Raw genomic sequence first — 49,707 nt, forward strand, 5'->3', positions numbered from 1 at the left:
TGCTGTCCAACGCCGAGCAGCCGATGAACTGGTTCGCCATGGGGCAGGGCGGCATCCACCGCGCCATCGACGCGCAGGTGCGCCAGATGCGCGGTCGCGTGGGCAAGATCCTGCGGCGCCTGCGCCGCGGCGGCCTCGCCCGCGCCGACACCTGACCCACCCCCGACAACCGCATGCCAACCTCCCGCACGGTGCCGAAATGACGAACGTCCGCCCCTTCACCTACGGTGACGCGCCGGCCGTCGCCACGCTGTACGAACGCGTCATGCGCTCCAGGACGGACGACGCGCCGCCGCTGTTGGCTCCGGCGCTGGTGCGCTACTTCCTCGACCACCCCTGGGCCGATCCGGAGATCCCGGCGCTGGTGTGCGAGGGGAAGGGCGGGCGCATCCTGGGCTTCATCGGCTCCACCGTGCGGCGCATGATTTTCGACGGCAGGCCGGTCCGCCTGGGCTGCTCCGGCCCGCTGCTGCGTTCGCCGGAGCCGTCGGCGGGCATGGTGGGCGCGCTGTTGCAGCGGGCCTATCTGGCCGGACGGCAGGACTTCAGCGTCACCGACGGCGCCACGCCCGACGCCGCCCGGCTGTGGATCGGTATGGGCGGCCGGGCGGTGGACCTGCCGTCGCTGGACTGGATGAAGGTCTTCCGCCCGGCGCGCTTCGCCGTGGAGTTCGGCTTCGACCGGCTGGGACTGACGCGGTGGAAGCCGGCGGCGAGCGCGCTCGGCACCCCGCTGGACGCGGTGGCCCGGCGCCGGCTGGGCGCCGGCAAGCCCGACGACACCGTGTCGGAGGAGTTGAGCCCCGACGCGCTGGCCGCCTTCGCGGAGGAGGGGACGGGCTGGGCGCGCCTTCGCCCGGCCTACGACCGGCCCTTCGCCGACTGGCTGTTCGCCGAGATGGGCGCGTTGCCCAGCCGCGGGCCGCTGTCGCGCCGGCTGGTGCGCGATCGCGAGGGTCGCGTCCTGGGCTGGCACGTCGCCTTCGTGCCGCCCGGCGGCATCGCCGAGGTGATGCAGGTGGTGGCCAAGCCCCGCATGGCCGGCGCCGTCATCGACGACCTGTTCCACACCATGGACGCGGCCGGTGCCGCCGGCGTGCGCGGCCGGCTGGAGGCGCCGCTGCAGGCGGCCCTGGCCGAGCGCGGCGTGCTGATCCGCCGCGGCGTCCCGGCGCTGATCCACACGCGCAGCCGCGAACTGCTGTCCGCCATCGCGCTGGGCGAGGCGGTGCTGACCCGCCTGGACGGCGAATGGTGGCTGCCGCTGCACCTCGAACGCTACGAAACCGTTCCGGCGAAGGGGCGCGCGACGGCATCCCGGCCGGCGCTGCCCAGTGCCTCGGACGCCGCCATGTCGTAGGGGCAGCGAATTGATGCTGGCGCTTGCCGCCGTCAGGTGCGATGACAACGGCCCACCCGTCGAGCGCATCATGTCCAGGCACGCCCGCGTCAAAATCCTGACCCCGGCTATCGACCCTTCCAGGCGTGGCGACGCCCCAGGTGCTGCGCGCTGCCGCTGCTGCGGGCGTCCGCACGGCGTGGTGGTGCGCTGCCTGGCGGATGGGCGCTGGTACGACCCCGATGCGCAGACCTGGCGCGACAGCCGGGGCCGGCGCGCCCCCTGGCCGGACGTGGTGGAGTACGCGACCACCGAGGACATCGCCGTGACGGTGCGCCCGGTGCGCGCGTCCGGCGCTTCGACGGGCGCGCCGCGCCTGCTGTGCCGCCGCTGCCAGATGGTGGAGGAGGGGATCCGCGCCCGCATCCGCGCGCGCATGCGCCGCGCCGTCGGCGACCTGTTCCTCGGCAGCTACGACGCGCCGGGAACGTTCGAACGTTTCCTGGCGCTGAAATGGCGGCGGGGGTAGGGGAGCGCCCTCGGCCGTAGAAAGGTGAACCCTCCTCGGGGGGAGCCGGGGAGGGTTCGGCCCGGTGTTCCGCGCACGGAACGCCGGGTGGGGCTCGTCACGCCGTACGGACTCAGGCGGCGCGGATGCCGGCGATGAAGCGGTCGACCTCGGCGCGCAGCTGTTCGGCCTGATGCGACAGTTCGCTGGCGGCACCCAGCACGTCGGCCGCCATGTGGCCGGTTTCGCCGGCCGCCTGCGTCACGCCGGTGATGGTGGTGGTGAACTCGCGCGTGCCGGCGGTCGCCTCTCGTACGTTGCGGGCGATGGCGGCGGTGGTCTCGCCCTGCTGGCGGGCCGCCTCGGCGATGGCGCCGACCGTGTCGTTGATGCCGACGATGGTCTCGCCGATGGCGCGGATGGCCGAGACCGCACCGGCGCTGGTGGACTGGATGCCGGCGATCTGCGCGGAGATCTCCTCGGTCGCCTTGGCCGTCTGGTTGGCGAGGTGCTTGACCTCCGACGCCACCACCGCGAAACCCTTGCCGGCTTCGCCCGCCCGCGCCGCCTCGATGGTGGCGTTCAGCGCCAGCAGGTTGGTCTGGGACGCGATGTCGTTGATCAGCTTGACCACGTCGCCGATGCGGTTGGCGGCGCTGGCCAGCCCTTCGACGGTGGCGTTGGTGGTCTCCACCTCGCCCACGGCGGCGCGTACCATGCGGGTGGACTGGTCGATCCGTTCATTGATCTGCGCGATGGAGGCGGTAAGGTCGTCGGCGGCCACCGCCACCGCCCGCACGTTGCTGGTCGCCTGTTCCGACGCGGCGGCGACGGCGGCGGTCTGGCGGTCCGTCTCCTCGGCGATGGCGGAGAGCGACTGGGCGGAGGCGCGCATCTGCGTGGCACCGGCCGACACGCCCTGCACCACCTCGCCGACGGTCGCCTCGAAATGGCGGGCGAGGTCCTGGAGGGTGCGGCGCTTCTCCACCTCCGTCTCTGTCTTCAGGCGTTCCTGCTCGGCGTTCAGGCGCTCGACCTCCAGGGCCTGCTGGCGGAACACCTCGACGGCGCGGGCCATGCCGCCGATCTCGTCCCGCCGGTCGGTGCCGGGGATGGTGATGTCCTTGCGGCCCTCGGTCAGCATCCGCATGGCGTCGGTGACGCCGTGCAGCACGCGGGCGAGCGAACCGCTGACCGCCGCCGACGCGGCGATGCTGAACACCATGACCACGAGGCCGATGAGCAGCGCCACGTCGCGCGCGTGGTCCAGCGCCGCGATGAAGTACCCGCGGTCGAGCGCCAGCACGGTGAAGCCGATGGCGTCGCCACGGTAGTCCTTGACCGGCGCCAGCACGTAGGCGAGGCGGGCGCCGCCAACTGCGTAGGTGCCCACCGGCGATTCCGCCGCCAGGGCCGCCTGCATGGCGGCGGGCGTCAGCTGCGGCAGTTCCTTGAACGTCGAGGCAAAGGCGGTGAAGCCTTTGTCGCTTTTCAGGAACAGCGCCACCTCGGCCTCCGTCGCCTTCTTGAAGGCATCGAAGAAGTACTGGTCGAAGCTCAGCCCGAATTCGACCGAGCCCAGGTGCCGGCCCTCGTGGAACACCGGCACCACGCCGCGCACGCCTAGCCCCTCGACCCCGGATTCGAGGCCGGCGACGGGTTTCTGCGTGCGGTTGACCTGCACCACGGTGTGGCGGAAGCCCGACAGGTCGTCGCCGAACTTCTCCGGCCGGTGCACCCGCAGGAAGGAGGTGGCGGGCGCCAAGTGGAACTGGAGCTGGCGCACCCCGTGCTGGTCCTTCATTGCCTTGAAACCGGGGACCAGCATGGCCGACAGCGCCGTGCGGTCGGCGTTGGCGAAGTGCTGCTGAACCACCGTGTTGGCGGCGACGCTGTCGGCCAGCGACAGGGCGCGCCGCGCCTCCATGGCCAAGCTGTCGTCCAGGAACTGACGGATGGTGTGCAACTCGCGCTCCGCCGCTTGGTCGACCATGCCGCGGCTCAGCCACATGTTGCTGGCCGTCGTGGCGACGATGGCGACGACCACGCAGGCCACCGACGACAGGATAAGCCGCGCGCGTATGGATAGCGTCTTGAACATGCCCGGAAGCCTCCCCCCTCTGCCGGACCGGCGTCGCCGCCCCAACGGCCGCGCCGGTCGCTTCCCTCGGCCATAGTTACGACACTAAACCTTACCGATACATTAACGGGCGCTCATAGACGTGCCGATTGGCAGCACGCAGCCCAACACGTGTGCTGCAAAGCACAAAATCGACTGAAGCCCGGACTGCACTGTACAGTCCGCCGAAAAGCATAAGATTTCTATCTTTTGGTGGAGCGGAGGATTGGGAGGCACCCCCTTTTCGGGTATACTGCACCCTATCCGTCCGGGGGGACGCGTTGCGTGCGGAACAGGGTGCTGTGCTCATAGCCTTCGAATCGATCGTTGCCTCATCTCCGGCCCTGCTTCTTCTGGGGCTCGCGATGCTCACCCTGCTGCACGAAGACGTGGCCATCGTGGCCGGCGCCGGGCTGATCAGCGCCGGCACGCTGCCGCTGGTGGTGGTGGCCGCGGCACTCCTGGGCGGCATCGTCGCCGGGGACGTGCTGTTCTACACGACCGGGGCGCTGACGCGGCGGATCGCTTGGCTGCGCCGCAAGGTCGAAGGCCCGGCCTTCCAGCGCTGCCGCGACGGACTGAGCCGCAACCTGCTGGGTGCCCTGGTGTCGTGCCGGATCATCCCCGGCATCATGATGCCCACCTATATGGCCTGCGGTGCCCTGGGAATCAGCTTCACGCGTTTCGCGCTGATCACCATCAGCACGGCGTCGCTCTACACGCTGGCGCTGCTGGTCTTCATGACCTCGTCGCTGGCAGCACCCGCGGTGGAGATGCAGGTGGCCGGCGGCCTGCTGGTGGCCGGCTTCATCGCGTTGCGCACCCGCACCGGACGCACCGCCGTGGCCGCGCTGGCCGGCCGGGTGGGTTTGCGGCAGGGGGGCGCGCGCACGCCGGCGGTGGAACTGCCGGGCATGCCGGCGATCCCGGCCGGCGCGTCGCACATCGGTATTCAGGAACGCATCCCGCCGCTGCTGTTCTACGTCCCGCTGGTCCTGCAGTGGTTCTGGCTGGGCCTGCGGCACCGCAGCCTGACGCTGCCGACGGTGGCGAACCCGGCGATCGAGGCAGGCGGGCTGCTGGGCGAATCGAAGATCCGCTGCCTGGACCAGATCGGCGGCGATGCCCGGCGATGGGTGGCCCGGTCCGTGGCGGCGGTGCACGACGGCGGTTGGACGGCTGCGGGGCTCGCCGCCTTCGCCGAAGCCGAGGGGGTGCGCTTTCCGCTGGTGGTGAAGCCGGACATCGGCTGGCGCGGATTCGGCGTGCGGCGGGTGGCGAACCCGGCGGACCTCGTGGACTATCTGGCCGCATACCCCAAGGGCAGCCGCTTCATCCTGCAGACCTACGTTCCCTATGATGGCGAAGCCGGCATCTTCTACGTGCGCCGGCCGGGCGAGACGGCGGGGTTCATCTTCTCGATGACGCTGCGCTACCACCCGCACGTGGTGGGCGACGGCTGTTCGACGCTGGACGAACTGATCGCCGCCAACCCCCGTGCCGCCTGGAAGGCGGGCCTGCACCGCGAGACGCAGAAGGACCGTCTGAGCACCGTGCCGGCAGCCGGCGAGGTGGTACGCCTGTCCATTGTCGGGTCGAGCCGGGTGGGCGGGCTGTACAAGGACGGCCGGCCCTTCGTGACGCCGGAACTGGCTCGCCGCTTCGACGCCATCGCCGACGCCATGCCGCACTTCCACTTCGGCCGTTTCGACGTGCGATTCGCGTCCATCGAGCGGCTGCAGGCGGGCGAGGACTTCCAGATCGTCGAGGTGAACGGGGCGGGGGCCGAGGCCATCCACGTGTGGGATCCTGACATGCCGCTGGGCGCGGTGTATGCGGATCTGTTCGAGCAGCAGGCCTTGATGTTCGAGGTGGGGGCTTCCAACCGCGCGCGGGGCTTTCGCCCGTTGAGCCTGTGCGAACTGGTCGGCTACCAGCGCCGGCAGCAGAGGCTGTTGGGCGTCTACCCCGCCTCGAACTGAAATTTTACCGCAAGAGGTGTTTGCTCTGGCGGAGGTGTTGCGCTATGGTGCGCCTCCGCTGTCGCTGGACCCGTAGCTCAGCTGGATAGAGCGCTGCCCTCCGAAGGCAGAGGTCGTGGGTTCGAATCCCGCCGGGTCCGCCAGTCTTCCCAAGCTCTTGTCGACAGCTTCTTCGGGGCGGACGCGGCTTGGGCGCAGTTCCAGTTCCAGCAGCGCCGAAAACTGCGACTGGCCGCCCGGACGGCGGTGATGCACGACCAGCTTGCGGACAATGGAGCGCGCCAGCGCGGCGCCGTGATCGTCGTCGATGAGAGCCAGGGTCAGGTCGATGGCGGCACTTATCCCGGCCGAGGTCCCACCGGCAACGCGGCGCAATTCCCGCCCGACCCGGGCGACATAGTCGTGCAACGCCGACGGCCTGGGGCGGAGAATCCGCTCACCCACGACCATCACGGTGTCGGGGAAATCGGTCAGCGGGATCGTTTCGATCCTGATGTCGAGTGAGGAACGGACCGCCCCTCCTTGTGGGCTGTTTCGGTCGGAACTGTCCATCATTGCCCTGGCCAATCCAGATCAGCCGCCTGCTCGCGTGAAGGCCGAATGAGTTTGGACCGTCCACATTTCCGGAAACATGACGGGGCCATCAGCGTTGGAAGACGGGCCGTTCGGGAATCGAAGCGGCGGCCGCTGCCGGCACCATCCGATGCAGTCATTGCACAAGCAGCGCATCATGCGCACCGATGCGGCGTCGCCGCGGGATATTCCTCCCGCGGGATGGCGTGCCATCGCCGGGCGGGTCTGGCGTCTCCAGTCGGAAGCCGGCCTCTGGGTCGCGGCGGCGGGGGTGGCCTTCTACGCCCTGCTGGGAGTGCTGCCGGGGCTGGGCGTCCTGGTCCTGACCATCGGGACCACCATGGGCATCGCCGCCATCAAGGAGCGCATTGAGCTTCTGGCGGACGTGCTTCCCAGGGACGCGGCGATGCTGTTCGTCGACCAGCTGGCGGACATGCTTTCCGCGACGGGCGGAACGCTCGGGTGGGGCGTTGCGGGGACGCTGGGGCTCACGCTCTGGAGCGTCTGCCTGAGCATGCGGGCGTTGATGGCGGCGTTGAACCTCGCCTACGGCACGACGGAGCGCCGGGGTTTCCTTCATCTCAATGCCCTGGCCCTCGGCCTCGGCTTGGGCGCCGTCACTTTCGTCCCGCTGACCTTCGCCCTGTACATCGGCATTCCGACGCTGATGGGCGGGGCCGAGACGGGGATGGGGCTGCACGCCGTCCTGCGGCTGGTCCGCTGGCCCGTGCTGGCCGCCGTCATCCTGCTCGGGCTCGCCGTGCTGTACCGTGTGGGCCCCTGCCGTGCCGCTCCCAAGTGGCGCTGGGTCAGCTGGGGGGCGCTGGCGGCGACGGCGGCCTGGCTGGCGGCATCGGCGCTGTTCATCGCCTACACCCGGCACGTCATGAGCTACCAATGGGCCTACGGCATGGCCGGTGCGGTGGTCACGCTGATGCTGTGGCTGAATCTCATCGTCTACGCCATCATGTTCGGTGCCGCCCTCAATGCGCAGACCGAGCGGCAGACCAGCCGGAACACCGCGACCGCCGAAGATGGCGTGGCCGGCGCGGACGCCGCGCGCCCGAACGCAGCCGTGAGTTCCGAGGGCACGCCGCCCACACCGCCGCGGCCGCGGCAGGGAGGTGGATGATGGACGACATGACGCTCGAGGACTTTCTGCCCGCCGATGCCCGCGCACGCATGGCGCGGGTCCGTGCAATGGCTCGGGCGGTGTTGGGCGACGACTACAAGGCTCGGGATTTCCTGACCCGCCCGCATCCACTGCTCGGGCGACGGCGTCCCATGGAGCTTGTCCTGGAGGGGGAGGAGGGCACCAGGCGCGTCGAGTCGATCCTGAAGCGGAGCGCGTCGGCGAGGCCTTGACGGGCCTACCGTTGGACCACCTGCGTCGCGCCATCGACCGGTTCGTCGACCTGTCCGGCGTCCGCGCGCGGGCGGAGGCCCGTTGTACGAAGCGGGCGGCACACGTTTCGGGACGTCGTCCACGCCTACACGATGAACACCTGGGCGAAGCCGCCGCCGGGAGTACGGAAGTTGGTGGTCTGGCTCTGGTAGAGCCGCGCCGCCGCCAGCAACACCTCGCCCAGATAGGTGTACAGCCGCACGTCGGCCTTCAGCGGGGCATCGTCGCCATCCGCGACCTGCCGCTCGCCCGGCGGTGCCAAGGTCTGCGCCACATAGCCGCCAGCCGTGATGTGCGCCCACACGCCCCGGGTGACCTTGTCGCCCCGGTACGCCGCCTTGCTGCCGTAGCCGGCGGCGGGCTTGAAGAACAGCGTGCGGCGCTGGCGCCAGAGGTCGTCGGCGTTCTCCAGCGTCACCTCCAGCGTCCGCGGCACGGTATCGGCGAGGAGCGCCGCCGCGGCCGGATCGAGGCCCCAGGCGGCGAGCCGGGCCGGATCGGACAGCGCTACGAGATTGCGCTTGTCGGCCAGCAGCGCGTGCGCGCGCGGGTTGGGCGTGACCACGACGGCGCCGCCCAGGTAGGCGGCGCGCAGGGCGGCATGCTCCGGCCGTTCCAGGGCGAAGTCGGTGAGCCGGTTGTAGACCAGATCGACCGGCCGGCCGCCGGCCAGAACGGTGGCGCCGTCGACGGACAGGGCGCGCGGGTCGGCGATCACCGCCTCGGCGCCGCGCGCCGCGAAGAAGCGGCGGGCCAGCAGGAATTCGGGGTAGAGGAACTGGCCGGGCGGGTCGTCGTCCACGATGGCGATGCGGGCGGGGGCGCCGGTGCCGCGCTGGCGGCGCCACTCCGTGACGAACATGCGCCACACCGCGTCCTCGAAGCCGCCGGCGGGCGACACCGCGCTGATCGGCGCCGTCTCGCCGCAGCAGGCCCATTGCGCGCGCGCCAGCAGCGCGTTCAGGAAGGCGCCGCCGGCGTTGGTGTTCACCTCGATCAGTTTCGGGCCGTCCTCACCAAGGTGGAAGTCGTAGCCCATGAAGGCGCCGGCCGGGCCGGGATCGGCGCGGGCAATGTCGGGCGCGCGGGCCAGGGCGGCGTCGACGTAGCCGGGCAGCCGCGCCGCCGCCTCGATGGCGCGGACGGCCGTCCGCATGCGCTCCACGTCCGGGCGGGCGACGAACAGCGGCGTGTCGCAGAACAGGTGCGCGTGCGAGGCGGACAGCAGGGCCCAGAGGCCGGGCTCGCCGGCCTCGTCCTCCAGCGCGCGCAGCAGCGCGGCGCGGTCCAGCGTGATGCAGTGGCAGCGGCGGTTCAGGTCGCGCGTCAGCCGCTGGCGGGCCTCGTCCGCCGCGGTCATGCCCGGCGCTCGTACCAGCCCTGGCTGGCGTTGACGATGCGCACCACCGACAGCATGACCGGCACCTCGACCAGCACGCCCACCACGGTGGCCAGCGCCGCGCCCGACTGGAAGCCGAACAGCGCGATGGCGGCGGCCACCGCCAGTTCGAAGAAGTTGGACGCGCCGATCAGCGCCGATGGCCCGGCCACGCAGTGCGCCACGCCGAAGGCGCGGTTCAGCAGATAGGCCAGCCCGGAATTGAAGTAGACCTGGATGAGGATCGGCACCGCCAGCAGCGCGATGACCAGTGGCTGGGCGATGATCTGCTCCCCCTGGAAGGCGAACAGCAGCACCAGCGTGGCCAGCAGCGCCAGCAGCGACAGCGGCCCCAGCACCTTCAGCGTCCGCTCCAGCGCCGCATGCCCGCCGGCCGCCAGCAGGCGCTTGCGCCAGACCTGCGCGACGATCACCGGGATGACGATGTACAGCACCACCGAAAGGAACAGCGTCTGCCACGGCACGGTGATCGCCGACAGGCCCAGCAGCAGCCCGACGATGGGCGCGAAGGCGACCACCATGATGGCGTCGTTGACCGCCACCTGCGTCAGCGTGAAGTGCGGCTCGCCCCGGCACAGGTTCGACCAGACGAAGACCATGGCCGTGCACGGCGCCGCCGCCAGCAGGATCAGCCCGGCGATGTAGCTGTCGATCTGCGCCTCCGGCAGCAGCGGGCGGAACAGGTGTGCGACGAAGATCCAGCCCAGGAGCGCCATGGAGAACGGCTTGACCGCCCAGTTGATGACCAGCGTCACCGCCACGCCGCGCCAGTGCTCCTTCACGTGATGGAGCGCGCCGAAGTCGATCTTCAGCAGCATCGGCACGATCATCAGCCAGATCAGCACGGCGACCGGCAGGTTGACCTGCGCCACTTCCATTCGCCCCAGCACCTGGAACGGCGCCGGCGCGAAGTGGCCCAGCGCGATGCCGGCGACGATGCACAGCGCCACCCAGACGCTGAGATAGCGTTCGAAGACGCCCAGCGAAGGGCCGGCCGGAGCCTCGGCGGTGTCGTAGGGATGAGCGGTCATGCCGGGAGTCTCCGTTCGGCGGTTCCGGTGGGCAGGAACAGGGCGATCAGGAACGAGGCGGCCACCAGCGCCGCCGCCGTCAGCAGGCAGCCGGCGATGCCCGCCACCTGATAGGACAGGCCGCTCAGCAGCGAGCCCATCAGCCGGCCGCCCGCGTTGGCCATGTAGTAGAAGCCGACGTTCACCGCCACCGTGTCGGCGTCGGTGTAGGCCAGGATCAGGTACGAGTGGATCGAGGAGTTGACGGCGAACGCCACGCCGAAGAGGCCCAGGCCGGCGATGACGCTCAGCGCCGGATCGGCCCCCCAGGCCAGCGCCGCCGCCAGCCCCGCCGGGATCGCGGCCAGGATCAGCGCCCACAGCCGCGCCGCCCGCACCTCGCCGGACACGCCGTCGGGGGAGTGCCGGACGAACGCGGGCGCGGCCGCCTGCACGACGCCGTAGCCGATCACCCAGGCCGCCAGGAAGCCGCCGACCTCGGCGAAGCCCCAGCCGAGCTGCGAGGCCAGGAACACCGGCACGCCCACCACGAACCACACGTCGCGCGCCCCGAACAGGAAGAAGCGCGCCGCCGCCATCCGGTTCACCGCCGGCGTCTTCGACAGCAGCTGGGTGAACTTCACCTTCGCCTTCGACCGCCCGAAGTCGCCCTTCAGCAGCGTCGCGCAAGCCAGCAGCACCAGGGCCAGTGCGCCGGCCATCGCCCACAAGGCACCCGCGAAGCCCAGCGTCGCCAGCAGCAGCCCGCCCAGGAAGAAGCCCACGCCCTTCAGCGTGTTCTTCGATCCGGTCAGCAGCGCCACCCAGCGGAACAGGGTGGAGGATTTGTCCTCCGGCACCACCAGCTTGATGGCGCTCTTGGACGACATCTTGGTCAGGTCCTTGGCGATGCCGGCCAGACCCTGCGCCGCCACCACCCAGGCGACCGACAGCGCCATCGTCCAGCCCGGATCGACCGCCGACAGCATGAGCAGCGCCGCCACCTGCAAGGCGAGCCCGGCGAACAGCGTCACCGTCAGCCCCAGCCGGCTGCCGATCCAGCCGCCCAGCAAGTTGGTGACGACGCCGAAGAACTCGTACAGAACGAAGAGGAAAGCCAGCTGGAAGGGCGTGTAGCCGAGCGCGTTGAAGTGCAGCAGCACCAGCATGCGCAACGCGCCGTCGGTCAGCGTGAAGCCCCAGTAGGCGGCGGTGACGATGGCGTAGTTGCGCAGATCGCTCACGTCAGCGCTCCAGCGAACGGGCGACCTTGGCGGTCAGCTCGGCAAGGCGGTGGGCATAGCCCATCTCGTTGTCGTACCAGGCGATGATCTTCACCTGCGTGCCGTCCACCACCAGCGTGGAGAGCGCGTCGACGATGGACGAGCGCGGGTCGGAGCGGTAGTCGACCGACACCAGCGGCCGCGTCTCATAGCCCAGGATACCCTTCAGCGGCCCATCGGCGGCGGCCTGGAACAGGGCGTTGACCTCCCCGGCGCTGGTCGCGCGGTTCACCTCGAACACGCAGTCGGTGATGGAGGCGTTGAGCAGCGGGACACGCACCGCCATGCCGTTCAGCTTGCCCTGAAGCTCCGGGTAGATCAGCCCGATGGCGGTGGCCGAGCCGGTGGAGGTCGGCACCAGGGAGGCCAGCGCCGAGCGCGCCCGCCGCAGGTCCTTGTGCGGGGCGTCGACGATGACCTGGGTGTTGGTCACGTCGTGGATGGTGGTGATCACGCCGTGGCGGATTCCCAGCCCCTCGTGCACCACCTTCACCACCGGGGCGAGGCAGTTGGTGGTGCAGGACGCGGCGGTGACCAGGTCGTGCGCCGCCGGGTCGTACAGGTGGTCGTTGATGCCCATGACGATGTTCAGCGCCCCCGGCGTCTTCACCGGGGCGGCGACCACCACCTTGCGGGCACCGGTGTCGAAGTGCGGGTACAGCGCGTCGGTCTTCACGAACTTGCCGGAGCTTTCGATGACCACTTCGACGCCCAACGCGCGCCAGGGGATGTCGCCCGGCTTGGCGTGCCCGGTGAAGCCGATGCGGCGGCCGTCCACCGTGATGTGATCGTCGCTCGCCCCGACCGGCACCGGCCAGCGGCCGTGCACGCTGTCGAACTCGATCAGGTGCGCGGCAGCTTCCGCGCCGCCCTTCACCTCGTTGACGTGCACCACCTCGAAGTCCGGGTTGCCGTGGGCGGCGCGCATCGCCAGCCGCCCCATGCGCCCGAAACCGTTGATGCCGACACGCACCGCCATGGTCCCCTCCCGTTCAGGCCGTCCCGGCGGCTTTCGGTTGCGCCGGGGCGCAGCACGGCGGCTCACCCGGTCCTTGGGCCGGCGCGGCGGCATCGCCGACGCCGCACAGCTCCGGGTGCCCGGAGCAGCAGTCGTAGAGCAGGAAGGCCATGAGGTCCTTCATGGTCGCGACGTCGGCGCGGTAGATGATGGAACGTCCCTGGCGGCGCGACGCCACCAGCCCGGCGTGGCTGAGCTGCGCCAGATGGAAGGACAGCGTGGCCGGCTGGACGCCCAGGCGTTCGGCGATCTCGCCGGCCGGCAGGCCGTCCGGCCCCTGGCGCACCAGCAGCCGGAAGACCTCCAGCCGGGAATCCTGGGCGAGTGCCGCGAGCGCGGCGATGGCGGTTGTCTGTTTCATGTTTTGACGACTATCGAATAATAGGGCGCCCGTCAAGCCGCAAACAGTCCGGCGCCTGGGCCGCCGGACCGTTCGCCGCGCCCGTCACGCGGCGGCGGGAATCGCCCCGGCGTCGGCGCGGATGAGGTCGGCGGCCTTTTCGGCGACCACCATCACCGCCGCCTGCGTGTTGCCCGACACCATGCGCGGCATCACCGAGGCGTCGGCGATGCGCAGCCCGGCCAGCCCGCGCAGCCTCAGCGCCGGGTCAACCACCGCGTCCGGGCCCGTCCCCATGCTGCAGGTGCCGATGGGGTGGTAGATGGTCTGGCCGTTGCGCCGGGCGAAGTCGAGCCACTCGTCGTACGACTGCACGTCCGGCCCCGGCGTCATCTCATGCGCGCGGTAGCGGTCCATGACGGGGGACTCGATGATGCGGCGGGCGATCCGCATGCCCTCCACCAGCGCCTCCTGGTCGACGCGTTCGGCCAGGAAATTCGGGCGGATGGAGGGGCAGGCGTGGGGATCGGGCGACGTGACGTGGATGGTGCCGCGCGATTCCGGGCGCAGCTGCGCCACGCCGATGGTCATGCCCGGCGCGCGGTCCAGCACCCGCGTCGCCGCGTTGCCGTAGCTGGCGTGCACGAAGAAGTACTGCACGTCCGGCGTCGCCATCTCGGGCCGCGTCTTGACGAAGCCGTGCGCGATGCCGGTGCCGTAGGTGAGGATCCCCTTGCGCAGGCCGAAGTACTTGGCGACCTCCACCCCCAGGCGCCAGCCACGGGAGATCTCGTTGAGCGTGATGGGCAACGTCACGCGCCAGTTCATGCGCGTGCAGTAATGGTCGTAATAGTTCCGGCCCACGCCGGGCAGGGCGTGGCGCACGGGGATGCCGGCGGCCTGCAGCACCGCTGGGTCGCCGATGCCCGACAGCTCCAGCAACTGCGGCGTCTGCACGGCGCCGGCCGTCAGGATCACCTCGACGCCTGCGGCAACGCTCCGCTCCTCGCCCGCCGGCCCGCCGACGCGGTAGGTGACGCCGGTGACGCGGCCGTCGGCGATATCCAGCCGGGTGGCATGCGCGTCGGTGCGCACCGTCAGGTTGGGGCGCGCCAGCGCCGGCTTCAGATAGCCGTCGACCACGGTCCAGCGCCGCCCCTGGCGCTGCACCGCCTGATAATAGCCGAAGCCCTCCTGGTCGGCGCCGTTGTAGTCGGGGTTGCGCGGGTAGCCCAGGGATTCGGCGGCATGGATGAAGGCGTCGGGGATCTCGTGCCGCTCCGATACGCGCACCACGTTCATGGGTCCGCCGCGGCCGCGCAGTTCGCCCCCGCCGCCCTCGAAGTTCTCCATCTTCTTGAAGTACGGAAGCAGGTCGCGGAAACTCCACCCCGCCGCGCCCTCCTGCGCCCAGCGGTCGTAGTCCTGCGGCTGGCCGCGCACGAAGATCATGCCGTTGATCAGCGTCGATCCGCCCAGCCCCTTGCCGCGCGGCACGACGATCCGGCGGTTGTAGACGCCTTCCTCCGGTTCGGTCTGGAACAGCCAGTTGAAGTCGGGGTTGACCAGCAGCTTGCTGAAGCCGGCCGGCACGTTGACCCAGAACGACGACTTCCGCCCGCCGGCCTCCAGCATCAGCACCGAATGCCGGCCGGATTCGGTCAAGCGGTTCGCCAGGATGCACCCGGCCGTGCCGCCGCCCACGATGACGTAGTCGAACCGCTCCATGGGCTTCACCCCTTGCTGGTGTCCTTGTCGCCGGCCTTGTCGCTGGTGGGGGCCGTGGCCTTGCGCCGGCGCGACGGCGAGGGCGGCGGCGGTGCCTCTTCGGTGGTGTAGAGGTTGAGCCGGCGGCCGGCGTTGCGCAGGTGGCGCTCGGCCGCTCCCCTTGCCTCGGCGGGGTCGCCCTTCTCGACGGCGGCGTAGATCTCCTCGTGCTCGCGCTGCACGTCCAGCGCCAGCCCCTGGAAACGCGCCGTGTTGGTGCGCGCCCGGCGGATGAAGTTGCGCACCTGGTCGTCGAGGAACTGCGAGAGCTGGATGAAGTACGGGTTGCGCGTCATGGCGACGATGGTGCGGTGGAACTCCACGTCCATCTCCACGCCGGTCTCCCCCTCGTCGATGGCACGCTGCATGGCCTTCAGGTGGCCGGCCAGCGTGCGCAGGTCGGCCCGCGTGCGCCGTGCCGCCGCCAGTCCGGTGGCCGCCCCCTCGACGGCGACCAGCAGTTCGATCATGTGGGCCAGTTCGGCGGCGTCGTGGATGCTCTCGAAATCCATGCGCAGCGCCTTGGTCCGCCCCTCCTCGCTGACGAAGATGCCGCGCCCCTGCTGCGACACCAGCAGCCCGTCGTATTTCAGCTGCGAAATCGCCTCGCGCACCACCGGGCGCGACACGCCGTAGGCGTCGCTCATCTCGTGTTCCGACGGCAGGCGGTCGCCCGCCTTCAGTCGGCCGGCCGTGATGTCGTCGCGGATGCGCCGCGCCACCTCGTCCGGCAGTCCCGGCCGCCGCTGAATGGTCTGCTCGCCGCGCATGCTTCCCCCTGAACCCACCTGTACCCCCACCCCGTGCCCCCGGATCACCGGCCGCCGATCAGGAAATCCGCCATCAGCCGCACCTGGTGGTCGAGCATGTGCCGCCCGTAATGGGTGCGGCATCCGCGCGCCTCCGCCGCGGCCAGGAGCGGCGTCCGTTCCGGCTTCATGATGATTTCCGCCACAACGGCCCCGGGCGTCAACGTCGACACGTCGAACGGCAGGGCGTCGCCCTCGGCCAGCCCCAGGGACGTGGCGTTGACCAGCATGTCGTGCCCGTCCGCCGCCGCCGGCCCGGCCGCCACGTCGACGCCGGGACAGGCGGCGCGCACCCGCGCTGCCAGTTCCTCCGCCTTTTTCGCGGTGCGGTTGGCGATGGTCAGGCGGGCGATGCCGGCCTCGGCCAGCGCGAAGGCGATGGCGTTGGCCGCCCCGCCGGCACCGGCCATGCACACCCGCCGCCCAAGCGGATCCAGCCCCTCCGCCCGCAAGCCGGCGACGAAGCCGACGCCGTCGAACATGGTGCCGGTCAGCGTGCCGTCCGCCTCCCGCCGCACGGTGTTGATGGCGCCGGTCAGCCGGCCGGCGTCCTCGACCCGGTCGACCAGTTCCACCATCGCCGTCTTGTGCGGCACGGTGACGATGAAGCCGCCCAGGTTGCGCATGGCCCGCATGGCGGCGACGAAGGTCGGCAGGTCGGGCGACGCCACATGGAACGGCACCAGGATGCCGTCGAATCCCTGCCGCTCGAAATGTTCGTTCACCACCTGCGGCGTGCGCACCTGGGCGATGGGGTCGGCGACGATGCCGAACAGGCGGGTGTGGCCGGTCACCGGCATGGCAGCGCTCCTCGTCCGTCAAACACCCAGGTAGGCCTTCTTGATGTGCGGGTTGTCCAGCAGTTCCGCCCCGGTGCCGGTCAGGGTGACCTGCCCGTTCTCCAGCACGTAGCCGCGGTGCGCGATCTTCAGCGTGTGGAAGACGTTCTGCTCGACGATCAGCACCGTGGCGCCCATGGCGACGATGCGGTCGATCACCTCGAACACCTGCGACACGACGATGGGCGCCAGCCCCAGCGACGGCTCGTCGAACATCAGGATGCGCGGGGCGGACATCAGCCCGCGCCCGATCGCCACCATCTGCTGCTCGCCGCCCGACAGCAGCGCCGCGCGCTGGCGGAACCGTTCGCGCACGCGCGGGAACAGCTCCAGCACCTGCTCCAGGCGCTGGTCGGCTTGCCGACGCGCGCGCGGCGTGTAGGCGCCCATGAGGAGGTTGTCGGCCACCGTCATGAAGGGGAAGAGCTGGCGCGCCTCCGGCACCATGGTGACGCCGCGCTCCACCACCTCGTGGGAGCCCCGGCCGTGGATCGCCTCGCCGTCCAGCGTGATGCTGCCCGTGCTGATGGGGATCAGGCCGGAGATGGCGCGCAGCGTGGTCGTCTTGCCGGCCCCGTTGGCGCCGATGATGGTGACGACCTCCCCGGCGTCCACGCGGATCGACACCTTGTCCAGCACCGCGGCCCGGCCATAGCCGGCCGAGACGTCAGTGAGCGTGAGCATGGGTGTACTCCTTGCCCAGGTAGGCCTCGATCACGCGCGGGTCGTTGACCACCTCCTGCGGCGTGCCCTCCAGCAGCGGTGCGCCGGAGCTGATGACCAGCACGCGGTCGGAGATGCTCATGATCGCGTGCATCACGTGCTCGATGGCGATGATGCTGACGCCGGCCTCGCGGATGGCGTTGATCATGGCGATGGAGCGTTCGACGTCGGCCCGGCTCTGCCCCGCCATCACCTCGTCCAGCAGCAGGATGCGCGGCTTCATGGCCAGAACCCGCGCCACTTCCAGCCGCTTCAGCCCGCCGATGGTCAGGTTGCGCGCCAGCGTGTCCCGCTCCTCGGCCAGGCCCACCATCCCGGCGATCTGCATGGCCAGCGCCTTGGCCTCGTCCACCCCCGGATGCACGCGGAAGGCGCCGACCATGATGTTCTCCAGCACCGACAGCTGGCCGAAGGGCTGCACGATCTGGAAGGTGCGGCCCACCCCGGCGGCGGCGAACTGGTGCGGCTGCCGTGGCCGCAGCACCGATCCGTCCGGCCCGATCACCTCCACCGTGCCGTCGTTCGGCGTCAGGAAGCCGGAGAGCAGGTTGAACAGCGTGGTCTTGCCCGCCCCGTTCGGGCCGATGATGCCTAGCACCTCGCCCCGCCGCAGCTCGACGCTGACGTTGTTGGTCGCCAGCAGGCCGCCGAAGCGCTTGGTCAGCCCGTGGGCGCGCAGGATCGGTTCGCCGATCGTCCGCCCCTCCGGGTTGCGGACGTAGGCCGGCGGCAGCGCCGGCAACGGCGGCTCCGGCCGGCGACGGCGCCCGCCGGGCAGCCCGTCCACCCAGTGCGCCACCCGCTCCCCCACCGCGCCCACGATGCCGTGCGGCAGCAGCAGCACGACGGCGATCAGCACCACGCCGTAGACGAAGCCGTGCAGGCCCGTGGCGCCGGCCCCCAGCCAGACGCGCGCCATCTCGGTCAGCGGCACCACCAGCAGCGTGCCGGTCAGCGGCCCGGCCACCGTGCCCACGCCGCCGATCAGCGCGAACATGGCGATCTGCACCGCGAACGGCAGGGAGAACATCTGCGCCGGCTCGACGAAGGTGACGTACATGGCGTGGAAGGTGCCGATCATCGCCGTCAGCGCGGCCGAGATCACCACCGCCCAGATCTTCATCATCACCGTGTTGATGCCCATCGCCTGGGCGGCGTCCTCCCGCTCGCGCACGGCATCCAGGTAGGAGCCCATGCGCGAGTTGCGAATCGCCACCGACACCAGCAGCGTCAGCACCAAAAGGCCGAAGGCGATGATCAGCGACGGCATGCGGTCGCGGAAGATCATCCACTCCCACCCCAGGCGCAGCGGCACGATCAGGCCGGCGGCCCCGCCGGTCCACGCCTTCTCGTGCAGCGCCAGGAGGCGCGTCACTTCCAGGAAGGCGATGGTGGACAGCGCGAAGAACGGCCCGCGCAGGCGGAAGCAGGGGTAGCTGATCGCGATGCCGACCACCGCGGCGATGGCGGCCCCGGCGAACATGCCGATCCACGGCGTCAGGTTGTAATGGATCGCCAGCAGGGCCGCCGTGTAGGCGCCGATGCCGTAGAAGATCGTATGGCCCAGCGACAGCTGCCCGGTGAAGCCGCCGACGATGTTCCAGGCGGTGGCGAGTGCGGCGTAGGTGCAGATGGTGATGGCGATGTGCGTGAAGAACGGCTGCCCGATGCCCAGCGGCACCAGCAGGAACAGGCTGAGCGCCGCCACGCTGACGTAGAAGCGCGGGTCGGTCAGCCGCGCCAGCGGCCGGGACGGCGCGCCCGCACCCGGCGCGGCGGAGGTTCCGTTTGCCTGGACGGTCATGGCACTTACTCCGAACCGCGGCCCAGCCCGAACAGGCCGGTGGGGCGGACGACGAGGAGGACGAGGAAGATGCCGAAGTACACGACCTCCTTGAGGTCCGGCGCGATGTAGTAGCCGCTGAGCGAGTCCACCAGCCCGATGATCAGCGCGCCCAGGAAGGCACCCCACAGGCTGCCCATGCCGCCCAGCACGACGATGACGAAGGCGGTCAGCACGAAGTAGGTGCCGATGGTCGGGAACACCGAATACATCGGCGTCAGCAGCGCCGCTGCCAGCCCGACGCAGGCCGCGCCCAGGCCGAAGGAAATGATGTAGACGCGGTTGACGTTGACGCCCATCAGGCGCGCGGCCATGCGGTGCTGCGCCGTGGCGCGGATGGCGCGGCCGAGGTAAGTGCGCTGCATGAACAGGTGCAGGCCCGCCACCAGCGCCACTGCCACCACGAACATCGCCACCTGCCCGAACACCACGCGCACCGGCCCGACCGAGAAGCCCTCGCGCACCAGCGGCGCGTCGATGGAGCGCAGGTCGGCCCCGAACACCAGCAGCGCCAGGTTCATCAGCGCCGTCGACAGGCCGACGGTGGCGAAGATCTGCACGTGCGGGTCGCTGTCCAGCAGCGGCTGGATGAGGAAGCGCTGGATGGCGGCCCCCAGCGCGAAGAACAGCACGATCAGCGGCACCGCCGAGATGTAGGGGTGGATGCCCCACTGGCCGGCCATCAGGTAGGTCAGGTACATGCCGATCATCAGCAGCTCGCCGTGCGCGAAGTTGATGACGCGCACGATGCCGAAGATCAGGTTCAGGCCGACGCCGATGACCGCGTAGAGTCCGCCCAGCAGCAGCCCGCTGACGACGAGCTGGATGAAGACGTCCATCGGGAGTTTTCCTTCTGTCGCCGAGGCGGGGCGCCGTTAAGCCTCTCCCCCATTTCGGGGGAGAGGCTTTGGCCTGCCCCTCAGCCGCCCGAGCCCAGCTTCACCGGAGCCACGGCGACGTTCTCGGGATAGACGGTGACCAGCTCGCCGCCCTGCCACTGCATCAGGAAGGGCTTGGCTGCCACGTTCTGGCCCTTGGCGTCGAACTTGACGCCCCAGCCGGTGGCCGACTGGAACGGCGGCTTCTCGGTCGCCAGCACGGAGGCGCGGATGGCGTCGCCGTCCAGCGACTTCGCCTTCTCCATGGCGTCGAAGAACACCATCGCCCCGAAGTAGTTGGCGAGGCTGTGGCCGGAGCGCGGCTCGGTCCCGTACTTCTTCTTGTACGCCTCGACGAACTTGTCCAGGCCGACCGCCGCCTGCGGGTTGGTCTTGTACTGGGTGAAGTCGACGTTCAGCGCCCCCTCGATGGTCTCGGCGCCCACCGCCCGGGCGGTGTCCTTCAGCGAATAGCCGCCGCCCGCGCCGATCACCGCCTTCGGCTTGTAGCCGGCCTCCTTCGACTGGCGGAAGAACAGCACCGCGTCGTTCTGGTAGGCGGTCTGCAGCACCACGTCCACCGCCGCCCCCTTCAGGCGCTGGATCAGCGACGACATGTCCACTGTGTTGGCGGCGTAGGGCAGCACCTCCACCACATTCAGGCCAAGTTCCTTCGCGCGCTCCTTCTGGAAGCCGGAGACGGTCTGGCCGTACAGGCTGTCCTCGTGGATGATGGCGACCTTCAGCGCCTTGGCATCGGCGCCCAGCTTCGGCGCCACCACCTCGGGGATGGCGCTGACGGTGATCTGCGCGAAGGATCTGGCCGTCGGGTTGGTGCGGAAGATGTACTGGAAGCCGCGCTCGGTGATCGGGTCGGAAACGGCGCCCAGCTCGAAATACGGAACGCCGGCCAGTTCGGCCACCTGACTGGCGGCGATCGACAGCGAGGAGGAATAGGTGCCGAAGATGGCCTTGACGTTCTCAACCGACGTCAGGCGCCGCGCCTCGCCCACGGCGGCGTTGGCGTCGACGCCGTCGCCCTTCACCAGGACGATCCTGTTGCCCTTGACGCCGCCGGCGGCGTTGCGCTCCTCCGTGGCGATCTCCAGGCCGCGGAAGGATTCATCGCCCAGCAGGGCGAGGCCGCCGCTGAACGGATAAAGCGCGCCGAACTTCACGTCGGCGGCCGACACGGCGGCGGGGAGCGCCGTGGCCGAGACGGCCAGGGCGGCGGTGAACGCAAGTCCGATGATCCGTTTCATGTTTCCTCCCTGGATCGGTGTGCGCTGGATCGCGTGTGCATCGCGTGCCGTCGGGCCGGTTCTTCGGGACCGGATTGCCGACGCCGTGGCGCCGCCCTTATCGCGGGCGCAAGCATCTTGAGTTATCATCAGGTTGTCTGGCAAGCTGATTTTCAGCACACGAAATACCTTGGAACGAAAGAGGAAACGCCAGCCGTGAGCGACCGCCTCCCCGCCGCCATGACCCACATCCGGCTCGATGGCTACGGCCCGCCGGAGAACCTGCGCCCCGACACCATGCCGGTCCCGGCCCCGGAGGCGGGGGAGCTGCTGATCCGCGTCGCCGCGGCCGGCGTCAACCGGCCGGACGTGCTGCAGCGCCTGGGCAACTACAACCCGCCGCCCGGCGCCTCGCCGGTCCTGGGGCTGGAGGCGGCGGGCACCGTCGTCGCGTGCGGTCCCGGAACGCAGCGCTTCGCGGTGGGCGACTCGGTGTGCGCGCTCACCCCCGGCGGCGGCTACGCCGAATACGTCGTGGTGCCGGAGCCGCAGTGCCTGCCCGTGCCGAAGGGCCTGTCGCTGCTGGAGGCGGCGGCCCTGCCGGAGACGTTCTTCACGGTGTGGGCGAACATGTTCGGGCACGGGCGGCTGCGGCCGGGCGAATGGGTGCTGGTGCACGGCGGCACCTCGGGCATCGGCACCACCGCCATCCAGCTGGCCAAGGCGTTCGGCGCGCACGCCATCGCCACCGCCGGCAGCGAGGAGAAGTGCCGGGCCTGCCTCGACCTCGGCGCCGACCACGCCGTCAACTACCGCGCCCGCCCGTTCGAGGACGCGGTGCTGGAGCTGACGGGCGGGCGCGGCGTCGACGTGATCCTCGACATCATCGGCGGCTCCTACGTGCCGCGCAATCTGAAGGCGCTGGCGATGGACGGGCGGCTGGTGCAGATCGCCTACCTGGAGAGCAGCACCGTCCACGCCGACTTCCTGACGCTGATGACCCGCCGGCTGACGTGGACCGGTTCCACCATGCGGCCGCGCACGGTGGCTGAAAAGGGCGCCATCGCCGCCGACCTGGAGCGCGAGGTCTGGCCGCTGATCGAATCCGGGCGCGTGCGCCCGCGCATCCACGCCACCTTCCCGCTGGCCGAGGCGGCCGCCGCGCACCGCCTGATGGAATCGAGCGCGCACATCGGCAAGATCATGCTGGAGGTGGCATCATGACCACGCATGCGGGGACTACCCACGCCGGCCGCACCGTGCTCGTGACCGGGGGCGGGCGCGGCATCGGCGCCGCCATTGCCGCCGCCTACGCCCGCGCCGGCGCCCGCGTCGCGGTGCTGGACGCCGACGCCGCATCGGCCCAGACGCAGGCCGCCATCCTGGCGCAGGGCGGCACGGCCGCCGTCGGCCTGGGCTGCGACGTCGCCGTCTACGAGGACGTCGAACGCGCCTGCCGGGAGGCGGAGGCGGCGCTCGGCCCCGTCGACGTGCTGGTCAACAACGCCGGCATCTCGCCCAAGCACGCCGGGCGGCGCGCCGATCTCTGGGCGATGGAGCCGGCGGAATGGCATCGCGTGGTGGACGTCAACCTGAACGGCGCCTTCCACACGGCGCGCGCCCTGGTGCCGGGCATGCGCGAGCGCGGCTTCGGGCGCATCGTCAACATGTCGTCGGTGGCGGCCAAGGCGCACTTCGACCTTGTCGCCGCGCACTACAGCACGACCAAGGCGGCGCTGATCGGCTTCACCCGGCATCTGGCCGGCGAGCTGGGTCCCTTCGGCATCACCGTCAACGCGCTCGCCCCCGGCCGCATCGACACGCCCCTGATGCGCACCGTGGCGCCGGAGCTGAACGCCGCCGTGGTCGCCCAGACGCCATTGCGCCGCCTCGGCACGCCGGAGGAGGTGGCCGACGCCTGCCTGTTCCTCACCTCTCCCGCCGCCGACTTCATCACCGGTCAGGTCGTCGACGTGGCCGGCGGCTGGATGATGACGTGATTTTCTACTCCTCCACCGCGCCGTCGCGTTCGATCATGCGGGCGCGCACGGCGTCGGGGATGGGGACGCGCTCGCCGGTGGCGTTGACCATCAGCACGCACAGCGCCGTGCCCACGGCGGCGCAGCCCTGTCCCCAGGCGGCGTATTCCATGCGGAAGCTGGTGCGGCGCAGCGACAGCGTGCGCGCGGTGACGACGATCCGGTCGCCGTACGACAGCGGCGCCAGGTAGCGCGCCGTCACCTCCGACAGCACCGGCCCCGGCGTCGCGGCGGTCAGGCGCGGCAGCCCGGCCCATTCCAGGTACAGGTTGCGCGCGTCCTCGAACCAGCCGAGGTAGGCGCGGTGGTTGGCGTGGCCGAAGGCGTCGGCGTCCGCCCAGCGCACCTGATGGGGAAAGCCGAAGCGCCAATCCGCCGGGATGCCGTGGCGGCGGCGCAGGTCGTCGGTAACCTCGAAGTCCATATTTGCCCTCACCCGGCCATATGGAGGCCGCCATTGACCTGCACCACCTCGCCGGTGACGAAGGCGGCGGCGTCGCTGCACAGGAAGGCGACGACGCCCGCCACCTCGCCCGCGGTGCCCAGCCGCCTCAGCGGTGTGGAGTCGATCATCGCCGCCCGGCGCTCCGGATCCAGGGCCTGCATCATGCGCGTGTCGATCAGCCCCGGCGACACGGCGTTGACGCGCGTGCGCGGCGCCAGTTCGCGCGCCAGACTGCGGGTCAGCGCCAGCACGCCGCCCTTGGCGGTGGCGTAGGGCGTGTGGTCCAGGCTGCCCCGGTGCCCGGCCATAGAGGCGATGTTGACGACGCTGCTGCCCTCCGACAGGTGCGGCAGCAGGGCGCGCACCGTCAGGAACACGCCGTCCAGGTTCACCGCCAGCGCGTGCCGCCATTGCTCGTCGGTGACGGACACCAGCGGCAGGTGCTGGTAGAGGCCCGCCCCGGTGACCACCGCATCGACCCGCCCGAAGCGCTCCGCCGCCCGCTCCGCCACCCGCTGCGCGTCGGCGGACAGCGTCACGTCGTGGCGGCAGACCAGCACTTCGGCCGCCAGCGTGTCGGCGAAGGCGGTCAACCCCGCCTCGTCGATGTCGGTCAGCACCAGCCTGGCGCCGGCGGCGGCGAACAGCGTGGCGATGGCACGCGGAATCTCGCCGTTCGCTCCGGTGATCAGCGCCACCCGCCCCGACAGTTCGAACATGCCGTCCCTCCCGCACATCAAAGAGCCCTGATTGTCAGACAAGCATATCATTTGCTAGGCTCCGCGCAACGGGCGATCGGGCGGCGAAATGCCTGCGGGAGGGACCATGCCTGAAGGACAGCGGGTGGCGCTGGTCACCGGCGGTGCGGCCGGGATCGGCCGGGCGGTGGCCGAGCGCTTCGCGGCCAGCGGCCACGCCCTGGCGCTGCTCGACGTCGACCACGCCGCCGTCGAGGCCACGGCCGAGGCTCTGCGCGCGGCTGGCGCCACCGTGCTCGCCCTGCCGGCCTCGGTGGCCGACGAGGCGGCGGTGGACGCCGCCGTGGACGCGGCGGCGCGCACCCTCGGTGGGCTCGACGTGCTGGTCAACAACGCCGGGGTCTCCTGCAACAAGCCGGCGCTGGAGCTGACGCTCGCGGAGTGGCAGCGCGCGCTGGACATCAACCTGACCGGCGTCTTCCTGGCGGCGCGCGCCGCCGGCCGCCACATGGTGACGCGCAAGCGCGGCGCCATCGTCAACATCGGCTCCATGTACGGCACCGTGGCCGCGCCGGACCGCGCCGGCTACTGCACCACCAAGGCCGGGGTGGACATGCTGACGCGCGTGCTGGCGGTGGAATGGGCCGCGCACGGCGTGCGCGTCAACGCCGTGGCGCCCGGCTACGTCCGCACGCATCTGGTGGACGAGCTGGTGGCGCAGGGGCGGCTCGACGCCGACGCGCTGGTCCGCCGCACGCCCGCCGGCCGCCTGGGCCGGCCGGAGGAGGTGGCGGAGCTTGTGCACTTCCTGGCCTCCGACGCCGCCGCCTTCATGACCGGCCAGACCGTCGGCCTGGACGGCGGCTGGACCGCATACGGCTACCTGTGAGGAGCCCGAACGCCATGACAACGCACCACCCGCTGAAGCCCGCCGCTCCCTGGCGGGAGCTGCGCACCACCGCCGCCGACTGGGATGCCGCCGGCCCGGCGCTGCTCGGCACCATGCTGACCGCACTGCACCTGATCCGCGCCTTCGAGGAGAAGGTGCTGGAACTGGCAGGCCAGGGGCTGGTGCACGGTCCGGCGCATTCCTCCATCGGGCAGGAGGGCGGGGCCGTTGGCTCCATCCTGCCGTTGCGCGTCGGCGACCAGATCAACGGCTCGCACCGCGGCCACCACCAATTCCTGGCCAAGGCGCTGGGCTATGTGGCCCCGCACGGCCTGGACCCGCGCGCCGGCATGGCGGCGGAGGTGCAGGCGCTGATGCGCCGTACGCTGGCGGAGATCCTCGGCCTCGCCGAGGGGTTCTGCAAGGGCCGCGGCGGCTCCATGCACCTGCGCTGGGCGGATGCCGGGGCGCTGGGCACCAACGCCATCGTCGGCGGCGGCGTGCCGATGGCCGCCGGTGCGGCGTGGGCGCATCGCCGCGACGGCACCGGCGACGTGGCGGTCACCTATTTCGGCGACGGCGCCGTCAACATCGGCTCGGTGCTGGAGACGATGAACCTCGCCGCCGCCTGGAACCTGCCGCTGTGCTTCTTCGTCGAGAACAACGGCTACGCCGTGTCCACCCGTGTCGACGAGGCGACGCGCGAGCAGCGCCTGTCGTCGCGCGGCCCGGCCTTCGGCATCCCGTCCTGGCGGGTGGACGGCATGGACCCGTTGGCCGTCCATCTCGCCATGCGCGAAGCGCTGGAGGTGATGCGGAGCGGCGGCGGGCCGACGCTGATCGAGGCGGAGGTCTACCGCTACTTCCACCAGAACGGCCCCGCCCCCGGCAGCGCCTTCGGCTACCGCAGCAAGGAGGAGGAGGCGCAGTGGCGTGCCCGCGACCCGCTGGACCGCGTGGCGCGCGAGATGCAGGCGCGCCGGCAGATCGCCGCCGCCGAGGTGGCGGCCCTGCGCACGCGCTGCACCAATCTGATGGACGCGGTGGCGGGCGAGCTGCTGGAGGCGCAGCCCGGCACGGTGCCGCGCATCCGCCCGGCGCTGTGGCCCTCGCCCGATTTCCGCGACGTCGGCGTACGCGGCGACCTGTCCGAACTGGCCGGCGTCCGCACGGCCGAGCAGGAAACCTTCACCGGCCGTCTGGAAGAACGGAAGTTCATCGACACGGTCGCCGACGTCATGCATCGCCGCATGGCCCGTGACGAGCGCATCGTCGTGCTGGGCGAGGACGTGCATCGCCTGAAGGGCGGCACCAACGGCGCCACCCGCGGCCTTGCCGATGCCTTCCCCGGCCGCGTGCTGGGCACGCCGATCAGCGAGAACGCCTTCGCCGGGCTGGCCGGCGGCATCGCCATGGACGGCCGCTACGTCCCGGTGGTGGAGTTCATGTACCCGGACTTCCTGTGGGTCGCGGCCGACCAGGTGTTCAACCAGATCGCCAAGGCCCGCCACATGTTCGGCGGCGACGGCGCCATGCCGCTGGTGCTGCGCACCAAGGTCGCCATGGGCACCGGCTACGGCTCGCAGCACTCCATGGACCCGGCGGGGATCTTCGCCACCTCGGTCGGCTGGCGCATCGTGGCGCCGTCCACACCCTTCGACTACGTCGGTCTGATGAACAGCGCGCTGCGCTGCCAGGACCCGGTGCTCGTGCTGGAGCACGTGGACCTCTACAACAGCAAGGGGATGGCGCCGGTCGACGACCTCGACTTCTTCATCCCGCTGGGCAAGGCCAGGGTGGCGCGCCGGGGCGGCGTGATGACGGTGCTGGCCTACGGCGCCATGCTGGCGCCGACACTGGACGCTGTCAGCCGCCTCGGCGTCGACGCCGAGGTGATCGACCTGCGCAGCCTCGACCGCGCCGGCCTGGACTGGGAAACCATCGGCGCCTCCATCCGCAAGACCAACAGCGTGCTGGTGGTGGAGCAGGGCTCGATCGGCACCTCCTACGGCACGCTGCTGGGCGACGAGATCCAGCGGCGATTCTTCGACTGGCTGGACCAGCCGGTGCAGCGCGTGCATGGTGGCGAGGCGTCGCCCAGCGTGTCGAAGGTGCTGGAGGCCGCCGCTTGCGCCGGAGCGCGTGAGATCGCGGACGGCCTGCGCCGCACCCTGCGCGACCAGGGGGTGAAGCTGGCCGCCGAATGACCGGGAATCGAAGGACTTCGCCCATGACCATGCTCGCCCCGCTGGAGGTCGGCATCTGCTGCGCCGATCTCGACACGCTCGCCGCCTTCTACACGGGCGTGCTGGGCTTCACCGCGGTCGGCACCATCGAGGTGCCGGCCGAAAAGGCCGTCGGGACCGGCCTGTGCGACGCCGGCTACCGGGTGACCCGCCTGCAGACCCCCTACGGCGAGCGGATCAAGCTGCTGCAGCCGGCCACTCCGCCGGCCGAATCGGCCCCGGCCGCGCGCATCCTGGACCGGCGCAACACCGTATACCTGACCTTCATCATCGACGACCTGCACGGCATGGTGGACCGCCTGCGCGGCGCCGGGGTGGAGCCGCTGACCGGCCCCGAGCCGGTGGAGGTGCGCCCCGGCACCGTCCTGGCCTTCGTCCGCGACCCGGAGGGCAACGTCCTGGAGTTCGTCCAGTACGCCGACGTCCGCGCCTACCGCCCCGACCTGTAGGCCGGACCGTCGGCGCACCCGGGCGGGACGCTCTTTCACGAACTGCACCGTATCGGCGGCCGCCGCGCCCTGGTAACCATGTGCATCGGCGGCGGGCAAGGACATCGCCGCGATCTTCGAGCGGGTGTGAGCCGGCGTCGGGCCGCGCTCACAGGAACGAAAGGACAAGACCAATGATCGAATCAGTTGGCATCATCGGGGCCGGCACCATGGGCAACGGCATCGCGCAGGTGTGCGCGGCGGCCGGGCTGAGCGTGGTGATGGTCGACATCTCCGACGCGGCGGTGGCGCGCGGCCTGTCGACCGTGGGCAACAGCCTGGACCGTCTGGTCAAGAAGGAAAAGATGACCGCCGCCGACCGTGAGGCGGCGCTGGCGCGCATCACCGCGACGACGGACAAGGCCAAACTTACGTCCTGCGACCTGGTGATCGAAGCGGCGACCGAGAACGAGGAGCTGAAGGTCAAGATCCTGAAGGATCTGTGCCCGACCCTGAAGCCGGAGGCGCTGATCGCCACCAACACCTCGTCGATTTCCATCACCAAGCTGGCGGCGGCGACCGACCGTCCGGACCGCTTCATCGGCATGCACTTCTTCAATCCGGTGCCGCTGATGGCGCTCCTGGAGCTGATCCGCGGCCTGCAGACCTCCGACGATACCCACGCCAAGGCCGAGGCCTTCGCCAAGCGCGTCGGCAAGGCGCCGATCACCGCCAAGAACAGCCCGGGCTTCGCGGTCAACCGCATCCTGTGCCCGATGATCAACGAGGCCATCTTCGCCCTTCAGGAAGGGCTGGCGACGGCCGAGGACATCGATTCCGGCATGAAGCTGGGCTGCAACCACCCGATCGGTCCGCTGGCGCTCGCCGATCTGATCGGCCTGGACACCATGCTGTCGGTCATGGAGGTCTTCTACGAGGGCTTCAACGACCCGAAGTATCGCCCGGCCCCGCTGCTGAAGGAAATGGTCGACGCCGGCTTCCTTGGCCGCAAGACCGGCAAGGGCTTCTACGACTACGGCGCGTCCGCCTGAGTCCAATGGCGCGCGCGGGCTTCCCGCGCCGCTTCCTTCCTTATCCGATATGGCTGGAGCGCCGGGGGCATTCGTCCCCGGCGCCGCTTTCGCGTGGGCCGGAGGAACCTGGCGCGAGCCATCGGTGTGGCCGTGCGGGCACTCAAGCGGACGGGATTCGCGATTCTGTTTGATAGGCGGAACTTCCGCTTTGCCTCCACAATCTCTGAGCGCCATTATGCCATGGGGCGCGGTCGTGTCGTCGGCATGACCCTGGACCACCCGCCCAAGAAGAGTATGGGCGGGACTTATGTTTACTTCGGCGTGTGATCAAGAAAAAGGCAGTGAGGAGGTTCGTCTTGATGGCCGCGGTACTGGAGGTGCCGTCACAGGCCCTTGCCGTGGCCGGCGTTCTGCTGTCCGTCGCGGCGTCGTCGGCGCGGTGCTGACTGGGCTTCATGCCCAGAGGCGCCGGGCAAGGCACGGTTGCCCATAAAAGAAAAATCATGGGAGGGTTTGGAGGTGTTTCTTCGGCACAAGATTCCTGGTGCGCTGGTCATCTCGGCGGTGACTTCGGCGCTCCTGCTCGGCGGTTTCGCTTATTCGGTCGCCAGCGACCGGCTGCGCACCGCCGCCCACGACAAGCTGGTCGCGCTGGCCGACGCCCGTGCCGCCAGCGTCCAGTCCTACATCGAGGGGCTGGAAGGCGACATCGCGCTCACGGCCAACACGCGCTCCATGCGCGACGCGGTGGTCGCGCTGAACAACGGCTGGCGCATCGAGACCGAGCGCGGCGAGCCGGCGTCGCGGCTGCGCCAGCGCTACGTCGACGACAACCCGCATCCGCAGGCCGAGCGCTACAAGCTGGAGAAGGCCGAGAGCGGCGCCATGTACGACATGGCGCACCTGCGGCTGCACTCGTGGATGAGCGACCTGATGCTGCGGCGCGGCCTCGCCGACGTGCTGCTGGTGTCGCCCGACGGCAATGTCCTCTACAGCACGGCCAAAGGCGGCGACTTCGCCAAGCCGGTGACGGCGGGCGCGCTGGCCGCCGTGGTGGAAAAGGCCAAGCGCGATCTCAAGGCCGGCGCGGTGCACATCGCCGATTTCAGTGCCTACGCCCCGGCCGGCGGCGGGCCCTCGGCCTTCCTGGCCAGCCCGCTGCTTCTTCCGCAGCCGGACGGCAGCATGCAGGCCTTGGGCACCCTGGTGTTCCGCCTGGAGCCGGGTGGGCTGGACCGCATCATGCGCGCCACCAGCGGCATGGGCGACACCGGCGACACCTTCCTGGTCGGAGCCGATGGCGCGCTGCGCAGCTCGCCGCGCTTCGCTGCCGGTGCTGCGGTGCTGAAGCCCTACGCCGGCGGGGCGCTGTCGGCCATCAACGGCGACCCGGACCGAATCGGCGTGGTCGAGGCGACGAACGTCGGCGGCACGGGGCATGCGCTGACGGCCTACCGTCCCATGCAGCACGGCACCTTGCAGTGGCTGGTCCTGGCCGAGGCGGCGGTGGACGAAATCCTGGCGCCCGTGCACGCCATGCGCAACCAGATGATCATGGCTGGGGCGGGGCTTCTGGTCGTGGTGTGCCTGATCGGCATCCTGTTCGCCCGCGGCATCACCCGTCCGCTGTCCGCCATGTGCGACGCGATGCAGCGTCTGGCCAACGGCGAACGCCAGCTGGACGTGCCGGCGCGCGGGCGCGCGGACGAGATTGGCGGCATGGCCGCCGCCATGCAGGTGTTCAAGGACGCGCTGATCAAGGCGGATGCCCTGCACGCCGAGCAGGAGCGCGTGCGCGCGCTGCGCGAGGAGCGGTCGCGCCGGCTGGAAGGCGTCACCCAGGGGTTCGACGCGCGGGTCAGCGGCATCGTCCGGGCGGTCGCCACCGCGGCGGGCGGGCTGGAAACGACGGCGTCGTCGATGAGCGACGGCGCCGACCGTACCCTGCACGAGGCGACGAGCGTGGCGGCGGCAGCCGAGCAGACGGCCGCCAACGTCGGCACGGTGGCGCATGCGGCCAACCAGCTGCGCTCCTCGATCGGCGACATCGGCCGCCACATCGAGGAGTCCGGCCGCATCACCAGCGCCGCCGTGGGTGCGGCCGCGCAGGCGGGCAAGACCATGCGCGACGCGGTGGAGACCGCCAACCGCATCGGTGCGGTGGTGCAACTCATCCACGACATCGCGGCGCAGACCAACCTGCTGGCGCTCAACGCCACCATCGAGGCGGCGCGGGCCGGCGAGGCCGGCAAGGGCTTCGCCGTCGTCGCCGGTGAGGTGAAGAGCCTGGCCAGCCAGACCGCCAAGGCGACCGAGGAGATCTCCGGCCAGATCGCCACCATGCAGTCGGTGACCGACGGGGCGGCGGCGGCGATCGGCCAGATCGTGTCGGTGATCGAGGAGATGGGGCGCATCTCCGATATCGTGTCGAGCGCCATCGGGGAACAGGGCACGGCAACCATGGAGATCGCCGCCAACGCCGAGCAGGCCGCCAAGGCCACGCAGTCGGTGACCAGCATCATCGACGGTGTCGCCAAGGCCGCCGACACCACCAAGACCGTGGCGGGCGAGGTTCTGGCATCCTCCCAGGACCTCACCCGGCAGGCCGGCCACCTGCGCAGCGAGATCGAGCGCTTCCTCGCCGACATCAAGGCTGCGTGATCGCGACGGCGGGCCACGGTCACGGGCAGCCTCGTGACCGCAGCCCGCCTATTTTATCAGGGTCCGCCTGCCGTCACCCGCCAGACGCGGTTGCCGACATCGTCGGCGACCAGCAGCTCCCCCTTCCGGTCCAGGGCGACGCCGACCGGTCGGCCGAGCGCGTTGCCCTCCCGGTCCAGGAAACCCGTCAGCACGTCGACCGGTTCGCCGGTCGGGCGGCCGTCGGCGAAGGGCACGAACACGACCTTGTAGCCGCTGTGCGGGCGGCGGTTCCAGGACCCGTGCTGACCGACGAAGGCCCCGCTCGCGAAGCGCGGCGGGAGGGCGCCGGCCCTGGAAAAGGCAAGACCCAGCGACGCGGTGTGGGCACCCAGCGCGTAGTCTGGCACGATCGCCCTGGCGACGAGGTCCGGCCGTTGCGGTGTCACGCGTTCGTCGACGTGCTGCCCGAAGTAGCTGTACGGCCAGCCGTAGAAACCGCCGTCGCGGACCGTGGTCATGTAGTCGGGAACGAGGTCGCTGCCGATCTCGTCACGCTCGTTCACCGTCGTCCACAGCACCCCCGTCGCCGGTTCCCAGTCCAGGCCATTGGGATTGCGCAGGCCCGAGGCGAAGACGCGGTGCCGGCCGGTGGCCGGGTCGATCTCCCAGATCGCGGCGCGGCCTTCCTCCTCCTCCATTCCGTTTTCGGCGACGTTGCTGTTGGAACCGACGGTGGCGTATAGGCGCCGCCCGTCGGGACTGGCGATGACGTTCTTGGTCCAATGGTGGTTGCGTGGGCCGGCGGGCAGGTCCGCCACCTTGGTGCCGGGCGCGGTGATCCGTGTCTCGCCCTGCCGGTAGGGGAAGCGGACCACCGCGTCGGTGTTGGCGACGTAGAGGGCGTCGCCCACCAGCGTCATGCCGAAGGGCGAGTTGAGCCCGTCGAGGAAGACGGAGCGCACTTCGGCCACGCCGTCGCCGTCGGCATCGCGCAGCAGGGCGATGCGGTTGGCGCTCGGCACGCCGGCCCCGGCCTCGCTCATCACCTGCTTCATGATCCAGCCGCGGATCCCCTTGCTGTCCTCGGGCCTGGGGGGAGCGTTGGACTCCGCCACCAGGACGTCGCCGTTGGGCAGCACGAGCAGCCAGCGCGGATGGTCGAGGCCGTCGGCGAAGGCGGTGACGGTCAGGCCGGGACCGGCGGCCGGCATCGCGCCGGCGGGCCAGCCCTTCGCCGGCGCGATGTTGACCGTGGGAATCATGGTTTCGCGGGGCGGCGGCAGCGCCGGGCTGGGGCCGATCCCGGCGGAGACCGGAAGCGTCGCCGATTCACCGCAGCCGGCCAGGGCGGCAGCCATCGCGGCAACGGACAGCGCGGCTTTGGGGAGCTTGGCCATGCGACGGGCCTCCCGATCCATGAGTATCGGGTGATGAACGAGCGGGAGCGCGGCACGGTTCCACCGACTGGCCGGAGGGCGGGCTGCAGAAAAAAGGCCGCCGGAGTGATCCGGCGGCCCGAGTCTAGGGAGGAAACGCCCAAGAGGCGTAAGCCCTGATCATGCTGCATCGCACAAAACCATGCAAGCCCAAGGCATTGCGAAATTGCGCTTGCGCGCGCAATAATTAGACCCTACCGTGGCGTATGGCCCGAGGGTCTAGGGAGAATGCCCAGACAATGGGCAAAATGCAGTGCCAGCGCCTATCCCGGTCAACGGGAAGGCGCGGTACGATGCGGTCCCGGCCCCATCCGGCTTTTCCTGACGCCGCCTTGAGACCGACGCCCTGAATCACCGTGCCGACGCGCACCAGCGTCGCCACAGCCGGCGGTACACGGCCTCCACCGCCCGGGTGTAGGTGCCGGCGTCGCCTGCGGGCGAGCGGGCGAAGCGTTCACGCAGCGTTTCCCTCAACGTCGCAAGGCCGTCGGGGTCGGCCGCCTTTGCGGCCACCAGGTCGACATAGGCGTCCGCGTCCTCCGCAACCCAGTCCGCGAGGCCGACCGCATGCAGGATGGCGGCGGTGCCACGTCCGGCAGGGGCGCGGCCGCGCAGGGTGACGACCGGCACGCCCATCCACAGGCTGTCGCAGGTCGTGATTCCGCCGCCGTGCGGGAACGGATCGAGTGCCAGGTCCATGCGGCGGTAGACGGCCATGTGCGCGTCGCGCGAATCATGGGTCCCGTCGAGAATCAGGCGCTCCGGCGGCACGCCGTGGCCGGCGAAGCGGGCGGCGAGGGCGCGCGCCTGCGCCGGGTCGCCGAGATGCCAGGATTTCAGCAACAGACGCGCCGCGGGAATTCGCGCCAGGACACGCGACCAGAGGGCAACCGTGCCGTCCGACAGCTTCTCCAGCCGGCTGGCGGAGCCAAGCGTCAGGGCGCCGGCCGCGCGCATCGGCAGCGGTCCGACCGGCGGTGCGTCGTCGGGGGCGCGGAAGACCAGCCAGCAGGGCAGGTCCACCACCTCCTCCGCGTACAGGTGGCGCTCGCCGGGCGGGGCAATCACCGGATCGAGGAACAGCGCGTCCATCACCGGCAGTCCGGTGCCGCGCGGCAGGCCCCAGGCGCTGACCTGCACCGGCGCCGGCCGGCGCGCGAACACCGGCAGGCGGCTGCCGTGCGCGTGTCCGGCGACGTTGACCAGAATGTCGATGCCGTCCGCCCGCACCTGAGCAGTCAGCTCCTCGTCCGACAGGGCGGCGGTGTCGCGCCACACGGCCGCGGCGGCGCGGCAGCGCGCGGTCATGGCGTCCCGCATCTCGCCGCCGGAATAGCAGACGGCCTCCACGGCGCTATGGTCGTGGCTTTCCAGGATCGGCAGCAGCACCTCCGCCGCCGGGTGCTGGCGGAAGTCGGCCGACACGTAGCCGACGCGCAGGCGGCGGTCCGGATCGGCGTCCACCGCGAAGCGGGGGGTCGCGGGCACCAGCGGGCGGCCGTGCGTCTCGAACCAGCGGCGGCACTCGGCCTGGATCGTGGCGGTGTCGGCCGTGGCGTCGTAGTCCAGGCCCAGGATCAGGTTGCTGTGCGCCTCCCAGAACGTCGGCTTGAGGGCGAGCGCCCGGCGCAGGCTGCGCTCGGCTTCGGCGAAGCGCCCCATGGCCTGGAGAACCGTGCCCTGGCTGGAATGATAAAGGGCGCTGCCCGGCCGCACGGCGACGGCCCGGCCGATGAGTGCGGCGCCCGGCCCGTGCCGGCCGGTCTGGTGCAGCAGCAGGCCCAACAGGTGCAGCGCGTCGGGCTGGGCCGGCAGGGTGGTGAGGATACGGCGGTAGATGGCCTCCGCCTCCACCGCGGCCCCGCCCCGGTGACGCTTGGTGGCGAGCGCCAACGCCTGCTCCAGGGTCGTGGTCCGCGGGACGGGCGTGGGCGGTGCGTACAGCTGTTCTGCCGCGGCCCATTCCGCCGCCAGGGCGTCGAAAGCCGCCGGCAGGCCGCCGTCGCGTCCACGGCACGCGTCGGCGAGCCGCGCGTGGGCGCGGGCGACCCATTCGGGAAGCGGGACGCCGGCCGGCGCCCCGGTGCCCCGCTCCGGTTCCAGGAAGGCGGCGACGCGCGCATCCGCGTCGGCGCGCAACGGCAGGTCCGGCAACGCGGTCCGGAGGCGGCCCGCCGCGCCCGCCGGGTCGGCGGCCAGATCCTCGTACGCCACGAACATGCGCTCCACGCCCCGTGAGGCGCGCTCGGCGTCGAGCGCGTGGCGCAGCCAGAGCTGCAAGGCATGCGCCGCCGGCATGCCGTCGCGCCGGGCCAGCGAACGGGCCACCGCGGCCGGGTGGCGCACCGGCAGGACGACCACCGGCCGCACGCCGAGCGCCTCGACCGCGCGCAGCCACGCCGGCAACAGGCGGCACAGGCGCGGGTCCTTCACGGCGAACAGCGGCGCACCGGTGAACTCGCGCGTCAGCAGCGCGGTCACGCGGCGCTCGAACGCCGTTGCCGCCGGGCTGGCGAACCAGTCGGGCGGCAGCGCCGCGGTGGCGTCCCAGGACAGGCCGGCGGATGCGAGCGCCTCGTCGTTCAGGCGGATCACCTCCGGGCTTTCCCAATAGCCGGCCGGATTGCCGGCGTCGGGCGCCAGCAGGGTCGAGGGCAGGGCGGCGCCCAGCAGGTTCAGCGCGCGCACGACGGCGGACGTGCCGCTGCGGTGCATGCCGGCGACCAGCAGGGCGACCGGCCGCTCCGGCGCGGTGGCGGGCGCGCCGTCGTACCCGAACACGGCGAGCGCCGGGGTGCCGATCCGCGTCAGCGTCCCGCGCCGTTCCGCCGGCAGGGCGCGCCAGCGGCCGAGGGAGGCCGGCGGCCGGACGGCGCCCGCCGCCTCCGCCGCCGGGGCGGTGTCCAGGTCCAGGGCGCGCAGCAGGCGTCGCGCTTCGCTCTGCGGGGCGGCGCAGACGTCTTCGAACCGCAGCCGCACGCAGCGGAGGCCGAGCGTGCGGTCCGCCCAGGCGGCGGCCGTGCGGTTGGCGTGCTCCCACAGCCGGCAGGCGGCGGCGGGCACGTCGGCTTCGGGGACCGGCTCGCCGAACATGGCGGCGAAGTGCCGGGCCAGCTGCCACTGGTTGCCGGACAGCGCCATGTCCCGCCCGTCGCGCAGCAGATGGACGAAGCGCAGGCGCGGGAACAGCGCGTGAAAGAAGGGCAGCAGGTACATGGCGCGCGGGTTTTTCCATCCCCACGCCACGGCGCCGGCCGGGGCATCCGCAAGGTGCAGCGCCGCCACCCGCCGGCACAACGCCAGCCCGTCCGCCACCAGGGGGGCGGGCAGGTCCGACAGGCGGTAGTCGAGGCCGCGCACCGCGTGCAGGACGGGGTTGATCAGCCGGTCGAGCACCGGTTCGAACGGCATGCAGTCGCCGGCCTCGTTGACGTGCGCGCCCATGAACACGCCCGCGTGCTCCAGCATCCGCCGCACCATGCGGGTGCCCGAACCGCCGGTGGCACCGATCACGATGGGGGCGTCGTCAAAAAAGGGGTTCCGCACGTGCAAAACAGCGCTCTCGTCCGAAGGTAAGGCGAGGCTGGGTGATTCGGCCTGCCGACCGCAAGTGTCGCTTGCCGATGCCGAAAATTTCCCGTGCCGGAGGTGCGACATGTTGGCGCATGCCCGTGTGTGCGGCGCGCCACGCTTCCTATTCCGCTGTCATAGAAGGCTATGCACCCGCTGATGGTCAGCCCGAACTTCGGCAACCTGGGGGCGGGCACGCTGTCGGCGACGAACTTCGCGCTGAACAACCCGGCGGACGCCAACGACCTGCTCGTCTTCAACACGGCCACCGGCACGCTGTTCTTCGACGCCGACGGCAGCGGCGCCGGGGCGGCGGTTGCCATCGCCACGCTGAACGTCCGCACGCTCGGCGCCGGCGACATCCTCGTGCTGGCGACGGGAGGCTGAGGGCGGAACCGCTTTGCCGCGCGCGGGGTTGGCGTCGCATCCACGCGACGTTTCCCCGCACACGGTGATGCGCATGCCGCTCCCGCCCGCCTCGGCCGCTCCCCGCCCGAGCCTCGGCATTCGCTGGACGATCGGCGACGTCAGTCCGCGCGGGTTCGAGGCGTTGCGCCTCTCCCTATGGGGCGTGTGGCGCCTGTTCGCGGAGGCGGCCCGCTACGCCGTCGTCGTCAACAGCGTGGATCTGGAGGAGGTGCTGCGGCGCACCGGCCCGGTGCCGGACGCCGTGGCGTGGCATCCCGCGCACGGACTGCCGGCGGCGCTGGCGGGGCGGCTGGACGCCGGAATGGCGGAAGGGGTGGCGTGGAAGTTCGCCCCGCCGCGCCTGTTTCCTGAACTGGCCGAGCTGTCGTTGGACAACGACCTGATCCTGTGGGACCGGCCGGAAGCCGTGCGGGCGTGGCTGGACGACCCGGCCGGCGGCCCATTCGTGTTGGCCGAGGACGTCGTCCCCGCCTTCGGCCGCTTCGCCCCCTGGTGCGGGCCGGAGCCGCGCAATACCGGCATCCGCGGCCTGCCGGCGGGCTTCGACCTGACGGCGGCGCTGGCGTCGCTGTTGGACGCCGTGCCGGGGCCGCTGGCGTCGGAGTTGGACGAACAGGGGCTGCAGGTCGCCGCTCTCCAGCGTGCCGGCGCCTGCCGCACGGTGACGCTGGACGAGGTGAGCGTGTGCTCCCCCTTCTGGCCGCACCGGGCGGAGCTGGGGCGCTGCGGCGCGCATTTCGTCGGCCTCAACGCCCGCCACATCCCGTGGAGCTATCACGACCGCCCGGCCACCGAGGTGCGGAGCGAGCATTGGGAGGCGCACCGCCCGACGCTCTACCGGCTGGTCGGGCTCGACGCGCCGGCCGTGTAGTGTGCCGGGCAGTGTTCCGGGCATGGCCGCTCCGCCCCGCAGTGCAGCATCCGGCGCTTGTGCTGCGGCGATTGTCCGGGAATTATGCGCGCCGCCCGTCAGCCCCCAACCCGGAGCCCCCGTCCTTGAGCCCGTCGCCGTCGTTCCCCGGCATCGCCGCCTTCGTCAGAACCGGCCGCGACCGGCTGCGGGGCCGCCTGTTGATTCAGCGTTTCGGGTGGTGATGCGATGCGCAGAGTGACGGTGACGCCCCGGGTCGACTGGCGCCCGGGGATCCGCAAGTACCCCTTCGGCACGGCCGCGGCGCCAGCCGCCGCGGCGTGGCGGGAGGACGTGCGCTATGAGTTCTCTCCCCAGCAGATCGACCTGATCGAAAGCGTGGCGGACGAGCTGCACGGCATGGTGCGCGAGGCGGTGCGCGTCGCCGTCGACCGCCGCCTGCTGGCCCGCCTGGGCCTGCGCGGCGAGGCGGCGCGCCTGGTGGAGGCGGCGTGGGCCGACTACTGGCGCCCCTTCGGCATCAACGAGCGCGCGGGCGGGCTGGTCGGCCGGCTGGCGCTGGCCTACGACGGGCGCGATTCGCTGAAGCTGCTGGGCACCAACTACGACCAGCCGGACGGGCTGTTCGCAGCATCCATCGTCCAGGGCAACTGGCTGGAGGCGCTGTACTCCGGCCACGACCAGTTCAACGGCCTGCACGAGGCGCTGATCGAGCGGTGGGAGGAACTGGCCGCCGCCGGCCCGGGGCGCGAGCACCTGCACCTCGGCTGCCTCACCCCCGACCCGGTGCGCGAGGGGGAACTGATCTACCTCGCCGCCACGGCGGCCGAGGCCGGCATCGCCACCACGCTGCTGCCCTTGCAGGACATCGTCTGGGACCAGGGCCGCTTCCGCGACCAGGGTGGTGCCGCGATCGCCTGGCTGCTCAAGCTCTACCCGTGGGAGGCGATGGTCGACGACAGCTTCGCCCAGCACCTGCGGGGCGCGGCCATGGCGGTGGTGGAGCCGGTGTGGCGTTGGCCGATGGCCAACCACGCGCTGCTGGCGCTGTTGTGGGAGTTGTACCCCGGCCACCCCAACCTGTGCCGCGCGGCGTTGAGCGAGGAGGGCATCGGCGGCGGCGAGGCGCTGATCCTGCGCGCCGCCGAGGGGCTGGACCACGCCCCCACGCGCCTGATCGAACACGGCCGCATCACCGTCGGCACCGGCGCCTTCCCGGAGGGGCCGTGCCTGTGGATGGAGGCGCCGCCGGTGTTCGAGCAGGACGGGGCGCACGCGGTGCTGCACGCCTGGGTCGTCGGCGACAAGTGCCTGGGCATGAGCGTGCGCGAATCCGCCGATCCGCGCGTCGGGCCGGAGGCGGCCATCGTCCCGCATTTGTTCCGGGACTGACGGTCAAGGCCGCTGGCGGTTGGCACCTGTTGGTGCGATCATGGCCGTCCCAGGCAGGCGGAGGGCATCATGTCGGGCGGCAAGATCGTCGGGGAATACAGCAAGGGCAAGGTCGACAAGCTGCTGACGCCGGAACTCGCCGACGAGGCGAACCGGCATCGCGTCATGCAGTTCCTGGAGAACATGGAGGCCGCGGTTCTGGAAGCGAACTGCGTCATCATCGGCCAGGAGATCCCCAACCTCAACCGCGAGAACTTCCTGAAGCTGGCGGTGCGGGTGGCCGAACTGCGCGCCGACTACATCCGCGCCGGCCTGAAGATGGCCGAGCAGCGCCACCCCGACGCCGCCGCCGTCGCCGAGGTGGAGCACCACCGCAAGGCCTACGAGGAAATGGTTGCCGTCTTCGAAGCCGCGCAACGCATCATCGAGCGCGGCTACGTGAAGCTGGGGTGATTTAAAACCCTCCCGCTGCGGAGCAGGGGGAGGGCTTTAGACATTACTTCTCCGGCTTCGCCTTGCTGATGTTGGCGATCTGCTTCTGCAGATCGTCGATACGCTTCTGCAGATCGTCCAGCGAATGGTCGCCCGGTTGGGCGGCCGGCTGCGGGACCTGCGTCGGGGCGGGGTGCTCGCCCGGGCCGCCCTCGGCGCCGAAGGGGGTGAACATGCGCATGGCGCGTTCGAACATGGCGAGGTTCTGCTTGCCCATCTCCTCCAGGCGGCCGAACGGGAACATCCCGCCCAGCGTGTTCTGGAAATAGTCGCGCATCTGCTCCTGGTTGCGAGCGAAGGACTGCATGCTGTATTCGAGGTACCGCGGCACCATCCACTGCATGTTGTCGCCGTAGAACCCGATGAGCTGGCGCAGGAAGCTGATCGGCAGCAGGTTCTGGCCCTTGCTCTCTTCCTCGACGATGATCTGGGTGAGGACCGAGCGGGTGATGTCCTCCCCGGTCTTGGCGTCGTAGACCACGAAGTCCAGGCCGTCCTTCACCATCTGGCAGAGGTGGTCGAGCGTCACATAACTGGACGTTGCCGTGTTGTAGAGCCGCCGGTTGGCGTACTTCTTGATCGTGATGGGGGCGGACTTCTGTTCTTCCTTCTCGGCCATCGCGGTCTCTTTCAATATGGGGTCCGGCGGAAAATCCTGTAGACTCTAGAACTACGACATGCCGGGCAGCGTGGCAAGCATCCTGCCGTAAAGTAGGGCAATTGCCAGCGGAAGCGTCCGTTTTGCCGCGACGACGCGCGCTCTGGTCAAGGCCGCGGTACACCTCATATACTGTTCGGCATGGCCGACCCCACCGACTCCGACGTACCCACTCTGGACGCCCTGGCGCGCCGCTACCTCGATCTTTGGCAGGAGCAATGGGCGGCGCTGGCCGCCGATCCGGCCATGGCGGAGAACCTCGCGCGCGCCTTCCAGATGATGGGGCAGGGGGCGGCGTCGCTGGCGCCGTTCGCCTTCGGCCCGGCCGGCTTCGCCTTCGGCGGCACGCCCGGCACCGACTGGGACCCGCGCCCGGCTCCTGCACCCGCTGCCGCTTCCGCTTCTCCCGCCACGGGCCCGGTCCATGACCACAGCCGAGACCACAGCCGAGAAAACCAGCCCCCCGCCGCGCCTGGGGCCGCGCCCGCTCGGCCTGCACCTGACCACGGTGACGGCGACGCTGCTGAGCTCCGGCGCCGCATTGCCGCCCTCGAGGAACGGCTCGCTGCCGTGGAAGCCCCATCTGGCGGAGCGGGCGGCCGAGCTGCAAAGGCACCTCGCCGCCGCCGATCCGGACGCGCTGGCCAGGGCGGTTGACCGCGAGGCGCGCATCCGGCTCGACCGCGCGCTGACGGGCATCGAGCGCTACCGCCACCACCCCTACCGCCGCGATCTGCCGGACCCGCCCGCGGTGTGGACGGAGGGGAACAGCCGGCTGCTCGACTACGGTCCCGAAAACGGGCGGCCTGTGCTGTTCGTGCCGTCGCTGGTCAACCGCCACTACATCCTCGACCTGTCGGCGTCCAAGAGCTTGATGCGCTGGCTGGCCGGGCGCGGCGTCCGGCCGTTCCTGCTGGACTGGGGGCCGCTGGGGCCGCTGGAGCGGCGCTTCACGCTGACCGACTACATCGCCGGCCGGCTGGAGCGCGCGCTGGACGACGTGGTGGCGCGCGCCGGGCGGGCGGTGCCGGTGGTCGGCTACTGCATGGGCGGGCTGCTGACCACGGCGCTGGCGCTGCGCCGGCCGCGCGACGTCGCCTCCCTGACGCTGATGGCGACACCCTGGGACTTCCACGCCGAGGACGCGGCCACGGCGCGGCGCGCCGCCGCCTTCTTCCAGCCCTTCGGCCCGCTGCTGGACGCCTGGGGGGAACTGCCGGTGGACGCCATCCAGGCGCTGTTCGCCCAGCTCGACCCGCTGCTGGCCTTGAAGAAGTTCAGCCAGTTCGCCCGCATGGACCCCGACAGCCCCGCCGCCGCGGCCTTCGTGGCGCTGGAGGATTGGCTCAACGACGGCGTGCCGCTGGCGGCGGCGGTGGCGCGCGACACGCTGGCCGGCTGGTACGGGCGCAACGATACGGCGCGTGGCGGCTGGCTGGTCGGCGGCCTGCCGGTGGACCCCGCGCGAGTGAAGGTGCCGACCTTGGCGCTGATTCCCGAGCGTGATCGCATCGTGCCGCCGGCCTCGGCCACGGTTCTGGCTCTAACCATTCCGGGTGCGCAAATGATTATGCCCCCACTCGGCCATATAGGCATGGTGGTCAGCGCCGGAGCGGAGATGGGCGTATGGCGTCCCCTGGCCGAATGGCTTAATGCGACAGGTTAGCCCGACCCGGACGGGCGCCTTGCATTGGCAGTATGTTGGCCCTAAGGTGGCGTGTCTCCTGACTGCTACACAGCTCTCATAATAAAACTGTCAAATCTGAGGAGCGTCAACATGACAGAGGTTGTTATCGCCGGCGCCGCGCGCACGGCCATCGGTGCCTTCAATGGCGGCTTGAGCTCGGTCCCGGCGCATTACCTGGGCGAGGTCGCCATCCGCGAGGCGCTGGCGCGCGCGAAGACCGAGGCCGGCGAGGTCACGGAGGTCATCCTGGGGCAGATCCTGGCCGCCGGCCAGGGCCAGAACCCGGCCCGTCAGGCCGCCGTGAACGCCGGCATTCCGGTCGACAAGACCGCGTTCGGCATCAACCAGCTGTGCGGCTCCGGCCTGCGCACGGTGGCGCTCGGCTATCAGGCGATCCGCAACGGCGACGCCGACGTCATGGTCGTCGGCGGCCAGGAGAGCATGAGCCAGGCGCCGCACGTCATGCACATGCGCAACGGCGTCAAGATGGGCACGGCCGAGTTCCTCGACACCATGCTCAAGGACGGCCTGTGGGACGCCTTCCAGGGCTACCACATGGGCAACACGGCCGAGAACGTGGCGCAGAAGTGGCAGCTGACCCGCGAGGAGCAGGACGCCTTCGCCGCGGCCTCCCAGCAGAAGGCCGAGGCCGCCATGAAGGCCGGCCGCTTCAAGGACGAGATCGTCCCGGTCACCATCAAGGGCCGCAAGGGCGACGTCATCGTCGACACCGACGAGCACCCCAAGCACGGCACCACGCTTGAGTCGCTGGCCAAGCTGCGCCCGGCCTTCTCGAAGGACGGCACGGTGACCGCCGGCAACGCTTCGGGCATCAACGACGGCGCCGCCGCGCTGGTGCTGATGACCGCCGACAACGCGGCGCGCCGCGGCGTCACCCCGCTGGCCCGCATCGTGTCGTGGGCGACCGCCGGTGTCGATCCGGCGATCATGGGCACCGGCCCGATCCCGGCCTCCCGCCTCGCCCTGCAGAAGGCCGGCTGGAAGGTCGAGGACCTCGACCTGATCGAGGCGAACGAGGCCTTCGCCGCCCAGGCCCTGGCCGTCAACAAGGACCTGGGCTGGGATCCGGCCAAGGTGAACGTCAACGGCGGCGCCATCGCGCTCGGCCACCCGATCGGCGCGTCGGGTGCCCGCGTGCTGGTGACCCTGCTGCACGAGATGCAGAAGCGCGACGCCAAGAAGGGCCTCGCCACGCTGTGCATCGGCGGCGGCATGGGCGTGGCGCTCTGCGTGGCGCGCGACTAAGTCGAAGAAGGACCGCGGGCCGCTTCGAGGGGAGCGGCCCGCGCGTCCGGTAACGATCGGATCCAATCAGAAACTGGGGGAGGAGCCTATGGCTCGAGTTGCAGTTGTCACCGGCGGCACGCGCGGTATCGGTGAAGCCATTTCCGTCGGCCTGAAGAACGCCGGCTACACGGTCGCCGCCAACTACGCCGGCAACGATAAGGCCGCCGAGGAATTCACGGCGCGCACCGGCATCAAGGCCTACAAGTTCGACGTGTCGGACTTCGATGCCTGCAAGGCCGGCTGCGAGAAGATCGCGGCCGAACTGGGCCCGATCGACGTGCTGATCAACAACGCGGGCATCACCCGCGACACGGTCATCCACCGCATGACGCCGGAGCAGTGGGAGGCGGTGATCGCCACCAACCTCACCTCCTGCTTCAACATGTGCCGCAACGTGATCGACGGGATGCGCGAGCGCGGCTTCGGCCGCATCGTCAACATCGGCTCGGTGAACGGTCAGGCCGGCCAGTACGGCCAGGTCAACTACGCCGCCGCCAAGTCGGGCATCCACGGCTTCACCAAGGCGCTGGCCCAGGAGGGCGCGGCCAAGGGGATCACCGTGAACGCCATCGCGCCGGGCTACATCGACACCGACATGGTGCGCGCGGTGCCGGCCCACGTGCTGGAGAAGATCGTCGCCCGCATCCCGGTCGGCCGCCTCGGCAAGGCCGAGGAGATCGCCCGCGGCGTGCTGTTCCTGGTCTCCGACGACGGCGGCTTCATCACCGGCTCGACGCTGTCGATCAACGGCGGCCAGCACATGTACTGATGCCGGGTTTATTTTCGGCCTGACAACGAGGGCCCTCTCCCAGCCGGCCAGGGAGAGGGCCTTTTTCGTTTCCGGCGATTACCGCAACTCGTACAGCTTCGGCCGCTTGTCGTCGTCCATGGTCACCGCGCAGCCGCCCAGCGCCGGACCGACGACCGGCAACTCGCCGAACGACGCCAGCGCGCCTTCCGACTTCAGCCGGCCGACGAAGCCCGCTTCCGTGCCGCGCGCCACCCAGCCAGCCCAGGTCGAGCGCACCGGCTCGCCGCCCGCGCGCACCACGGCGGTGAAGGCCGCCTCGTCCGACATGCCGGGCGGGAAGACGGCCAGCACCGTGCCGTCCGTCTCCGGCGGCAGCGCCGCCTCGCGCAGGGACATCGCCATCAGCGCCAGCCACACCACCACGACCACGCCACCGAAGGCCAGCGCGAAGCCGTGCCCGGAACCGAGTGAAGGAGGAGAGGTGGTGGGCGTGGTGGTCATGCGTTCCCTCTGCGGGCGTTTCCTCTATCCGCGCGCCTGCGCCGGCACCATCTCCGGCGCCGGCCGCTCGTGGATCGGCCAGTGCACCAGCGCCGAGGCCAGTGCCAGAACCACGCTGGCCCACCACACCACGTCGTACGATCCCGTGCGCTCGTACAGCACGCCGCCCAGCCAGACGCCCAGGAAGCCGCCGACCTGATGGCTGAAGAAGGCGAAGCCGTACAGCATGCCCAGGTACCGCGTGCCGAACATCAGCGCCACGAGGCCGGACGTCGGCGGCACCGTCGACAGCCACAGGATGCCCATGCCCGCCGCGTAAATCAACACCGAGACCGGCGTGATCGGCAGCAGGATGAAGGCGGCGGTGAAGGTGCCGCGCAGGAAGTAATTGGCAACCAGCAGGTAGCGCTTGCTCATCCGCCCGCCGAGAACGCCAGACGCATACGAGCCTATGATGTTGAACAGGCCGATCAGCGCCAGCGCCCATCCGGCCAGCGTCGGGCTGATGCCGGCCTCGGTCAGGTAGGGCGGCAGGTGCGTGGTGATAAAGGCCAGCTGGAAGCCGCACACGAAGAACCCGGCCACCAGCAGCACGTAGCTGCGGTGCGCGAAGGCCTGCCGGATGGCTTCCATGAAGCCGACGTCGGCGCCGGTCACATGCTGCGCGCCGCGCGATCCGCCGCTGCCGCCGAAGGCGGTGGCCAGCACCGGCACCAGCAGCATGGTGCCGGCCAGGATCAGCATCGCCGTCTGCCAGCCGTAGCCGGCGATGAACGCCTGCCCCAGCGGCGCGAACAGGAACTGGCCCATCGATCCGGCGGCGGTGGCGATACCCATGGACCACGACCGCTTCTCCGGCGGCACCAGCCGGCTGAAGCCGGCGATGACCACGCCGAACGACGCACCCGACAGCCCCAGCCCCACCAGCACGCCGGCCGTCAGGTACAGCAGGCCCGGCGTGTCCGCCCAGCTCATCAGCGCCAGCCCGATGCCGTACAGCACGCCGCCGGCGGCCAGCACGACGCCCGGCCCGAAACGGTCGCTCAGCGCGCCGGCGAACGGGCCGCCAGCGCCCCACAGCAGGTTCTGGATGGCGATGGCCAGCGCGAAGACGTCGCGCCCCCAACCGCGCGTCTCCGACAGCGGCTGGATGAACAGTCCCATGACGGAGCGCGGGCCGAAGCCCAGCATGGCGATCAGGCAGCCGCAGGCGATGATGACGGCCGGCGTGCGCCAGCCGTGCGAGGCCGGCGCCGGGGCGGTTGTGGTGCTCATGTCTCGTGTCCCTCCCGCCGGTCAGGAGAATGCCGGCTTTTGCACCGCACATCCTACGCGCGGCGTTGGGCTTTCCGCCAATTCATAATGGGAAACTGGATCATTCCGCGGCGGAATGAAACGCCTGCGGCCGTGGCCGGAACTGGTTGAGAAGGCTAGCTTCCAAGGTGTCGAAGACGCGCGACAGCCGCTCGCCGTACCGCGCGCGCACCAGCCATGCGGCGACCGTCAGGTGAAAGCCGTCCACGGGCACCGGCCGCAGCCGCCCGGCCAGCGGCGAGTCCTCCAAGAGGCGCAGCGGCCCGACGCCGAAGGCGAAGCCGCGCGCGGCCAGCGACAGCAGCATCTCCTGGTCGAACGCCTCGACCGCGACGTTCAGCGTCAGCCCGGCGCGCTTCAGCGCCTCCACCAGCGCGCTGCGGTACCGGCATCCCTCCGGCTGCAGCACCCAGCCGACCTCGTTCATGGCGGCCAGCGATCCGCGGCAGCGCGCGATCAGGTCCGGCGTGCCGACCACGTGCACCTCCTCCAGCGACAGGCGGTGGCCGGGCAGGTCGGCCGGCGGCGCGTCGTCGCCGTTCAGCAGGATCATGGCGCCGTCCAGCGCGCCGTTCTCCATGCGCTCCAGCAGCGCCGCACTCCAGTCCGAATGGAACCGCACGGTCAGGCCGGGGAACGCGGCGCGCAGGTCGTCCAGCGCCGCGCCGGTCAGTGCCCGCGCCAGCACGTGCGTGGCGCCCAGGCGCAGCAGGCCGGCCGGTTCGCTGCCCTTGGCGAAGGCGCCGGCCAGTTGGTCGACGGAGGCGAGCACGCGCCGCCCGTGCGCCAGCGCGATTTCGCCGTCGCGGGTCAGCATCAGCGGCTTGCTCTGCCGGTCGAACAGGGTGGCGCCGACGTCGGCCTCCAGGCGCTGGATCAGGCGCGACACGGCCGACTGCGTCAGGTGCAGCCGCGCCGCCGCCTCCTGCACCGACTGCGCCTCGGCCACCGCCACGAAGGTGCGAATCTCGTTCAGTTTCATGGCGTGCCGCCTCCGGCGGGCTCGAACGGGTTGTGCAGCGGGACGCCCAGGTCCGCGAAATCCCGCACGTTGCGCGTTGCCACCGTCAGCCCGTGCACCAGGGCGGTCGCGGCGATCAGCAGGTCTTCCGAATTGCCTTGCGGGCGCGCCACGCGCAGTTCCGCCCACCGCTTGGCAATCGCCGTATCGATGGGAAGGATGGTATTGGCCTGAAGCGTTTCGATGGTGTGCAGCCAAGCCTCCAGCCGTGCGGCCTTTGCGAGGTTTGTCGGGCGGAGCTTGACGATCCCCTTGTGAATCTCGCCGATGGTGATGGCGCTAATGAAACCTGCTCCGTCAGGAAGCTGTGCAAGCCAGTCGACCACGCCGGGATGTGGGCGCGGCCGGTAAGCTTCCGACAGGATGTTGGTGTCCAGCAGGTCGGGGGTCATTCGAAGTCCGGCGCTTCACGCCGCCACACGCCGTTGCGCGGGCCAATGAGGGCATCAAGGTCAACGGCATCCTCCGGGGCGCGGCGCAGAATCAATTGCCCCAGGGTGGGCCGCTCGGCCCCCGCCAACCGCTGGGCCATCCGCTGGTACTCCTCGGCCGGGACGAGCACCGCGGCGGGCACGCCGTCGCGGGTGATGGTCAGGGGGCCCTCGCTCAGGGCGCGGTCCACCGCGGCCTTCAGCTCCTGGTTGTCCTTGCGCAACGGCAGCACGCCCATGGCCGATCCTCCAACCCCGCGCCAAACCGGAAATGAGTGTCGGAGCGGGCTGGTGCGGTGTCAAGGCGGCCTGCTACTCTGGCCACCATGACCACGGATGCCCCCGCCGATTCTCCCGCCGACCGCTCCGGCCGCGCCTATCCCGACCGCCCCTGGGTGGGCGTCGGCGTCATCGTCTGGAAAGGGGAGGAGTTGCTGCTCATCCGCCGCGGGCGGGCGCCGAGGCTGGGGCAGTGGAGCCTGCCGGGCGGCGCCCAGGGCGTCGGCGAGACGGTGTTCGAGACGGCGGCGCGCGAGGTGCTGGAGGAAACCGGCCTCACCGTCGAACCGGTCGAGGTGGTGACTGTCGTCGACGCAATCAACCGCGACGGCGAAGGGCGCATCCAGTACCACTACACGCTGGTCGAGGTCGCCGCCGAGTGGCGCGCGGGCGAGGCGGTGGCCGGCGACGACGCGCTGGAGGTGCGCTGGGCCGGCGTCGAGGAGGCGCTGCAGCTCGTCCCCTGGGAGGAGACGGACAAGGTCATCCGGCTGGCGGCAGCCCGCCGGAGCCGATCCCGCCCAGCGCCGCGATGAAATCCGGCACGTCGGGCTCGTGCAGCGGCCTCGAGAGCAGGTAGCCCTGGATGCGGTCGCAGCGGTAGGCGCGCAGGAACAGCAACTGCTCCGGCGTCTCCACACCCTCCGCGATCACCTGCAGGCCCAGCGCGTGGGCCAGCGCGATCACCGCGTGCACGATGGCGGCAGCGTCGCGGTCCTCCACCATCGCCTGCACGAAGTGCTTGTCGATCTTCAGCGCCTCCACCGGCACCTTGCGCAGCAGCGCCAGTGAGGAATAGCCGGTGCCGAAATCGTCCAGCACCAGCCGCACCCCGGCCCCGCGCAGCTCCAGCAGCGCCTCGCGCGCCGCGTCGCCGCCGTGGAACAGCGCCGTCTCGGTCAGCTCCAGCTTGAGGTTGTTGGCCGGCAGCCCGGTCTCCGTCAGCACGCCCAGTACGGTGCGGGCCAGCCCCGGCCGGTTGAACTGGTGGGAGGAGACGTTGACCGCCACCGGCACGTCGGCCATGCCGTCGCGCAGCCAGCCGGCCATCGTCTCGCACGCGCGGCGCAGCACCCATTCGCCCAGCGCGTCGATGGCGCCCGTCGCCTCGGCCATGGGAATGAAGACGTCCGGCGGCACCACCGTGCCGTCCGACAGGCGCCAGCGCACCAGCGCCTCGAACCCGGTCAGCGTGCCGGTGTGGGCGTCCGCCTGCGGCTGGTAGGCCAGCATCAGCTCGTCCCGCTCGATGGCCTCGCGCAGGCGCTCGGTGAAGGCGTCCTCCACCTGTTCCGGCGGCGTCGGGCCGAGCAGGCCCGCATCCGTCAGGATCTTGCTGGTGGCCGCCATGTCACCTCTCCTTGCCCCGCTACAAACCGGTGCCGGTGGGTAAACACACCAGGAAACGGTTTGTTAACCATATTTCATCGCAGTTAACGCGATTTCCGATGGTTTCGAAAGCGTTAACGGCCGCCGGGCGGTGACAAGTTCGGGGTAGGGCGCCTCCGCCGGATCCCGGAACGGCGACGGGGAGCCCGCGGTTCCCCGCGGACTCCCCGTTTTTCCGGTACAGCTTCGATGATCACTTATCCGGTGACGATCCAGCCGCTGGTGACGTTGGTGGCGCTGATGCCGGTTAGGGTGATCTGGTCGCCGGTGCCGAAGCTGATGACGGCGCCGTTCGGGCCGTCGGCGATGGTCCAGGTCATGCCGGCGGCAACCTGGATGCGGTCGCCCTGGGCGAAGTCGAAGTCGCCGACGGTGTCGGCGCCGCCGCCGGTGGCGAAGACGAAGCGGTCGGCCCCCGCCCCGCCCACCAGCGTGTCGTTGCCCAGATTGCCGTTCAGCACGTCGTCGCCCAGGTTGCCGGCCACGACATCGTCGCCCTGGCCGCCGAAGATGCTGTCGTCGCCCTGGCCACCGAAGATCGTGTCATTGGCCATGTTGCCGTACAGCGCGTCGTTGGCCATGTTGCCGTAGATCACGTCGGCGTCCTGGCCGCCGAACACCGTGTCGGCGTCCTGCCCGCCGAACAGCGTGTCCATGCCCAGGTTGCCGTACAGCAGGTC

46 protein-coding genes and 1 tRNA gene are annotated in these 49,707 nt (G+C 70.7%); 22 read left to right on the forward strand and 25 right to left on the reverse strand.

Annotated elements, in window-relative coordinates; translation table 11 throughout:
* The first annotated feature begins 199 nt into the window (after positions 1 to 199).
* On the forward strand, positions 200 to 1,360 hold the full coding sequence (locus tag VED21_RS32700) for a hypothetical protein (RefSeq protein ID WP_324890029.1): 1,161 nt from the start codon (positions 200 to 202) through the stop codon (positions 1,358 to 1,360).
* Between the two features lie 70 nt (positions 1,361 to 1,430).
* The gene (locus VED21_RS32705; protein ID WP_324890031.1) at positions 1,431 to 1,868 is read left to right on the forward strand and encodes a hypothetical protein; all 438 of its coding nucleotides are present in this window, start codon (positions 1,431 to 1,433) and stop codon (positions 1,866 to 1,868) included.
* Positions 1,869 to 1,980: 112 nt separating this feature from the next.
* Here VED21_RS32705 and VED21_RS32710 read toward each other — a convergent pair whose 3' ends face one another.
* The gene (locus VED21_RS32710) at positions 1,981 to 3,948 is read right to left on the reverse strand and encodes a methyl-accepting chemotaxis protein (RefSeq protein ID WP_324890033.1); all 1,968 of its coding nucleotides are present in this window, start codon (positions 3,946 to 3,948) and stop codon (positions 1,981 to 1,983) included.
* Positions 3,949 to 4,331: 383 nt separating this feature from the next.
* Between VED21_RS32710 and VED21_RS32715 the strand changes: the two genes are divergently transcribed.
* The 5 genes from VED21_RS32715 to VED21_RS32735 all read left to right on the forward strand — a co-directional run bounded on the left by VED21_RS32715 (position 4,332) and on the right by VED21_RS32735 (position 7,886).
* On the forward strand, positions 4,332 to 5,948 hold the full coding sequence (locus tag VED21_RS32715; protein ID WP_324890035.1) for a VTT domain-containing protein: 1,617 nt from the start codon (positions 4,332 to 4,334) through the stop codon (positions 5,946 to 5,948).
* Positions 5,949 to 6,014: 66 nt separating this feature from the next.
* Positions 6,015 to 6,091, forward strand: a tRNA-Arg gene (locus VED21_RS32720).
* Positions 6,092 to 6,197: 106 nt separating this feature from the next.
* Entirely contained in the window at positions 6,198 to 6,452 is a 255-nt protein-coding gene (locus tag VED21_RS32725; RefSeq protein WP_324890036.1) for a hypothetical protein, read from the forward strand.
* Positions 6,453 to 6,651: 199 nt separating this feature from the next.
* Complete coding sequence (locus VED21_RS32730) at positions 6,652 to 7,653, forward strand: YihY/virulence factor BrkB family protein (protein WP_324890038.1); 1,002 nt, start codon at positions 6,652 to 6,654, stop codon at positions 7,651 to 7,653.
* Entirely contained in the window at positions 7,650 to 7,886 is a 237-nt protein-coding gene (locus VED21_RS32735; protein ID WP_324890040.1) for an MbcA/ParS/Xre antitoxin family protein, read from the forward strand. The genes VED21_RS32730 and VED21_RS32735 overlap by 4 nt, the downstream gene beginning before the upstream one ends.
* A 125-nt stretch (positions 7,887 to 8,011) precedes the next feature.
* Here the strand turns inward: VED21_RS32735 and VED21_RS32740 are convergent, their stop codons facing one another.
* From VED21_RS32740 to VED21_RS32795, 12 genes are all read right to left on the reverse strand, one after another.
* Positions 8,012 to 9,286 (reverse strand): hypothetical protein, encoded by a 1,275-nt coding sequence (locus VED21_RS32740; RefSeq protein ID WP_324890042.1) that lies wholly within the window; start codon positions 9,284 to 9,286, stop codon positions 8,012 to 8,014.
* Positions 9,283 to 10,356, reverse strand: a complete 1,074-nt coding sequence (gene arsB / locus VED21_RS32745; RefSeq protein ID WP_324890044.1) for an ACR3 family arsenite efflux transporter — start codon at positions 10,354 to 10,356, stop codon at positions 9,283 to 9,285. Before arsB ends, VED21_RS32740 begins: the two co-directional genes overlap by 4 nt.
* Positions 10,353 to 11,579: an organoarsenical effux MFS transporter ArsJ gene (gene arsJ, locus VED21_RS32750; RefSeq protein WP_324890046.1), complete on the reverse strand. Its 1,227-nt coding sequence runs from the start codon at positions 11,577 to 11,579 to the stop codon at positions 10,353 to 10,355. Before arsJ ends, arsB begins: the two co-directional genes overlap by 4 nt.
* 1 nt (position 11,580) lies before the next feature.
* Positions 11,581 to 12,597: an ArsJ-associated glyceraldehyde-3-phosphate dehydrogenase gene (locus VED21_RS32755; protein WP_324890048.1), complete on the reverse strand. Its 1,017-nt coding sequence runs from the start codon at positions 12,595 to 12,597 to the stop codon at positions 11,581 to 11,583.
* Between the two features lie 13 nt (positions 12,598 to 12,610).
* Positions 12,611 to 12,997, reverse strand: coding sequence for a metalloregulator ArsR/SmtB family transcription factor (locus VED21_RS32760; protein ID WP_324890050.1), 387 nt, complete (start codon positions 12,995 to 12,997; stop codon positions 12,611 to 12,613).
* An 84-nt stretch (positions 12,998 to 13,081) separates the two neighbouring features.
* On the reverse strand, positions 13,082 to 14,704 hold the full coding sequence (locus tag VED21_RS32765; RefSeq protein WP_324890052.1) for a GMC family oxidoreductase: 1,623 nt from the start codon (positions 14,702 to 14,704) through the stop codon (positions 13,082 to 13,084).
* Between the two features lie 5 nt (positions 14,705 to 14,709).
* Complete coding sequence (locus VED21_RS32770; RefSeq protein WP_324890054.1) at positions 14,710 to 15,513, reverse strand: FadR/GntR family transcriptional regulator; 804 nt, start codon at positions 15,511 to 15,513, stop codon at positions 14,710 to 14,712.
* Positions 15,514 to 15,557: 44 nt separating this feature from the next.
* Positions 15,558 to 16,352: a shikimate dehydrogenase gene (locus VED21_RS32775; protein WP_324890056.1), complete on the reverse strand. Its 795-nt coding sequence runs from the start codon at positions 16,350 to 16,352 to the stop codon at positions 15,558 to 15,560.
* A gap of 18 nt (positions 16,353 to 16,370) precedes the next feature.
* Positions 16,371 to 17,075 carry an ABC transporter ATP-binding protein gene (locus tag VED21_RS32780; RefSeq protein WP_324890058.1) on the reverse strand — a complete coding sequence of 235 codons (705 nt, stop codon included), beginning with the start codon at positions 17,073 to 17,075 and terminating at the stop codon, positions 16,371 to 16,373.
* Positions 17,059 to 18,918, reverse strand: coding sequence for a branched-chain amino acid ABC transporter ATP-binding protein/permease (locus VED21_RS32785; RefSeq protein WP_324890060.1), 1,860 nt, complete (start codon positions 18,916 to 18,918; stop codon positions 17,059 to 17,061). The genes VED21_RS32780 and VED21_RS32785 overlap by 17 nt, the downstream gene beginning before the upstream one ends.
* A 5-nt stretch (positions 18,919 to 18,923) precedes the next feature.
* Positions 18,924 to 19,796: a branched-chain amino acid ABC transporter permease gene (locus VED21_RS32790; protein WP_324890062.1), complete on the reverse strand. Its 873-nt coding sequence runs from the start codon at positions 19,794 to 19,796 to the stop codon at positions 18,924 to 18,926.
* Positions 19,797 to 19,876: 80 nt separating this feature from the next.
* Positions 19,877 to 21,097, reverse strand: a complete 1,221-nt coding sequence (locus tag VED21_RS32795) for an ABC transporter substrate-binding protein (RefSeq protein ID WP_324890064.1) — start codon at positions 21,095 to 21,097, stop codon at positions 19,877 to 19,879.
* Between the two features lie 195 nt (positions 21,098 to 21,292).
* On the opposite strand from VED21_RS32795, the gene VED21_RS32800 reads away from it, so the two are divergent.
* Together VED21_RS32800 and VED21_RS32805 are read left to right on the forward strand one after the other, a co-directional pair.
* The gene (locus tag VED21_RS32800; protein WP_414638366.1) at positions 21,293 to 22,300 is read left to right on the forward strand and encodes an NAD(P)H-quinone oxidoreductase; all 1,008 of its coding nucleotides are present in this window, start codon (positions 21,293 to 21,295) and stop codon (positions 22,298 to 22,300) included.
* Positions 22,297 to 23,076, forward strand: a complete 780-nt coding sequence (locus VED21_RS32805) for an SDR family NAD(P)-dependent oxidoreductase (RefSeq protein WP_324890066.1) — start codon at positions 22,297 to 22,299, stop codon at positions 23,074 to 23,076. The genes VED21_RS32800 and VED21_RS32805 overlap by 4 nt, the downstream gene beginning before the upstream one ends.
* Before the next feature lie 4 nt (positions 23,077 to 23,080).
* Here VED21_RS32805 and VED21_RS32810 read toward each other — a convergent pair whose 3' ends face one another.
* Complete coding sequence (locus VED21_RS32810; protein WP_324890068.1) at positions 23,081 to 23,539, reverse strand: thioesterase family protein; 459 nt, start codon at positions 23,537 to 23,539, stop codon at positions 23,081 to 23,083.
* A gap of 8 nt (positions 23,540 to 23,547) precedes the next feature.
* Positions 23,548 to 24,279 (reverse strand): SDR family NAD(P)-dependent oxidoreductase, encoded by a 732-nt coding sequence (locus VED21_RS32815; protein ID WP_324890070.1) that lies wholly within the window; start codon positions 24,277 to 24,279, stop codon positions 23,548 to 23,550.
* A 106-nt stretch (positions 24,280 to 24,385) separates the two neighbouring features.
* Here VED21_RS32815 and VED21_RS32820 point away from each other — a divergent pair, with 106 nt between their 5' ends.
* The 5 genes from VED21_RS32820 (at position 24,386) to VED21_RS32840 (ending at position 31,516) form a co-directional block, all read left to right on the forward strand.
* Positions 24,386 to 25,147: an SDR family NAD(P)-dependent oxidoreductase gene (locus VED21_RS32820; protein ID WP_324890072.1), complete on the forward strand. Its 762-nt coding sequence runs from the start codon at positions 24,386 to 24,388 to the stop codon at positions 25,145 to 25,147.
* A gap of 14 nt (positions 25,148 to 25,161) precedes the next feature.
* On the forward strand, positions 25,162 to 27,354 hold the full coding sequence (locus VED21_RS32825) for an alpha-ketoacid dehydrogenase subunit alpha/beta (RefSeq protein WP_324890074.1): 2,193 nt from the start codon (positions 25,162 to 25,164) through the stop codon (positions 27,352 to 27,354).
* A 23-nt stretch (positions 27,355 to 27,377) separates the two neighbouring features.
* A complete protein-coding gene (locus tag VED21_RS32830) occupies positions 27,378 to 27,842 on the forward strand; it encodes a VOC family protein (RefSeq protein WP_324890076.1) in 465 nt (154 codons plus the stop codon).
* A 173-nt stretch (positions 27,843 to 28,015) separates the two neighbouring features.
* Positions 28,016 to 28,873 (forward strand): 3-hydroxybutyryl-CoA dehydrogenase, encoded by an 858-nt coding sequence (locus tag VED21_RS32835; RefSeq protein ID WP_324890078.1) that lies wholly within the window; start codon positions 28,016 to 28,018, stop codon positions 28,871 to 28,873.
* A gap of 501 nt (positions 28,874 to 29,374) precedes the next feature.
* Positions 29,375 to 31,516, forward strand: coding sequence for a methyl-accepting chemotaxis protein (locus VED21_RS32840; RefSeq protein WP_324890080.1), 2,142 nt, complete (start codon positions 29,375 to 29,377; stop codon positions 31,514 to 31,516).
* 56 nt (positions 31,517 to 31,572) lie between these two features.
* Here VED21_RS32840 and VED21_RS32845 read toward each other — a convergent pair whose 3' ends face one another.
* Together VED21_RS32845 and VED21_RS32850 are read right to left on the reverse strand one after the other, a co-directional pair.
* On the reverse strand, positions 31,573 to 32,895 hold the full coding sequence (locus tag VED21_RS32845) for a PQQ-dependent sugar dehydrogenase (protein WP_414638367.1): 1,323 nt from the start codon (positions 32,893 to 32,895) through the stop codon (positions 31,573 to 31,575).
* 390 nt (positions 32,896 to 33,285) lie between these two features.
* Positions 33,286 to 36,447: a sulfotransferase gene (locus VED21_RS32850; RefSeq protein WP_324890082.1), complete on the reverse strand. Its 3,162-nt coding sequence runs from the start codon at positions 36,445 to 36,447 to the stop codon at positions 33,286 to 33,288.
* A gap of 204 nt (positions 36,448 to 36,651) precedes the next feature.
* Between VED21_RS32850 and VED21_RS32855 the strand changes: the two genes are divergently transcribed.
* From VED21_RS32855 to VED21_RS32870, 4 genes are all read left to right on the forward strand, one after another.
* Positions 36,652 to 36,891, forward strand: a complete 240-nt coding sequence (locus VED21_RS32855; RefSeq protein WP_324890084.1) for a hypothetical protein — start codon at positions 36,652 to 36,654, stop codon at positions 36,889 to 36,891.
* A gap of 73 nt (positions 36,892 to 36,964) precedes the next feature.
* Positions 36,965 to 37,804: a hypothetical protein gene (locus VED21_RS32860; RefSeq protein ID WP_324890086.1), complete on the forward strand. Its 840-nt coding sequence runs from the start codon at positions 36,965 to 36,967 to the stop codon at positions 37,802 to 37,804.
* A gap of 228 nt (positions 37,805 to 38,032) precedes the next feature.
* Positions 38,033 to 39,196 carry a glutathionylspermidine synthase family protein gene (locus VED21_RS32865; RefSeq protein WP_324890087.1) on the forward strand — a complete coding sequence of 388 codons (1,164 nt, stop codon included), beginning with the start codon at positions 38,033 to 38,035 and terminating at the stop codon, positions 39,194 to 39,196.
* A gap of 69 nt (positions 39,197 to 39,265) precedes the next feature.
* Positions 39,266 to 39,649, forward strand: a complete 384-nt coding sequence (locus VED21_RS32870; RefSeq protein ID WP_324890089.1) for a hypothetical protein — start codon at positions 39,266 to 39,268, stop codon at positions 39,647 to 39,649.
* A 43-nt stretch (positions 39,650 to 39,692) separates the two neighbouring features.
* Here the strand turns inward: VED21_RS32870 and phaR are convergent, their stop codons facing one another.
* Complete coding sequence (gene phaR / locus VED21_RS32875; RefSeq protein ID WP_324890091.1) at positions 39,693 to 40,307, reverse strand: polyhydroxyalkanoate synthesis repressor PhaR; 615 nt, start codon at positions 40,305 to 40,307, stop codon at positions 39,693 to 39,695.
* A gap of 463 nt (positions 40,308 to 40,770) precedes the next feature.
* Between phaR and VED21_RS32880 the strand changes: the two genes are divergently transcribed.
* The 3 genes from VED21_RS32880 to phbB all read left to right on the forward strand — a co-directional run bounded on the left by VED21_RS32880 (position 40,771) and on the right by phbB (position 44,110).
* Positions 40,771 to 42,012: an alpha/beta fold hydrolase gene (locus VED21_RS32880; RefSeq protein ID WP_324890093.1), complete on the forward strand. Its 1,242-nt coding sequence runs from the start codon at positions 40,771 to 40,773 to the stop codon at positions 42,010 to 42,012.
* 111 nt (positions 42,013 to 42,123) lie between these two features.
* Complete coding sequence (locus VED21_RS32885) at positions 42,124 to 43,299, forward strand: acetyl-CoA C-acetyltransferase (RefSeq protein ID WP_324890095.1); 1,176 nt, start codon at positions 42,124 to 42,126, stop codon at positions 43,297 to 43,299.
* A gap of 88 nt (positions 43,300 to 43,387) precedes the next feature.
* The gene (gene phbB / locus VED21_RS32890) at positions 43,388 to 44,110 is read left to right on the forward strand and encodes an acetoacetyl-CoA reductase (RefSeq protein ID WP_324890097.1); all 723 of its coding nucleotides are present in this window, start codon (positions 43,388 to 43,390) and stop codon (positions 44,108 to 44,110) included.
* 78 nt (positions 44,111 to 44,188) lie between these two features.
* Here the strand turns inward: phbB and VED21_RS32895 are convergent, their stop codons facing one another.
* The 5 genes from VED21_RS32895 to VED21_RS32915 form a co-directional block, all read right to left on the reverse strand.
* Positions 44,189 to 44,593: a hypothetical protein gene (locus tag VED21_RS32895; RefSeq protein WP_324890098.1), complete on the reverse strand. Its 405-nt coding sequence runs from the start codon at positions 44,591 to 44,593 to the stop codon at positions 44,189 to 44,191.
* 24 nt (positions 44,594 to 44,617) lie between these two features.
* Positions 44,618 to 45,868: an MFS transporter gene (locus VED21_RS32900; RefSeq protein ID WP_324890101.1), complete on the reverse strand. Its 1,251-nt coding sequence runs from the start codon at positions 45,866 to 45,868 to the stop codon at positions 44,618 to 44,620.
* Positions 45,869 to 45,968: 100 nt separating this feature from the next.
* Positions 45,969 to 46,889, reverse strand: coding sequence for a LysR family transcriptional regulator (locus VED21_RS32905; RefSeq protein ID WP_324890103.1), 921 nt, complete (start codon positions 46,887 to 46,889; stop codon positions 45,969 to 45,971).
* On the reverse strand, positions 46,886 to 47,320 hold the full coding sequence (locus tag VED21_RS32910; protein WP_324890105.1) for a type II toxin-antitoxin system VapC family toxin: 435 nt from the start codon (positions 47,318 to 47,320) through the stop codon (positions 46,886 to 46,888). The genes VED21_RS32905 and VED21_RS32910 overlap by 4 nt, the downstream gene beginning before the upstream one ends.
* Complete coding sequence (locus tag VED21_RS32915) at positions 47,317 to 47,598, reverse strand: type II toxin-antitoxin system prevent-host-death family antitoxin (protein WP_324890106.1); 282 nt, start codon at positions 47,596 to 47,598, stop codon at positions 47,317 to 47,319. The genes VED21_RS32910 and VED21_RS32915 overlap by 4 nt, the downstream gene beginning before the upstream one ends.
* A gap of 87 nt (positions 47,599 to 47,685) precedes the next feature.
* Between VED21_RS32915 and VED21_RS32920 the strand changes: the two genes are divergently transcribed.
* Complete coding sequence (locus tag VED21_RS32920; RefSeq protein WP_324890108.1) at positions 47,686 to 48,174, forward strand: NUDIX hydrolase; 489 nt, start codon at positions 47,686 to 47,688, stop codon at positions 48,172 to 48,174.
* Here VED21_RS32920 and VED21_RS32925 read toward each other — a convergent pair.
* Both VED21_RS32925 and VED21_RS32930 read right to left on the reverse strand, forming a co-directional pair.
* Positions 48,122 to 48,988 (reverse strand): EAL domain-containing protein, encoded by an 867-nt coding sequence (locus tag VED21_RS32925; protein ID WP_324890110.1) that lies wholly within the window; start codon positions 48,986 to 48,988, stop codon positions 48,122 to 48,124. The genes VED21_RS32920 and VED21_RS32925 overlap by 53 nt on opposite strands.
* 236 nt (positions 48,989 to 49,224) lie before the next feature.
* A partial coding sequence (locus tag VED21_RS32930) for a calcium-binding protein (RefSeq protein ID WP_324890112.1) occupies positions 49,225 to 49,707 on the reverse strand: 483 nt, incomplete at its 5' end.

The sequence above is a fragment of the Azospirillum sp. genome (assembly GCF_035627195.1).
GTDB lineage: Bacteria > Pseudomonadota > Alphaproteobacteria > Azospirillales > Azospirillaceae > Azospirillum.

What these genes read in the sequence shown, in the direction of transcription:
- VED21_RS32700 (WP_324890029.1), top strand. Translation starts at nt 200, where the DNA reads ATGACGAACGTCCGCCCCTTCACCTACGGTGACGCGCCGGCCGTCGCC.
- VED21_RS32705 (WP_324890031.1), top strand. Translation starts at nt 1,431, where the DNA reads ATGTCCAGGCACGCCCGCGTCAAAATCCTGACCCCGGCTATCGACCCT.
- VED21_RS32710 (WP_324890033.1), bottom strand. Translation starts at nt 3,948, where the DNA reads ATGTTCAAGACGCTATCCATACGCGCGCGGCTTATCCTGTCGTCGGTG.
- VED21_RS32715 (WP_324890035.1), top strand. Translation starts at nt 4,332, where the DNA reads ATGCTCACCCTGCTGCACGAAGACGTGGCCATCGTGGCCGGCGCCGGG.
- VED21_RS32725 (WP_324890036.1), top strand. Translation starts at nt 6,198, where the DNA reads ATGCACGACCAGCTTGCGGACAATGGAGCGCGCCAGCGCGGCGCCGTG.
- VED21_RS32730 (WP_324890038.1), top strand. Translation starts at nt 6,652, where the DNA reads ATGCAGTCATTGCACAAGCAGCGCATCATGCGCACCGATGCGGCGTCG.
- VED21_RS32735 (WP_324890040.1), top strand. Translation starts at nt 7,650, where the DNA reads ATGATGGACGACATGACGCTCGAGGACTTTCTGCCCGCCGATGCCCGC.
- VED21_RS32740 (WP_324890042.1), bottom strand. Translation starts at nt 9,286, where the DNA reads ATGACCGCGGCGGACGAGGCCCGCCAGCGGCTGACGCGCGACCTGAAC.
- arsB (WP_324890044.1), bottom strand. Translation starts at nt 10,356, where the DNA reads ATGACCGCTCATCCCTACGACACCGCCGAGGCTCCGGCCGGCCCTTCG.
- VED21_RS32755 (WP_324890048.1), bottom strand. Translation starts at nt 12,597, where the DNA reads ATGGCGGTGCGTGTCGGCATCAACGGTTTCGGGCGCATGGGGCGGCTG.
- VED21_RS32760 (WP_324890050.1), bottom strand. Translation starts at nt 12,997, where the DNA reads ATGAAACAGACAACCGCCATCGCCGCGCTCGCGGCACTCGCCCAGGAT.
- VED21_RS32765 (WP_324890052.1), bottom strand. Translation starts at nt 14,704, where the DNA reads ATGGAGCGGTTCGACTACGTCATCGTGGGCGGCGGCACGGCCGGGTGC.
- VED21_RS32770 (WP_324890054.1), bottom strand. Translation starts at nt 15,513, where the DNA reads ATGCGCGGCGAGCAGACCATTCAGCGGCGGCCGGGACTGCCGGACGAG.
- VED21_RS32775 (WP_324890056.1), bottom strand. Translation starts at nt 16,352, where the DNA reads ATGCCGGTGACCGGCCACACCCGCCTGTTCGGCATCGTCGCCGACCCC.
- VED21_RS32780 (WP_324890058.1), bottom strand. Translation starts at nt 17,075, where the DNA reads ATGCTCACGCTCACTGACGTCTCGGCCGGCTATGGCCGGGCCGCGGTG.
- VED21_RS32785 (WP_324890060.1), bottom strand. Translation starts at nt 18,918, where the DNA reads ATGACCGTCCAGGCAAACGGAACCTCCGCCGCGCCGGGTGCGGGCGCG.
- VED21_RS32790 (WP_324890062.1), bottom strand. Translation starts at nt 19,796, where the DNA reads ATGGACGTCTTCATCCAGCTCGTCGTCAGCGGGCTGCTGCTGGGCGGA.
- VED21_RS32795 (WP_324890064.1), bottom strand. Translation starts at nt 21,097, where the DNA reads ATGAAACGGATCATCGGACTTGCGTTCACCGCCGCCCTGGCCGTCTCG.
- VED21_RS32805 (WP_324890066.1), top strand. Translation starts at nt 22,297, where the DNA reads ATGACCACGCATGCGGGGACTACCCACGCCGGCCGCACCGTGCTCGTG.
- VED21_RS32810 (WP_324890068.1), bottom strand. Translation starts at nt 23,539, where the DNA reads ATGGACTTCGAGGTTACCGACGACCTGCGCCGCCGCCACGGCATCCCG.
- VED21_RS32815 (WP_324890070.1), bottom strand. Translation starts at nt 24,279, where the DNA reads ATGTTCGAACTGTCGGGGCGGGTGGCGCTGATCACCGGAGCGAACGGC.
- VED21_RS32820 (WP_324890072.1), top strand. Translation starts at nt 24,386, where the DNA reads ATGCCTGAAGGACAGCGGGTGGCGCTGGTCACCGGCGGTGCGGCCGGG.
- VED21_RS32825 (WP_324890074.1), top strand. Translation starts at nt 25,162, where the DNA reads ATGACAACGCACCACCCGCTGAAGCCCGCCGCTCCCTGGCGGGAGCTG.
- VED21_RS32830 (WP_324890076.1), top strand. Translation starts at nt 27,378, where the DNA reads ATGACCATGCTCGCCCCGCTGGAGGTCGGCATCTGCTGCGCCGATCTC.
- VED21_RS32835 (WP_324890078.1), top strand. Translation starts at nt 28,016, where the DNA reads ATGATCGAATCAGTTGGCATCATCGGGGCCGGCACCATGGGCAACGGC.
- VED21_RS32845 (WP_414638367.1), bottom strand. Translation starts at nt 32,895, where the DNA reads ATGGCCAAGCTCCCCAAAGCCGCGCTGTCCGTTGCCGCGATGGCTGCC.
- VED21_RS32855 (WP_324890084.1), top strand. Translation starts at nt 36,652, where the DNA reads ATGCACCCGCTGATGGTCAGCCCGAACTTCGGCAACCTGGGGGCGGGC.
- VED21_RS32860 (WP_324890086.1), top strand. Translation starts at nt 36,965, where the DNA reads ATGCCGCTCCCGCCCGCCTCGGCCGCTCCCCGCCCGAGCCTCGGCATT.
- VED21_RS32865 (WP_324890087.1), top strand. Translation starts at nt 38,033, where the DNA reads ATGCGCAGAGTGACGGTGACGCCCCGGGTCGACTGGCGCCCGGGGATC.
- VED21_RS32870 (WP_324890089.1), top strand. Translation starts at nt 39,266, where the DNA reads ATGTCGGGCGGCAAGATCGTCGGGGAATACAGCAAGGGCAAGGTCGAC.
- phaR (WP_324890091.1), bottom strand. Translation starts at nt 40,307, where the DNA reads ATGGCCGAGAAGGAAGAACAGAAGTCCGCCCCCATCACGATCAAGAAG.
- VED21_RS32880 (WP_324890093.1), top strand. Translation starts at nt 40,771, where the DNA reads ATGACCACAGCCGAGACCACAGCCGAGAAAACCAGCCCCCCGCCGCGC.
- VED21_RS32885 (WP_324890095.1), top strand. Translation starts at nt 42,124, where the DNA reads ATGACAGAGGTTGTTATCGCCGGCGCCGCGCGCACGGCCATCGGTGCC.
- phbB (WP_324890097.1), top strand. Translation starts at nt 43,388, where the DNA reads ATGGCTCGAGTTGCAGTTGTCACCGGCGGCACGCGCGGTATCGGTGAA.
- VED21_RS32895 (WP_324890098.1), bottom strand. Translation starts at nt 44,593, where the DNA reads ATGACCACCACGCCCACCACCTCTCCTCCTTCACTCGGTTCCGGGCAC.
- VED21_RS32900 (WP_324890101.1), bottom strand. Translation starts at nt 45,868, where the DNA reads ATGAGCACCACAACCGCCCCGGCGCCGGCCTCGCACGGCTGGCGCACG.
- VED21_RS32905 (WP_324890103.1), bottom strand. Translation starts at nt 46,889, where the DNA reads ATGAAACTGAACGAGATTCGCACCTTCGTGGCGGTGGCCGAGGCGCAG.
- VED21_RS32910 (WP_324890105.1), bottom strand. Translation starts at nt 47,320, where the DNA reads ATGACCCCCGACCTGCTGGACACCAACATCCTGTCGGAAGCTTACCGG.
- VED21_RS32915 (WP_324890106.1), bottom strand. Translation starts at nt 47,598, where the DNA reads ATGGGCGTGCTGCCGTTGCGCAAGGACAACCAGGAGCTGAAGGCCGCG.
- VED21_RS32920 (WP_324890108.1), top strand. Translation starts at nt 47,686, where the DNA reads ATGACCACGGATGCCCCCGCCGATTCTCCCGCCGACCGCTCCGGCCGC.
- VED21_RS32925 (WP_324890110.1), bottom strand. Translation starts at nt 48,988, where the DNA reads ATGGCGGCCACCAGCAAGATCCTGACGGATGCGGGCCTGCTCGGCCCG.